Annotated in this window: 49 protein-coding genes and 16 pseudogenes (2 of these 65 cut by a window edge); 35 read left to right on the plus strand and 30 right to left on the minus strand. The window is 61.1% G+C overall.

Going from position 1 to position 55,607, the window contains the following annotated elements; translation table 11 throughout:
• The 5 genes in view from ACFLEY_RS47785 to ACFLEY_RS47805 are tightly spaced (at most 41 nt apart) and all read right to left on the minus strand, a layout consistent with a single transcriptional unit that may run on beyond the window.
• Positions 1-126 carry the start of a FliH/SctL family protein gene (locus tag ACFLEY_RS47785; RefSeq protein ID WP_028154239.1) on the minus strand. 501 nt of this gene lie to the left of the window's left edge, so only the first 126 of its 627 coding nucleotides appear in the window; its start codon is at positions 124-126; its stop codon lies beyond the left edge, outside the window.
• Positions 105-830 carry a hypothetical protein gene (locus ACFLEY_RS47790; RefSeq protein WP_028154240.1) on the minus strand — a complete coding sequence of 242 codons (726 nt, stop codon included), beginning with the start codon at positions 828-830 and terminating at the stop codon, positions 105-107. Before ACFLEY_RS47790 ends, ACFLEY_RS47785 begins: the two co-directional genes overlap by 22 nt.
• Positions 827-1,549, minus strand: coding sequence for a type III secretion system inner membrane ring lipoprotein SctJ (gene sctJ, locus ACFLEY_RS47795; RefSeq protein ID WP_157790553.1), 723 nt, complete (start codon positions 1,547-1,549; stop codon positions 827-829). Before sctJ ends, ACFLEY_RS47790 begins: the two co-directional genes overlap by 4 nt.
• Positions 1,550-1,590: 41 nt before the next feature.
• Positions 1,591-2,025 (minus strand): EscI/YscI/HrpB family type III secretion system inner rod protein, encoded by a 435-nt coding sequence (locus ACFLEY_RS47800; RefSeq protein WP_080586868.1) that lies wholly within the window; start codon positions 2,023-2,025, stop codon positions 1,591-1,593.
• A complete protein-coding gene (locus ACFLEY_RS47805) occupies positions 2,025-2,273 on the minus strand; it encodes a hypothetical protein (protein WP_129557672.1) in 249 nt (82 codons plus the stop codon). Before ACFLEY_RS47805 ends, ACFLEY_RS47800 begins: the two co-directional genes overlap by 1 nt.
• Positions 2,274-2,972: 699 nt before the next feature.
• On the opposite strand from ACFLEY_RS47805, the gene ACFLEY_RS47810 reads away from it, so the two are divergent.
• Both ACFLEY_RS47810 and tnpB (ACFLEY_RS47815) read left to right on the plus strand, forming a co-directional pair.
• Positions 2,973-3,281, plus strand: a complete 309-nt coding sequence (locus ACFLEY_RS47810) for a transposase (RefSeq protein ID WP_373565448.1) — start codon at positions 2,973-2,975, stop codon at positions 3,279-3,281.
• Entirely contained in the window at positions 3,278-3,664 is a 387-nt protein-coding gene (gene tnpB / locus ACFLEY_RS47815) for an IS66 family insertion sequence element accessory protein TnpB (RefSeq protein ID WP_028154242.1), read from the plus strand. The genes ACFLEY_RS47810 and tnpB (ACFLEY_RS47815) overlap by 4 nt, the downstream gene beginning before the upstream one ends.
• Before the next feature lie 103 nt (positions 3,665-3,767).
• On the opposite strand, the gene ACFLEY_RS47820 is transcribed toward tnpB (ACFLEY_RS47815), so the two are convergent.
• Positions 3,768-4,897 (minus strand): IS3-like element ISRj2 family transposase gene (locus ACFLEY_RS47820; RefSeq protein WP_085967151.1). Its coding sequence is split into 2 segments (ribosomal slippage): positions 3,768-4,645 and positions 4,645-4,897, totalling 1,131 coding nucleotides; the frame shifts between segments, so codons are not numbered across the junction.
• Between the two features lie 155 nt (positions 4,898-5,052).
• Here ACFLEY_RS47820 and tnpC point away from each other — a divergent pair.
• The 8 genes and pseudogenes from tnpC to ACFLEY_RS47860 all read left to right on the plus strand — a co-directional run bounded on the left by tnpC (position 5,053) and on the right by ACFLEY_RS47860 (position 13,586).
• Positions 5,053-6,598 (plus strand): annotated as a pseudogene (gene tnpC, locus ACFLEY_RS47825) (IS66 family transposase).
• A 47-nt stretch (positions 6,599-6,645) separates the two neighbouring features.
• A complete protein-coding gene (locus ACFLEY_RS47830; RefSeq protein WP_396605016.1) occupies positions 6,646-7,245 on the plus strand; it encodes a UPF0149 family protein in 600 nt (199 codons plus the stop codon).
• Positions 7,246-7,809: 564 nt separating this feature from the next.
• Complete coding sequence (locus tag ACFLEY_RS47835) at positions 7,810-8,082, plus strand: hypothetical protein (protein ID WP_028154029.1); 273 nt, start codon at positions 7,810-7,812, stop codon at positions 8,080-8,082.
• Between the two features lies 1 nt (position 8,083).
• Entirely contained in the window at positions 8,084-8,605 is a 522-nt protein-coding gene (locus tag ACFLEY_RS47840; protein ID WP_028154028.1) for a SycD/LcrH family type III secretion system chaperone, read from the plus strand.
• Positions 8,598-9,593, plus strand: a complete 996-nt coding sequence (locus tag ACFLEY_RS47845; RefSeq protein ID WP_060913151.1) for a hypothetical protein — start codon at positions 8,598-8,600, stop codon at positions 9,591-9,593. The genes ACFLEY_RS47840 and ACFLEY_RS47845 overlap by 8 nt, the downstream gene beginning before the upstream one ends.
• Before the next feature lie 42 nt (positions 9,594-9,635).
• Positions 9,636-10,736, plus strand: coding sequence for a hypothetical protein (locus tag ACFLEY_RS47850; RefSeq protein ID WP_038953949.1), 1,101 nt, complete (start codon positions 9,636-9,638; stop codon positions 10,734-10,736).
• Positions 10,737-10,785: 49 nt separating this feature from the next.
• Positions 10,786-11,406 (plus strand): hypothetical protein, encoded by a 621-nt coding sequence (locus ACFLEY_RS47855; protein ID WP_060913150.1) that lies wholly within the window; start codon positions 10,786-10,788, stop codon positions 11,404-11,406.
• 125 nt (positions 11,407-11,531) lie between these two features.
• The gene (locus ACFLEY_RS47860) at positions 11,532-13,586 is read left to right on the plus strand and encodes a secretin N-terminal domain-containing protein (RefSeq protein ID WP_028154024.1); all 2,055 of its coding nucleotides are present in this window, start codon (positions 11,532-11,534) and stop codon (positions 13,584-13,586) included.
• 180 nt (positions 13,587-13,766) lie between these two features.
• Here ACFLEY_RS47860 and ACFLEY_RS47865 read toward each other — a convergent pair.
• Positions 13,767-14,896 (minus strand): IS3-like element ISRj2 family transposase gene (locus ACFLEY_RS47865; RefSeq protein WP_129557670.1). Its coding sequence is split into 2 segments (ribosomal slippage): positions 13,767-14,644 and positions 14,644-14,896, totalling 1,131 coding nucleotides; the frame shifts between segments, so codons are not numbered across the junction.
• Here ACFLEY_RS47865 and ACFLEY_RS47870 point away from each other — a divergent pair.
• The 3 genes from ACFLEY_RS47870 (at position 14,856) to ACFLEY_RS47880 (ending at position 19,112) form a co-directional block, all read left to right on the plus strand.
• The gene (locus ACFLEY_RS47870) at positions 14,856-16,259 is read left to right on the plus strand and encodes an IS4 family transposase (RefSeq protein WP_304495016.1); all 1,404 of its coding nucleotides are present in this window, start codon (positions 14,856-14,858) and stop codon (positions 16,257-16,259) included. The genes ACFLEY_RS47865 and ACFLEY_RS47870 overlap by 41 nt on opposite strands.
• Before the next feature lie 9 nt (positions 16,260-16,268).
• Positions 16,269-16,661 (plus strand): hypothetical protein, encoded by a 393-nt coding sequence (locus tag ACFLEY_RS47875; RefSeq protein ID WP_060913149.1) that lies wholly within the window; start codon positions 16,269-16,271, stop codon positions 16,659-16,661.
• A gap of 363 nt (positions 16,662-17,024) precedes the next feature.
• On the plus strand, positions 17,025-19,112 hold the full coding sequence (locus ACFLEY_RS47880; protein WP_049810452.1) for a recombinase family protein: 2,088 nt from the start codon (positions 17,025-17,027) through the stop codon (positions 19,110-19,112).
• Here ACFLEY_RS47880 and tnpB (ACFLEY_RS47885) read toward each other — a convergent pair.
• Together tnpB (ACFLEY_RS47885) and ACFLEY_RS47890 are read right to left on the minus strand one after the other, a co-directional pair.
• Positions 19,100-19,408: an IS66 family insertion sequence element accessory protein TnpB gene (gene tnpB, locus ACFLEY_RS47885; protein WP_060907863.1), complete on the minus strand. Its 309-nt coding sequence runs from the start codon at positions 19,406-19,408 to the stop codon at positions 19,100-19,102. The two genes, ACFLEY_RS47880 and tnpB (ACFLEY_RS47885), sit on opposite strands and share 13 nt — an antisense overlap.
• A complete protein-coding gene (locus ACFLEY_RS47890; protein ID WP_026192391.1) occupies positions 19,405-19,803 on the minus strand; it encodes a transposase in 399 nt (132 codons plus the stop codon). Before ACFLEY_RS47890 ends, tnpB (ACFLEY_RS47885) begins: the two co-directional genes overlap by 4 nt.
• A gap of 303 nt (positions 19,804-20,106) precedes the next feature.
• Between ACFLEY_RS47890 and ACFLEY_RS47895 the strand changes: the two genes are divergently transcribed.
• Positions 20,107-21,402, plus strand: a complete 1,296-nt coding sequence (locus ACFLEY_RS47895; protein ID WP_129557669.1) for a hypothetical protein — start codon at positions 20,107-20,109, stop codon at positions 21,400-21,402.
• A 350-nt stretch (positions 21,403-21,752) separates the two neighbouring features.
• Positions 21,753-23,672, plus strand: a complete 1,920-nt coding sequence (locus ACFLEY_RS47900) for a recombinase family protein (protein WP_232674882.1) — start codon at positions 21,753-21,755, stop codon at positions 23,670-23,672.
• A gap of 6 nt (positions 23,673-23,678) precedes the next feature.
• Here ACFLEY_RS47900 and ACFLEY_RS47905 read toward each other — a convergent pair.
• From ACFLEY_RS47905 to ACFLEY_RS47935, 7 genes and pseudogenes are all read right to left on the minus strand, one after another.
• Positions 23,679-23,819: pseudogene (locus ACFLEY_RS47905) on the minus strand (ATP-binding protein); the annotation flags it as partial.
• Between the two features lie 255 nt (positions 23,820-24,074).
• A pseudogene (locus tag ACFLEY_RS47910) lies at positions 24,075-25,096 on the minus strand (IS110 family transposase).
• Positions 25,097-25,295: 199 nt separating this feature from the next.
• The gene (gene istB / locus ACFLEY_RS47915) at positions 25,296-26,159 is read right to left on the minus strand and encodes an IS21-like element helper ATPase IstB (RefSeq protein ID WP_038952122.1); all 864 of its coding nucleotides are present in this window, start codon (positions 26,157-26,159) and stop codon (positions 25,296-25,298) included.
• Positions 26,068-27,529 (minus strand): annotated as a pseudogene (gene istA, locus ACFLEY_RS47920) (IS21 family transposase); the annotation flags it as partial. The pseudogene istA and the gene istB, both read right to left, overlap by 92 nt.
• A 131-nt stretch (positions 27,530-27,660) precedes the next feature.
• Positions 27,661-28,790, minus strand: a protein-coding gene (locus ACFLEY_RS47925; RefSeq protein WP_086023025.1) for an IS3-like element ISRj2 family transposase whose coding sequence is annotated in 2 segments (ribosomal slippage) — positions 27,661-28,538 and positions 28,538-28,790 — 1,131 coding nt in all. Because the reading frame shifts where the segments join, the coding sequence is not laid out codon by codon here.
• An 85-nt stretch (positions 28,791-28,875) separates the two neighbouring features.
• Positions 28,876-29,025: pseudogene (locus tag ACFLEY_RS47930) on the minus strand (IS21 family transposase); the annotation flags it as partial.
• Between the two features lie 170 nt (positions 29,026-29,195).
• A pseudogene (locus ACFLEY_RS47935) lies at positions 29,196-29,807 on the minus strand (sigma factor-like helix-turn-helix DNA-binding protein); the annotation flags it as partial.
• A gap of 369 nt (positions 29,808-30,176) precedes the next feature.
• On the opposite strand from ACFLEY_RS47935, the gene ACFLEY_RS47940 reads away from it, so the two are divergent.
• Complete coding sequence (locus tag ACFLEY_RS47940) at positions 30,177-31,523, plus strand: hypothetical protein (RefSeq protein WP_060913148.1); 1,347 nt, start codon at positions 30,177-30,179, stop codon at positions 31,521-31,523.
• 168 nt (positions 31,524-31,691) lie between these two features.
• Here ACFLEY_RS47940 and ACFLEY_RS47945 read toward each other — a convergent pair.
• From ACFLEY_RS47945 to ACFLEY_RS47955, 3 genes and pseudogenes are all read right to left on the minus strand, one after another.
• Positions 31,692-31,994 (minus strand): annotated as a pseudogene (locus ACFLEY_RS47945) (hypothetical protein); the annotation flags it as partial.
• 75 nt (positions 31,995-32,069) lie between these two features.
• On the minus strand, positions 32,070-32,435 hold the full coding sequence (locus ACFLEY_RS47950) for a transposase (protein WP_038945974.1): 366 nt from the start codon (positions 32,433-32,435) through the stop codon (positions 32,070-32,072).
• Between the two features lie 7 nt (positions 32,436-32,442).
• Positions 32,443-32,731, minus strand: a pseudogene (locus tag ACFLEY_RS47955) (reverse transcriptase domain-containing protein); the annotation flags it as partial.
• Here ACFLEY_RS47955 and ACFLEY_RS47960 point away from each other — a divergent pair.
• From ACFLEY_RS47960 to ACFLEY_RS47970, 3 genes and pseudogenes are all read left to right on the plus strand, one after another.
• Positions 32,703-33,490: pseudogene (locus tag ACFLEY_RS47960) on the plus strand (IS66 family transposase). The pseudogenes ACFLEY_RS47955 and ACFLEY_RS47960 overlap by 29 nt on opposite strands.
• Before the next feature lie 114 nt (positions 33,491-33,604).
• Positions 33,605-34,663: pseudogene (locus tag ACFLEY_RS47965) on the plus strand (IS256 family transposase); the annotation flags it as partial.
• Between the two features lie 89 nt (positions 34,664-34,752).
• A protein-coding gene (locus ACFLEY_RS47970) for an IS3-like element ISRj2 family transposase (RefSeq protein WP_129557681.1) occupies positions 34,753-35,882 on the plus strand; the annotation gives its coding sequence in 2 pieces (ribosomal slippage) (positions 34,753-35,005 and positions 35,005-35,882; 1,131 coding nt in all).
• A 78-nt stretch (positions 35,883-35,960) separates the two neighbouring features.
• Here ACFLEY_RS47970 and ACFLEY_RS47975 read toward each other — a convergent pair.
• The 3 genes and pseudogenes from ACFLEY_RS47975 to ACFLEY_RS47985 form a co-directional block, all read right to left on the minus strand.
• The gene (locus ACFLEY_RS47975; RefSeq protein WP_049832001.1) at positions 35,961-36,194 is read right to left on the minus strand and encodes a hypothetical protein; all 234 of its coding nucleotides are present in this window, start codon (positions 36,192-36,194) and stop codon (positions 35,961-35,963) included.
• On the minus strand, positions 36,191-36,457 hold the full coding sequence (locus ACFLEY_RS47980) for a type II toxin-antitoxin system prevent-host-death family antitoxin (protein ID WP_028153811.1): 267 nt from the start codon (positions 36,455-36,457) through the stop codon (positions 36,191-36,193). Before ACFLEY_RS47980 ends, ACFLEY_RS47975 begins: the two co-directional genes overlap by 4 nt.
• 403 nt (positions 36,458-36,860) lie before the next feature.
• Positions 36,861-36,917, minus strand: a pseudogene (locus tag ACFLEY_RS47985) (transcription factor); the annotation flags it as partial.
• Positions 36,918-37,149: 232 nt separating this feature from the next.
• Between ACFLEY_RS47985 and ACFLEY_RS47990 the strand changes: the two are divergent.
• The 8 genes and pseudogenes from ACFLEY_RS47990 (at position 37,150) to ACFLEY_RS48025 (ending at position 45,323) form a co-directional block, all read left to right on the plus strand.
• Entirely contained in the window at positions 37,150-38,241 is a 1,092-nt protein-coding gene (locus ACFLEY_RS47990) for a hypothetical protein (protein ID WP_028153809.1), read from the plus strand.
• A gap of 13 nt (positions 38,242-38,254) precedes the next feature.
• Positions 38,255-39,427: pseudogene (locus tag ACFLEY_RS47995) on the plus strand (tyrosine-type recombinase/integrase).
• Between the two features lie 501 nt (positions 39,428-39,928).
• Complete coding sequence (gene repA, locus ACFLEY_RS48000) at positions 39,929-41,134, plus strand: plasmid partitioning protein RepA (RefSeq protein WP_038945473.1); 1,206 nt, start codon at positions 39,929-39,931, stop codon at positions 41,132-41,134.
• Between the two features lie 2 nt (positions 41,135-41,136).
• Positions 41,137-42,156, plus strand: a complete 1,020-nt coding sequence (gene repB / locus ACFLEY_RS48005; RefSeq protein WP_028153807.1) for a plasmid partitioning protein RepB — start codon at positions 41,137-41,139, stop codon at positions 42,154-42,156.
• A gap of 215 nt (positions 42,157-42,371) precedes the next feature.
• Positions 42,372-43,604 (plus strand): plasmid replication protein RepC, encoded by a 1,233-nt coding sequence (gene repC / locus ACFLEY_RS48010; protein WP_038953883.1) that lies wholly within the window; start codon positions 42,372-42,374, stop codon positions 43,602-43,604.
• A 107-nt stretch (positions 43,605-43,711) separates the two neighbouring features.
• A complete protein-coding gene (locus ACFLEY_RS48015; protein WP_049810422.1) occupies positions 43,712-44,173 on the plus strand; it encodes a hypothetical protein in 462 nt (153 codons plus the stop codon).
• Between the two features lie 633 nt (positions 44,174-44,806).
• Positions 44,807-45,118, plus strand: coding sequence for a DUF736 domain-containing protein (locus ACFLEY_RS48020; protein WP_018273795.1), 312 nt, complete (start codon positions 44,807-44,809; stop codon positions 45,116-45,118).
• Positions 45,119-45,179: 61 nt separating this feature from the next.
• Complete coding sequence (locus tag ACFLEY_RS48025) at positions 45,180-45,323, plus strand: hypothetical protein (protein WP_171901345.1); 144 nt, start codon at positions 45,180-45,182, stop codon at positions 45,321-45,323.
• Between the two features lie 18 nt (positions 45,324-45,341).
• Here the strand turns inward: ACFLEY_RS48025 and ACFLEY_RS48030 are convergent, their stop codons facing one another.
• Positions 45,342-45,647 carry an HU family DNA-binding protein gene (locus tag ACFLEY_RS48030; protein ID WP_028153804.1) on the minus strand — a complete coding sequence of 102 codons (306 nt, stop codon included), beginning with the start codon at positions 45,645-45,647 and terminating at the stop codon, positions 45,342-45,344.
• 106 nt (positions 45,648-45,753) lie between these two features.
• Positions 45,754-45,956, minus strand: a pseudogene (locus ACFLEY_RS48035) (WGR domain-containing protein).
• A 658-nt stretch (positions 45,957-46,614) separates the two neighbouring features.
• Between ACFLEY_RS48035 and ACFLEY_RS48040 the strand changes: the two are divergent.
• Positions 46,615-46,755 (plus strand): annotated as a pseudogene (locus tag ACFLEY_RS48040) (ParA family protein); the annotation flags it as partial.
• A 29-nt stretch (positions 46,756-46,784) separates the two neighbouring features.
• Here the strand turns inward: ACFLEY_RS48040 and ACFLEY_RS48045 are convergent.
• Complete coding sequence (locus ACFLEY_RS48045) at positions 46,785-48,053, minus strand: IS256 family transposase (protein ID WP_038952271.1); 1,269 nt, start codon at positions 48,051-48,053, stop codon at positions 46,785-46,787.
• 249 nt (positions 48,054-48,302) lie between these two features.
• On the opposite strand from ACFLEY_RS48045, the gene ACFLEY_RS48050 reads away from it, so the two are divergent.
• From ACFLEY_RS48050 to ACFLEY_RS48065, 4 genes and pseudogenes are all read left to right on the plus strand, one after another.
• A complete protein-coding gene (locus ACFLEY_RS48050) occupies positions 48,303-48,632 on the plus strand; it encodes a ParA family protein (RefSeq protein ID WP_232674948.1) in 330 nt (109 codons plus the stop codon).
• Positions 48,633-48,669: 37 nt separating this feature from the next.
• Positions 48,670-49,104 (plus strand): annotated as a pseudogene (locus ACFLEY_RS48055) (transposase); the annotation flags it as partial.
• Between the two features lie 89 nt (positions 49,105-49,193).
• A protein-coding gene (locus tag ACFLEY_RS48060; RefSeq protein WP_129557681.1) for an IS3-like element ISRj2 family transposase occupies positions 49,194-50,323 on the plus strand; the annotation gives its coding sequence in 2 pieces (ribosomal slippage) (positions 49,194-49,446 and positions 49,446-50,323; 1,131 coding nt in all).
• A 166-nt stretch (positions 50,324-50,489) separates the two neighbouring features.
• A pseudogene (locus ACFLEY_RS48065) lies at positions 50,490-51,415 on the plus strand (ArdC family protein).
• A gap of 88 nt (positions 51,416-51,503) precedes the next feature.
• On the opposite strand, the gene ACFLEY_RS48070 reads toward ACFLEY_RS48065, so the two are convergent.
• Together ACFLEY_RS48070 and ACFLEY_RS48075 are read right to left on the minus strand one after the other, a co-directional pair.
• Complete coding sequence (locus ACFLEY_RS48070) at positions 51,504-51,929, minus strand: type II toxin-antitoxin system VapC family toxin (protein ID WP_028152610.1); 426 nt, start codon at positions 51,927-51,929, stop codon at positions 51,504-51,506.
• The gene (locus ACFLEY_RS48075; RefSeq protein ID WP_028152609.1) at positions 51,929-52,183 is read right to left on the minus strand and encodes a type II toxin-antitoxin system Phd/YefM family antitoxin; all 255 of its coding nucleotides are present in this window, start codon (positions 52,181-52,183) and stop codon (positions 51,929-51,931) included. Before ACFLEY_RS48075 ends, ACFLEY_RS48070 begins: the two co-directional genes overlap by 1 nt.
• Before the next feature lie 700 nt (positions 52,184-52,883).
• Here ACFLEY_RS48075 and ACFLEY_RS48080 point away from each other — a divergent pair.
• The 3 genes from ACFLEY_RS48080 to ACFLEY_RS48090 all read left to right on the plus strand — a co-directional run bounded on the left by ACFLEY_RS48080 (position 52,884) and on the right by ACFLEY_RS48090 (position 54,363).
• The gene (locus ACFLEY_RS48080) at positions 52,884-53,201 is read left to right on the plus strand and encodes a DUF736 domain-containing protein (protein ID WP_027584750.1); all 318 of its coding nucleotides are present in this window, start codon (positions 52,884-52,886) and stop codon (positions 53,199-53,201) included.
• 301 nt (positions 53,202-53,502) lie between these two features.
• On the plus strand, positions 53,503-53,661 hold the full coding sequence (locus tag ACFLEY_RS48085; protein ID WP_155252164.1) for a hypothetical protein: 159 nt from the start codon (positions 53,503-53,505) through the stop codon (positions 53,659-53,661).
• 519 nt (positions 53,662-54,180) lie between these two features.
• A complete protein-coding gene (locus tag ACFLEY_RS48090; RefSeq protein WP_028152608.1) occupies positions 54,181-54,363 on the plus strand; it encodes a hypothetical protein in 183 nt (60 codons plus the stop codon).
• An 89-nt stretch (positions 54,364-54,452) separates the two neighbouring features.
• On the opposite strand, the gene ACFLEY_RS48095 is transcribed toward ACFLEY_RS48090, so the two are convergent.
• From ACFLEY_RS48095 to traG, 3 genes are all read right to left on the minus strand, one after another.
• Positions 54,453-54,731, minus strand: a complete 279-nt coding sequence (locus tag ACFLEY_RS48095) for a WGR domain-containing protein (RefSeq protein WP_211434712.1) — start codon at positions 54,729-54,731, stop codon at positions 54,453-54,455.
• A 31-nt stretch (positions 54,732-54,762) separates the two neighbouring features.
• Positions 54,763-55,350 (minus strand): thermonuclease family protein, encoded by a 588-nt coding sequence (locus ACFLEY_RS48100; RefSeq protein ID WP_171901347.1) that lies wholly within the window; start codon positions 55,348-55,350, stop codon positions 54,763-54,765.
• 117 nt (positions 55,351-55,467) lie between these two features.
• A protein-coding gene (gene traG, locus ACFLEY_RS48105; protein ID WP_028152606.1) for a Ti-type conjugative transfer system protein TraG crosses the window boundary here: on the minus strand, positions 55,468-55,607 show its end. 1,783 nt of this gene lie beyond the right edge of the window; 140 of the gene's 1,923 nt are visible here — the last part of the coding sequence; its start codon lies beyond the right edge, outside the window; its stop codon occupies positions 55,468-55,470.

A 55,607-nucleotide genomic window follows, 5' to 3' on the forward strand; every position in this document is an offset into this window, starting at 1 on the left:
ATCGCGTCGCGCCTGAGTGAGCAGTTGCTCTGCGGCCACGATCGTCTGTGCGCTTGCCGCCGGCAGGACCCGCCCTGGGCCGAGGATGCTGACCCTGCCAGACGTCAGTTGAACCAGTGCGACCATGTTGGCATCTTTTTGCGGACTAGGCGCCGCATCGCACGAAAGGCATCTTCGCCGGCACTGTCGTCACGGCAGGCGTCCGCCACCACCATCCAGATCGCTACAGGTCGGCGCAATCGTAGTCGGGCGCGCAGCCCATGCGGGATGGCGCCTATCGCAAGGCCGAACATCACCGCACCGCGGTAGAGGAATGCACGAGGCCCAGCCGGCATCTCGGAAGCGTTGACCGCGGACATTAGTTCGGCGGTCGGTCGCGGTAGCAGTGCGGCATGCGAAACGAATGCCAAGGCCTCTTCTCCGAGAACGGCGCGCGCCGCCACAACATCGACCGTCCGAAGAAGGCCGATGAGGCTGGACACGCCGGTCCAAGCTCCAGCGAGGCAGATAAGGCGTGCAGCGTCGGGCGTCGGCAGAAATGCGAGCCGGGCCCGTCGTGCGTTGCCGGCCAAAATAATCGCGGACGCTTCACCACCTTGGCCGCGAAGCAGCCAACGTCCAAGCTTGACGCGGATAAGCGGGTCGGACTGAGCGATTTCCAGAGGCATCCATTCGGGCCAATCGGTCGCTATTGTATTATCGAAATCGGCCGCAGGATCGGCGATGCAGCGCACCATCGCTCCCGCCCACGGCGTATCAAGCCATTCATCCGGGATTGTTGCTGAGCTCGTTGCGAGCATGGTCGGATTGTTCGCTTCGCCAAAGTTCATGACGCTGCCATACCGTTCCTACGGTTAAAGCGCCGCCACCATATGAGACAGACGAGCACTGCATTGCCGATCAACGATGCCGCCATGCCGCCGACGAGGCCGATCAAAAGATGCGATGGGTCGCTACGTTCTGACGCCCGACGCTGCGTGGTATTGTCCTGATTTGCCTCTACAAGGGCAACTGAGACCCGATCATAGGACAGGCCCCTCAAGCTATTTGCGACCAGCTCCTTGATCTTCGGCACGACCTGATCGATCGGAGCACCGGGCTTGTAACGGACGAGCACCGCTGCAGTTGGCGAGGCGGGTGGACTACGATCGTCACTCGCGCTTTCCGGCAAGACCGCGTGGACTCGGGCATTGAGCACGCCGTCGATAATGGACAGAGTCTGCGAAAGCTCCTGCGTGACACCATAAATGTAGCGCACACGCTCTTCTGTGTCCGACGAGATCATCCGGTCCTTCTTGAAGAGAGTGCCCATTTCGGCGAAATGATCGCGAGGCCACCCCGCGCTGTCCAACACAGTCATGGCACGCGGCACGTCTTCTGCTGGCACCACGAGCGAGGTCGTGCCGCCGGTGTCTGTCGTCCGCTCCGCGTGGATCCCTTGTCGCATAAGCAACGCAAGCATTTCGTTAGCCTCGCGCGCTGAAAGGTTGCGATAGAGCTCGATCTTCGATCCGCAGCCCGCCAGGGTGAATAGCACCAGAACCGCCACCGCCCGCTTCAATACAGACACCACGCCCGCATCATCGTGGCTTATTGGCCGCTCAGGAAAGTTTCGAGCGTACGGGTCGCCTTCCCAACCACCTTGGTCACAAGGTCGTACTGCAGGCTCATCGCTGATAGCTCGACCTGCGCGTCGAGCCACTCAGCCGAGCGAATGTTCCCCGTGTTCAGGCCTTCGGCAGCGCTGCGAACGCCTTGCATGGATTGTGCAAAGCCTGCGCTCAGTTTTTCCATACCACTGAGGATATCATCGGATAGGCGAGGAGCGAGCGGCCCCCCTCTCTCCTCCGTCAGCCCACCTCCAGCCATGATCAGCGGTTCGTTAGCTCGCTGCGATGGCACGGATGGCTCCAGCACGGCTCGAAACGCTTCAACGGATTCAGCCGACACTTTCGATGCGTCTCGCATCTCCATCGAAAACAAGGCTGGCCGTGCTTGCGAGAGGATACTACCTACGCTGCTCATCAGATGTCCTTTCCTGCGGTATGTGCCGGCGCGGTCTGGCGCAAGGCCGTGTGGAACCTATCGAGGCAGGGCTCGCCACTTGGCAGGTGCCTGAGCACAGTATCGCGTTCGCTTAGGCGTCCAGTAAGCCCAAGAGCCAGGGCCTGAAACGCCATCCCATATGCATCATTCGCTTTGGCAAGAGGATCGAGTCGTTCCAGCGCTGCTGGAATATCGCCTGCCGTCAGATCTGCGACCGCATAAGCCATGACACACTCCCGACTGCCCGGCGCAATGACGTCAAGCCCCTTCGCGATCCGCCTCGCCCTCACCACGTCGTTCGTGACACAAGCCAAGAATGCCGCCTCGGTGAGACGTCGCAGGAGGCCGACGCGACTGTCGGGTGTCGCACAAGTCGACAACCAAGACATACCTGCCGAATCCCTGTCCCTCACCGAGTCACGTGTCGTTTGCTGATCATCCATGTCATGTCCCGCCACCGACCTTGGCCGGTAAAACATCGCGGCAGCCCCCGAAAGGACGCGCGCTCGCACCCCCGCGGCCAAGCACCCATCCCGCCACCACATCCAATACCGCTGACCACGGCCAGTAGCACTCGACAAGACCGTCTGCCGAGCGGCGTTGCCCGCTGCAAGCGATGGCTTCTAACAATCGTCTAGTGCGGCCTTCCGCTTGGCGCCAATACAATACGGGCATGGAGTCATAACGGTTGCCTATGGATAGTGGGTATGCCCTCCGTCGACCGATAGCGGTACGACGACCCCACCTCGTTTAGGTGGACGGGATGAGCGAGACTCGCGCGTGGATTTGACAACGCGAGGGACGCTCGTTCCATGCATCAAGACAGACATCAAGACGGGCATAATGCCGCCTCCTATCAGCGGATCGAGGTGATCACAGGGGAGAGGCGACGGCGCAGTTGGAGCGATGCGGAGAAGGCGCGGATCGTGGCCGAGAGTGCCGATCCGGAGACGAGCATTTCCGAGGTGGCTCGACGCAACGGGGTGAACCGGGGACTGCTCAGTGTGTGGCGGCGCCAGGCGCGGCTCGCGTCGAGCGAAGCGCCGCAGTTCGTGCAAGTCAGGCTCGAGGCCGCCGTCGAGGCGCAGCCGAACGCGATCGATAAGGCGCATGTTCTGACGGATCCGGCCGAGCGGATCGAGGTGATGATCGCGGGCGCGACGGTGCGCGTGCCCGTCGGCGTCGACGCCGCGACGCTGGAGCGCGTGCTGGCGGCGGTGAGATCGACGCGATGATCTCTTTCGGTCCAATGGTCCGTGTGTTCGTCGCGACGCAGCCGATTGACTTTCGTAAAGGCGTTCATGGCCTTGTCGCGCTGGTAGCGGAGGGATTAGGCGGCAAGCCCTACAGCGGTGACGTTTATGTCTTCCGATCGAAGCGATCGGATCGTTTGAAGCTACTGGTTTTTGACGGCTCGGGAATGGTTCTAGCGACGAAGTGGCTGGAGAATGGGGGCTTTGCCTGGCCACCTGTTCGCGAGGGTACGATGCCGGTGACGGGGGCGCAACTGGCGATGCTGATTGAAGGTCTTGCGGAGTGGTCGCGTGTGGTCCCGAAGGTGACGAAGCGGCCGACAGAGCTGGCCCCGGTTGTTTGGACAGCGCCCCGCTGGATTTAAGTGGATTCCTGCCGGGTTATGCTGAACGCGGGGCTTTACGGTTTTGTCGTTGCGTCGGGAGGGCGTAGCCCGACCAGAGCGACGACAAAACCGTCGGCGACGGTCATGCGGCCATCACCATAGCTTGCGTGCCGAAGTAAGCCTCGTCGGGCGTGCGCCCGTCAAGGCTCGAGTGAGGGCGTCCCTGATTGTAGAAGGCCAGATACTTGGCAATTGACGCTCGCGCCTCGGACACGCTGTCGTAGGCGCGGAGATAAACTTCTTCGTATTTGACCGTGCGCCAGAGCCGCTCGACAAACACGTTGTCGCGCCAGGCGCCCTTGCCGTCCATGCTGATGGCGATCTTCGCGTCCAGCAGCACATCGGTGAACTCGAGGCTGGTGAACTGGCTGCCCTGATCCGTGTTGAAAATCTCGGGCCTGCCGTGCTTCGCCAACGCCTCCTGGACCGCTTCGACGCAGAAGGCCGCCTCCATTGTGATCGAGACGCGATGGGCCAGGACCCGTCGGCTGAACACATCGACGACCGCCGCGAGATAGACGAAGCCACGCCGCATCGGAATGTAGGTGATGTCCATTGCCCACGCATGGTCGGGCCGCTCGATCTTCAATCCGCGCAACAGGTACGGGTAGATCTTGTGACCCGGAGCCGGCTTGCTCGTGTTCGGGCGACGATAGACCGCCTCGATCCGCATGCGCTTCATCAGCGTCGCGATGTGGCGGCGACCGGCGTATACGCCCTCCCGCCGCAGCAACGATCGCAGCATACGCGCTCCCGCGAAGGGATAATCGAGATGCAGCTCATCGAGCCGACGCATCAAGGCAAGGTCCTCGGCCGAAACTGGCCGAGGTTCATAGTAGACCGTGCTGCGAGCCAGCTTCAGGACCTTCGCCTGGCGCACGATAGAAAGATCATGATCGCGGTCGATCATCGCTTTGCGCTCAGCAGGCCCGCCTTGGTGAGCGCGCCGGACAAAAAATCGTTTTCCAACGCCAGCTCGCCGATCTTGGCATGTAACGCCTTCAAATCGACCGGCGTCTCGGCCGATGTCTTGTCATGCCCAAACACGCCGGCGGCGCCTTCCAGGAGCTGGTTTTTCCAGATCGTGATCTGGTTCGGATGAACATCAAACAGCTGCGCCAGCTCCGCCAGTGTCTTGTCGCCTTTGACCGCAGCCAAAGCAACCTTCGCCTTGAATGCCGGAGAATGCGTCCGGCGGCTCTTCTTCGTCATCTTCGCTCCTGATTCGCAGCAAGAATCCTCGCCGCTGTCAGGCAGAAAATCCACTCAAGCTACTGTCCGAATTTGCGGGGCCAGCTCTCGACGAAGGTTGCCTGAAGCGTCTTGTTTTGCTGGCGATTGCGAGTGCGTTCGTGTAGCTCTGCGATATGGCGCTTCGCCCCGAAGATCTCCCCCCTGACCCTGCGGCTCTTGCCGAGATGGTGCTGGCTTTCGAAGGCGAGAACGATGATCTGCGCGCAGAGATCGCCACGTTGAAGAGCCTGATCTTCGGCGCACGATCGGAGCGCGCGGCGATCGTCTGCGCCGAACAGATCGCGTTTGATACGGACCGCCGGCTCACAGCTCCCGGCCAATGACGACAAACCGGACGCGCCGCGGCCGGAGCGGCGCAAAGCGAAGCGCAACATCGGCGCGCTGCCGGCGCATCTGCCTCGGGTCGAGCGGGTGATCGAGCCGGCGTCCACGCTGTGCCCGTGCTGCACGGGTCAGATGCATCGGATCGGCGAGGAGAGCAGCGAAGCGCTCGATCGGGTTCCCGCGTGGCTGCGTGTGCTCCGCACGATCCGTCCAAAATACGCCTGCCGCTCCTGTGAGGGCCCGATTGTCCAGGCCCCGGCACCGGCGCGGCTCGTCGAGGGCGGCATGGCAACGACGGCGCTGATCGCGCATATCGCCGCGGCCAAATATGCCTGGCAATCGACGCTCTATCGCCAGACGCAGATCCTGGCGGGTCAGGGTGTCGTCGTCGACCGTCAGACGCTGGCGCGCTGGATGGGGAGCGCGGCGTGGCTGGTCAGGGGCCTCTACGATCTGCAACTGAAGACTATGCACGGCTTCGAGCGGCTGTTCTGCGACGAGACGCCGATGCCAGTGCTCGATCCGGGACGCGGCCGCACGAGGATCTGCCAGTTCTGGGCGCACGCGACGGACGATCGGGCGTGGAAGGGGCCGGCGCCGCCGGCGGTCGCCTACGTGTTCGCAGGTGGTCGCGGCAAAAAGGAGATCGTGGCGCAGTTAGCCGGCTTCGAAGGCGTGCTGCAGGTCGACGGCTATGCCGCCTACGCCTCGCTGGCGGGCGATGCGATGATGTCGGGCCAGATCCAGCTGGCGTATTGTCTCGTTCACGCGCGCCGCAACTTCGTGAGGGTGCACAAGACGACGAACTCACCCTTCGCCGCGGAGGTCATCGAGCGCATTGCGGCCGTCTACGCGATCGAGGAGAGGATCCGCGGTCTCGATGCTGGGGAACGCCGCGCGACGCGACAGGCCGAGACGAAGCCGCTGATGGAGGCGTTGAGGGCCCGTCTGATCGCGGTGAAGGACGGGATCTCCCGCCGCTCGACGCTCATCAAGGCGATCGACTACATGCTCGAACGCTGGCAGGGCCTGACGACGTTCCTGGATGACGGGCGGCTCGAGCCGGACACCAACACGGTCGAACGATCGATCAGGCCAATTGCGATCGGAAAAAAGAACTCGTTGTTCAGTGGTGACGAAGGCGGGGGCGAGACCTGGGCGATACTCGCTTCGCTTCTTAACACAGCGAAATTGAATGGCCTCGACCCCGAGGCGTATCTCGTCGACGTTCTCGATCGCATGGTGAGCGGCGCCACGAAGACCAACCAGCTTCACGAACTTCTGGCCTGGAACTGGAAGGCCGCACGCGAAGCCGAAAAGCGGGCCGTGGCATGACGAAGCCGAAGCAAGGGCGGGGAACGCGAAAAGCACGCAAGACGACGATGGCGGACTATGCCATGTCGTTCGAACGGCTCGGGCAATGGATCAGCAAGCGCGCCAGGTCGCCGACGCTTCGGCATCCGCGGGCGACGTCGCTCTCCATGCTCGATGGCGCGGTGGCCGCGGTCGTCGCCGGGCCGGTCTCGATGGCGTCCGAGGAATGGGTGTGCCCGCTCCTCGGCGTAGATCCCGACGCCTTCAATCACGACACCGAGGAGTTCTCGGCAATCGCCGCCACGCTGATGCGCGACAACGCTATCAGCGAGACGCTGTCGACGAGACCGGAGAGCTTCGAGCCGCTGTTCGTGCGATCACCGGACGGCGAAGTCGACCCGCAGCCCTGGTGCATGGGCTTCTACGCCGTCATGAAGCTTCGGCTTCTCGTCTGGTCGCGGCTTCTCCCCCCGAATGGAACCGAACACCTTATGCTGCGGCCGATCTTGGTCCATTGCATCGACGACGCCGGTCGACCCTTGCTACCCCCGGCCCGGCGCACGCTGGGAACGCAGCCCATCATCCAAAACGCCTGGCGCAACATTCCAGCAACCGTCGAGGCCCTCCGGCAGTTCTGGATGCCTATACGCTTCAAGCGCGGTGCGTAGGCCGTCCGCACCAAGTCCGTGGCTCCGTGGGCCTCTCGTACCGTTTACCGTCGACCGCTCGGTCCGGCACAAAAGTGTGAGCTGCTTGCTGGCGTTTCGTCCAAGGCGACTGCGGAACCCAATCGGCCGCTAATGCGATCTGTATCGTTACCTGCTTAAGGCCGAAAATGCGCGCGGCTCGGCGACAATCTCATACCGAACGCTTCGTTTGGCGCAACGACACGTGCTTCTGGGTTAGAGCTGCCGTCTGGTGCGCTCGCACAAGGACGCACCGATCCATCACGGGCGCCTATGCCTTCATAGCGATCGAGTATTTTGCGCCGTGCGCCGCCTCTAGTAGTAACACGCGTTGTTGATCCAACCGGGACACGGAGGAATGCCATTTGGCCAATTGCGGGAACCCCTCATCGTGAGGAGGAAGGGGATTCTGGCACACCTTATCATCGGGAGACGATGCCTGTCGGTGGCCTTGAGCCGCCGTTTCCGAGAGCAGGTCGTGGCCCCTTGAGCGGGGCTGGCGGCGATAGCGGCTTCGAATCCCGCTGTGCTCGTCTGGGAGGGTCAATGAACCTCGATGATACGATGGAGGCTGCGCGACAGACCATCGCACAGATGGATAGTCTCTTGACGCGGGCTCGCGAACAGCTTGGCCGTTGCGCCTGCCCTTTGGGCGACAGCACTATGAGTGCCGCTTCAATTTCTGCATTTGTCGGCGATCAGGATGAAGCGTTTCAAAGGGCGTATGCGGACGAACTGGCGGCCCTCAGTCACATCCTGCCGGCCCCCGAGTCAATGTCGCATGTCCCAAGCACCAAGCCCTCTCTACGAAGAGTGTGACATGATGAGGATGACGGATGGTGACCTGTTGAATGGTGGGGATGCGACAGACACTGAGCGGCTGGCACAGCTCGCCATCGACTTCACGACGGGGCGCGCTGACCTAGCTAGCGTCATTGGGATCACGGATGATGAGCTTGAGGCTCTATATGTGTTTGGCCATCGCTACTATTCTTGCGGCAAGTACGAAGAGGCGCGGAATTTTTTTCGCTTCTTGTGCTTACACCGGCACATTGACGCACGATTTTGGTTTGGTCTGGCTGCTAGTAGTCAGATGCTTGGGGACCCAGAAAACGCCATGCACGCCTATCGGTTGGCCGGGCTCCTGAATGGCGAGGACCCGCAGATACCGCTTCGTGCTGCGGAATGCTTCATCAAACTCGATCATCCCGCAGCGGCCATCACCGCACTCGAGAATGCCTTGGCGCTGAGTGTCGGAAGGCCCGAACACAAGGCTTTGGCCGGGCGTGGGCTGATGATGCTAAACTGCCTCAAATCCCAAGTGGGGTCCAACCATGGATAGAGTGAACATGAGGGCGTTTACGAGCAAAACACTCCCGGAAGTCGGGACGCTGCCTTTCAGTGCCTCCGCCATCGGTCTTTCGAGCAATGGCCGCAAGACCGACGCCAACCTGCTGCCGCAATCGGTTTCCGGAGAGCCTGTTGCGTCAGGTGCGATTCCAAGCTTAGCGGCACCACGTGCGTTCGATGCGATTGACCTCCTTACCAAGTTTCTGGCTCTAAAGACCAAGATGACGGATGGACAGCTCGCAGCCGGAATAGAGGACGCGCGACACTGGGGAGAGCAGCAAAGGCAGTTGCACGAGAAAATCTCTAAAAGCATCATTGAAGCGGCAAAAAGATCGGCAGAAGCAAAGAAGAGCTCCGGCATCATGAAGTTCTTCGGGTGGCTGGCGGTTGGATTGTCGGTCCTGGCTGCCGTTGCCACTGGTGGAACTCTTGCTGTCATGGCGGCGGCAGTGAACGTTGGAGTAGCGACTCTCGCCGAGACGGGGGTCATCGATAAGATGACCGCGGCAATTGTGAAGAGTCTCGAGAAAGACGGAATCGAGGGCGGCAAGGCCAGAACCTTGGGCATGGTCATTACGATTGGCATCATATTCGCCATCTCGGTGCTAACGGTCGGCGCTGGTTTTGCTAATGGAACTGCTGGATTGCGCATCACCGCCTTGGTACCGTCTATCTCTGTCAAGGCTGTTCAGATCGGACAGAGGGTTTCGACGGCGGCTCTGGTCGGCGAAGCAGTGGCCTCGGTGGGCGCGGCTGCCGCCAGCATCGCCAATGGCGTCCAGCAGAAGGAGGCAACGGACGCCCAGGCGGAAACGCTTGAAATTAGCAGCCGCATTGCAAGATTGAGACAGCTGCAAGGCGATGAGATGGACTTCATCAGGCAATTGCTTCTCGACAGGACGATGACCACACAGAAGGTTGCCGAGGCGATTGAGAGTCAGAGTGACGCCAACGCCAATCTCATAAGGCATTTTGGTTGACACACTGCTCAAGGTCAGTTGTCGAATTTAAGGAACGTAGCGATGGTAGTTAAAATCGAACGTGAAAGGACCGTTGGCGGGTACGACCTCTTGGATGCTGCCGCGCATCAACAACTTCCGTGGCTGCCGATCTCTGCTACGGTCGCCGGCAGGAACGTGCCAGAAGGCGAGATCACACGCCCTCTTGCGGATCGCGTTGAGAGGGCGCCGGGTTGGGGATCAGTTGGTGCACCGGATCTCGCGGACGTAGAGATCCAGAAGCTTTCGAACGTCCAGGCCAAGCTGAAGGACTTTGCTACAGGGAACGACATATCAGCGGTCGCCGCGCTCATCGTTCGGCTCAATGCGGAGTTCCGCAAGGCGGCGAGGTCAGACCGGTCGGCTGCGCTTAACGTCGAGATCGCTGCGCAGGAAGCTGCGGCCAAGGCGCTTCGCAATTCAGGGCTATGCCAGTTGTTTGGCGCAATAGCCACCTCTGGCGGCGCCATGTTAGGCGCCGGCGTGAACCTCAAGGGCGCTCGCCAGTTTCAGGCGCGCTTCGATGAGCTGTACAAGGCCAAGATCCAGACGCCGCTTCCGAAGTCTGGTTTGGAGACGCCAGCCCCGAACAGCCCTACAGGTCGAGCGCAGCGCTTTGACAAACCGGAAGGCGAGCCGAAGCTCGACGACAAGCCTCACGGCAAAGCGCAACTTACCCAAGCACCGGAGCGCGAGGCACGGTCCTCGGAGGACAACATCGAGACAACAGGTCTGGACTGGAGCACATCATCGAGCAGAGACAATACACTTGGCGCCCCGCTTAGGCTGGACGCGCCCGATAGCACGACGGACCCCCTTGAGTTTACTCGCGTTGTCCAGGCACAGACAGCAGCCCAGCAGGCGTCGATGAAATGGAATGGCCTGGGCACAATCGCAACAGAAGCCTTTAAGCTTTTGGGAGCCGGCCTGAACATGGCGGCGACGCACTACCAGGAGGAGAAGGCGAAGCTGGAGGCGGACGGCACCAAGGCGCGGGCGCAGATGGAGGACGAGAGTGAATTCATGGCGAGCTATGAGACCGTGATTCAGGACTTTCTGGGCAAGCTTGATGAAATTCGTCGTGCCGATACCGAGGCGAGAAGCAAGATCGTCAATATGGCTTGAGTGCAATGCACGTTCGACGAAAACGTCTGAACTTTGAGAATGGCGTAAGATGATCAATGCAATGTCTGGATACCAGCCCTATACGTCGGCCAACAGCGTAGGAAATGTTCTCCCGGGTGGCCTGTCTTTGTGCTCGATCATGGTGCTGGTTCTGATGGAACGGTATGGCATCTACCAGGATCTAATCCGGTCCGCATACGACGATATGCAAGCGCGAAACAATTTGCTAAAAGATATGAATAAGGCATTGTCCGTCCTGAGGACCAATCGGCCGACCGATGAAAAGGCAGCTAAGGATTACGGCACTTTCGTCGATTCGCAAGGCACGACCCAGCATGTGTTTGAATGGATGCGCGAAAAAGGCATCCCCATCGAGGCAACTAAAACAACGCTCGAAAAGCTTAACGAGCATTTTGCAAAGCGCGGCGCGCGGTCGCCGTTCCCAAGCCCCGACACGCAAACTGGCGGCAAGAGGGGTGTGCAGTCTCAGTTCGATGCTGCCATCAATAATCTTAAGGCGTCGATTGATGGCGCCAACAGCGAAGGAGAGATGGCGATGATTCACCTGCAGGGGTTGCTGGGTAAGCACAATGACGTTGCTGCACTGATGTCCAACCTTCTTTCGAGGGATCAAAAGATCAAGGAGATGATTATCGGCAACTTTCGTTAAGAGATGGCAATAATAAGCGAGGCATGGCCCTGTTCTGCCCGACTATCTTAAAGTTAAGAGCGCAGGTGCGGCAGTGGATGGAAACTGAATGGATGCGCATTCTTCGCGGGAACGCCGCTTCCTAAATGTCTAGCAAGATTTTCCGAACCCTCGTTTGTCTACTGCTCACCCGATGTGCCGGCTCCGACCCGATTGCTGAACGTGGTATTCTGCTGGCTTCGCCAAGCGTCAGCTGGCGAGCGCCGGAGCTCTCCCTCTCGGCGGGGAAACCGCATGCAAGTAGCTTTGAACTGCTGGCACAGCCGCCAACCCAGCGGGTCACCGCCTCGGTGGAGCGGCGGCTGCCGGTCACCTCCAATAGCACCCGCGTGAGCCTCGACTACGCCAATGCCGATATTCGGCAAGTTGTGAATGACGTCATGGGCGACATTGTGAGCATGCCTGTCATCATCGATCCGGGCGTTGGGGGAAAAATGACACTTCGGACCTCCGGCCAAGTCCCCGCGAGTGATGTGCCGCGATTGCTCGACCAAGCGCTGGCACCGTACGGCTATGGATTGGCCGTGATTGACCGCGGAGTTCGGGTGGGGCGCTTGGTCGACCTCGCCGGCGGAGTACGAACAGATGTTCAAGTGATTCCCGTTCGTTATGTCAATCCAGTTGACGTGATCAAGGTCATCCGACCAAACGTCGAGGACAGCGTGCACCTGACACCCGCGCCGGGAGAACAAGGTATTGCCATCAGTGGGCCGCCCAGCTCGGTCAGTTCCGCGCGCGAACTCATCGACTTGCTTGACACCGATGCTATGGCTCACAAATCGTTTGCGCTGTATACCCTGGCTCAGGCGAGTCCGGCCGCGGTAGAGCGAGAACTCAATTTCTTGTTCAACCAGAATGGCCAGGGCAGAGCTCGCGTTCGGCTTGCGCCGCTCGAGCGGCTGAACGGCATTCTGGTGGTAGCGGATGATTCTGCGCTACTTCAGCAAGTTCGTCGGATCATCGCCAAGCTGGATAAGACCTCGGAGGCGGCGGCAAACATTCACGTGCGTCCGCTTCGGTATCGACGGGCTACGGAAGTGGCGCAGGTGCTCGCACGAGTCTTTGGTGCTCAGCCATCCAGTGCCGAACCTCGCGCGCAGCCCGCGAGGGAGTTTGGAAAGTTGTCAATCGGAAGCGCATCCGATCGTTCGAGTCTGCCACTGAACGCTCCCGGCCTGCTGGACGAAAGATCAGATGCCGCCGCGTCGACAACGCAAGCAAAGGACGATGCGGTGGCCTCCGCAGTCAGTCTCGGCCTGTCGGCACCGGTGCGGATCCAGCCAGATCCGAGCCAAAATGCACTTGTCATCTTGGCAACGCCGCAGGACGACAAAATCATCGAAGCCGCAGTTCATCAGCTCGACGTCAAGCCGCGGCAGGTCCTGATCCAGGCCATTGTCGCAGAGGTGCGGTTGAGTGATCATCTGCGATACGGCGTTGACTATCTTCTCTCCTCCCTGGATTTGGATGCCGTTCCACAAGGTGGTTTATCCTATTTGTTTCCAAATAAGGGCGTCAACGTTGTGCTGCACGCGCTACGTGGCGTCGGGGATGTCAAGGTTGTATCGGCGCCACGTATTCTGACAGTTGACAACCAAACCGCGACAATTGAAGTGGGCGATCAGGTTCCGATTCTCGCGCGATCCGCACAATCCACGCTAAGCCAGAGTTCATCAATCGTGAGTGACGTCGAACTACGCGACACGGGGGTCATTTTGGCTGTAACACCTCGCATCGGCGTCGGGGGTAGCGTGACGCTTGACACCTTTCAGGAGGTCAGTACCGCGAACAAGAACACACTGACCAACGTCCAATCCCCGATCATTTCGGTACGCCGCCTCAAGAGCACCGTGTCGACGCGAAGCGGTGATACGATCGCGATAGGCGGCTTAATGCAGGATAGTACCAACGGGATGGATTCCGGGGCTCCCGTGCTGAAGGACATTCCCTTGGTGGGGTCTCTATTCGGCAGCACGGAGCACGCCAAGGACCGAACCGAGCTCTTGGTGTTGCTGAATCCTCGGGTGGTTGAGAGTGGCGCCGATGCGCGGGCTTTGACTGAGGAGCTGCGAGAGAAGTTCGAATCGCTGGCCCCCGATCTCGGCCGCCACCTGACGCCCCAACGGAGACGTCGTTTGTGAGGCCAAGTTTTGGCAGGACATTGGAGAGATAGACAGAGCTGGCCCCGGTTGTTTGGACAGCGCCCCGCTGGATTTAAGTGGATTCCTGCCGGGTTATGCTGAACGCGGGGCTTTACGGTTTTGTCGTTGCGTCGGGAGGGCGTAGCCCGACCAGAGCGACGACAAAACCGTCGGCGACGGTCATGCGGCCATCACCATAGCTTGCGTGCCGAAGTAAGCCTCGTCGGGCGTGCGCCCGTCAAGGCTCGAGTGAGGGCGTCCCTGATTGTAGAAGGCCAGATACTTGGCAATTGACGCTCGCGCCTCGGACACGCTGTCGTAGGCGCGGAGATAAACTTCTTCGTATTTGACCGTGCGCCAGAGCCGCTCGACAAACACGTTGTCGCGCCAGGCGCCCTTGCCGTCCATGCTGATGGCGATCTTCGCGTCCAGCAGCACATCGGTGAACTCGAGGCTGGTGAACTGGCTGCCCTGATCCGTGTTGAAAATCTCGGGCCTGCCGTGCTTCGCCAACGCCTCCTGGACCGCTTCGACGCAGAAGGCCGCCTCCATTGTGATCGAGACGCGATGGGCCAGGACCCGTCGGCTGAACACATCGACGACCGCCGCGAGATAGACGAAGCCACGCCGCATCGGAATGTAGGTGATGTCCATTGCCCACGCATGGTCGGGCCGCTCGATCTTCAATCCGCGCAACAGGTACGGGTAGATCTTGTGACCCGGAGCCGGCTTGCTCGTGTTCGGGCGACGATAGACCGCCTCGATCCCCATGCGCTTCATCAGCGTCGCGATGTGGCGGCGACCGGCGTATACGCCCTCCCGCCGCAGCAACGATCGCAGCATACGCGCTCCCGCGAAGGGATAATCGAGATGCAGCTCATCGAGCCGACGCATCAAGGCAAGGTCCTCGGCCGAAACTGGCCGAGGTTCATAGTAGACCGTGCTGCGAGCCAGCTTCAGGACCTTCGCCTGGCGCACGATAGAAAGATCATGATCGCGGTCGATCATCGCTTTGCGCTCAGCAGGCCCGCCTTGGTGAGCGCGCCGGACAAAAAATCGTTTTCCAACGCCAGCTCGCCGATCTTGGCATGTAACGCCTTCAAATCGACCGGCGTCTCGGCCGATGTCTTGTCATGCCCAAACACGCCGGCGGCGCCTTCCAGGAGCTGGTTTTTCCAGATCGTGATCTGGTTCGGATGAACATCAAACAGTTGCGCCAGCTCCGCCAGTGTCTTGTCTCCTTTGACCGCAGCCAAAGCAACCTTCGCCTTGAATGCCGGAGAATGCGTCCGGCGGCTCTTCTTCGTCATCTTCGCTCCTGATTCGCAGCAAGAATCCTCGCCGCTGTCAGGCAGAAAATCCACTCAAGCTACTGTCCGAATTTGCGGGGCCAGCTCTGTTTGCCAAGACTGGGCGAATACTAAGGCGGCCTATCGTTTCTTCTCCAATGAACGAGTAAGCGAGGCCGATATCCTATCTGGTCATTTTAAATCGACGCGGGAACGTATCGCGGCTGCGAAAGGGCCTGTTCTTGTCCTGCATGATACGACCGAATTCACCTATCAAAGGGAGCGCCCGGATCTGATCGGGATGATTAAGCGCATCCCCAAGAACAACTCTCGAAGATTGGACGGAAAACCCCAAACGTACACGACATGCGGAATATTGATGCATTCGAGCCTTGCGGTGACCCTCGAGGGCCTTCCGCTCGGGCTCAGCGCCGTGAAATTTTGGACCAGAAAGAAATTCAGAGGGGTCGCGGCACTCAGGCGCGAGGTCAACCTGACACGGATCCCCATTGAAACCAAGGAGAGCATTCGGTGGCTGGAGAACCTCAAGCAATCCACGGAGCTTTTCGACAAGCCATCGCAGTGCATCCATATCGGTGATCGTGAGGCCGATATTTATGAATTGTTTTGCGCCGCCCAAGAGGTTGGAACGCATTTCTTGGTAAGGACCTGTGTCAATCGCCTGGCAGGCGATGGCGATCATACCGTTGCAACGATAATGGACGAGGTCGAGGTCAAAGGTCTCCACCGGATCGAAGTCCGGGATAGCAAGGGCAATCCAGACCAGGCTGTTCTAGAAATCCGGTATCGTAAAATCCGTATTCTGCCACCGATAGGCAAGCAGTCGCGGTATCCAGCTTTGACTTTGACAGTGATCCACGCTGATGAAAGAGGATCGCCAAAGAACAGAAAGAAGATTGAATGGAAACTCCTGACCGATCTTCCGGTGCAATCGCGCGGGGATGCGATCGAGAAACTCGAATGGTATTCTCTGCGATGGAAGATCGAGGTCTTCCACAAGATACTCAAATCCGGCTGTCGGGCAGAGGACTCGCAACTGCGGACTGCTCAGCGATTGACGAATCTGATCTCGGTATTTTGCATTGTGAGCTGGCGCATTTTTTGGATGACGATGCTTAATCGTTCAGCGCCAAATGCCTCACCGGAATTTGTGCTGACCAAAGCTGAAATCCAATTGCTTGATCGGCTCGTCAAAGACAAGAATCCAGCCAGCACACAACGAAAGACATTGTCGCATTATCTCATCAAGATCGCCAGGCTCGGCGGCTATCTCGCCCGCGCCAACGATCCGCCACCAGGGAATCTGATCATGTGGCGCGGATTATCGCGATTCATCGATATCGCAACGGGAGCGACACTCTGACTCAGAAATGTGGGTAATCGTAAGCTTCTCCGAGCGTTTACCGAAACGTGCGCGCTCGTACTCCTTCACGAGCAGTTCGAGGCGTTCGACGCTCTCTTTGGACGCAGCCAGTTCACTCTCGACATGAAGGCGCGCCGAGCATTCATCGTCTGCGCGACGACGCTCGGCTTCAATCATCGCTTCCTGCGCGCGGAAGAGCGCGCGCAAATCGGCGGGCAGCGCTGCAAGACGGGCGGGATCAAAGGGGGACGGCGGCACATCCGCAAGCTATCATCCCAAAGCCCCGCGCGAAACAGGTTGTCGGGTCTGAGTCAGTTCGCCGCAGCTGGCGTCGCGACAATCCGTTCGCCCACTCGCTTCCAGTTCAGCCCTTCAAACGAGGGGATTGAGGAATGTCCCTGATAGTGAGTCTGACGAATCATTTCCGGAGGTGGTCGAGGTTCGGGACCCCCACCATCCTTTGTGGGGGCGCTCATATCGAGTGATTAGGAAGATCGGTCAGCGAGGCCGAGGCATTCCCGCTTCGTATGAAGTTGAGTATCGCGCAGGAAGCAGTCTTCTGATTCAAGCAACCGCAATCGAATATTATGAGCAAGAGGCAAATCAGATTAAGCTGAGTATGGAGGCTCTACTCGAGCTTTTATCGACAGCGGATTGTCCCGACGCACATGAGCATGGATCCAGCCGATCTTTGGTCGACGCTGACGCCCGCGCTCCGACGCCAGATCGTCGAAGACGTCGCCGCAATTTTGGCGGAGATCCCTCATGAAGTCCGAGCTGGTCACACCAAGCCACTTGGCGCGCAAAGCCGTAGTCTACATCCGGCAGTCGACGCCCCATCAGGTCGTAAGCAATCAGGAGAGCCTGCGCCTTCAATACGCGCTTCGCCAGCGCGCCCGCGAACTCGGATGGCGTGAGGCGGCCATCGACGTGATTGATGCCGATCTCGGGTTGAGCGGCGCGTCTATAGCACAGCGTAACGGCTTCAAGGAACTCGTTGGCCGTGTTGGCCTGAGTGAAGTGGGACTCATCCTGTCGATCGACGTGACCCGCTTGGCGCGTAATTGTACCGACTGGTATCCGCTCCTGGATATCTGTGGTCTACGTGGCTGCCTGATCGCCGACCGCGATGGTGTCTATGATCCGGGCACTCCCAACGGACGGTTGCTTCTCGGGCTGAAGGGTTCGATCTCCGAGCTTGAGCTACATACGATCCGCAGCCGGCTGACCGCCGGCCTGCTGGCCAAAGCCGAACGCGGCGAACTTGCGGTTATGCTGCCAATCGGGCTGATGCGGGACCCGAGCGGTGTGGTCGTTAAGGATCCCGACATGGCCGTGCAAGGGCGGCTCGGTCTCGTCTTCCAGTTATTCCTGCAGCTGCGCAGCGTTGCCAAGGTCATGCGAGCGTTGAACGAGCGTGACCTGGAACTGCCGCGTCGTGATCGATATGGCGATTTGTGCTGGACGCGCGCGACGCTGGCTGCCGTCGCGGCGATCTTGAAGAACCCCGCATACGCGGGCGCCTTTGTCTATGGACGAACCCGCTTCCGGCCGCCGAAGCGGGAGGGGGCCCTGCCACAAAAGGCTCCGCGGCCGATGGAGGAGTGGCGGATCGTCGTTAAAGATCGATATCCAGCCTATATCGACTGGCCAATTTATGAAAAAATCCGATCCGTCATCAGAGATAACCGAGCCGAATACATGCGCATCAAAACCCGCGGCGCGCCTCGCAATGGCGAGCTCCTGCTCCACGGCATTGCCTGGTGCGCACGATGTGGCCATAAGATGTACGTCCGCTACAAGGGCGGCGGCGAATATGTATGCAATCACCTGCGTACCCAGGAAGGTCAGCCAACCTGCCAACACATCCGCGCCGCCCATATCGATGCAGCCGTTGGCGACGCATTCCTAACCGCACTAGCGCCGGCCGAACTCGATGCCTTGTCGCGCTCCCGCCGGGTGCAGCAGCAGACGAACAATGCGCTACGCTCCAGTGCAGAACGAGAGCTCGAGCGCAAGCGATACACGGCGGCGCTCGCCGAACGGCAGTTCAACCGAGCTGATCCAGATAATCGGTTGGTCGCCTCGGAACTCGAGCGTCGATGGGAAGCGGCGCTAAACGACGTGCGCGCCGCCGAAGAGGCGCTTGCCCGACAGACGCCGCCCAAAGCCATCACACAAGTGGCCATAAGCAAGGAGCTCAACGACAAGGTCATCAGCCTCACCGGCCGCCTCCCGCAGATATGGGGTGACGAGACTATCTCGGATGCGCATCGCAAGGCGTTGTTGCGATGTCTCATCGAAAAGGTCGTTCTCGACCGCGGTGAGCGCGACTTGGCCCTGGCTAGGATCGTCTGGCGGGGAGGCGCCGTGACGGAGCTCGAAGTGAAGATGAGCGTCAACTCCGTCACCAGATTGACGCGAGGCACAGAGATGCGGGAACGCCTTCTGACGCTCGCTCGCGACGGCGTCCCAGACGACAAGATCGCCACAATCCTTACTCGGGAAGGTCACCGCTCTCCCCGTTGCGCCGATAAGGTGCTGCCTATCACCGTTGGGCGGCTCCGTCGTGCCGCCGCCATCAAGGTAACTGCCCAGCGCAGCCGATGGGAGCATGACGACTCATACCTCAGCCCGCCCGAACTGGCCCGAAGGCTCGAGATTCCAGTAAACTGGCTCTATGTTCAGATCCGAACCAAGCGTTTGCTAATTGATCGCCAGCCCAGCGGCGCCTATCTCTTCCCGAATACACCATCCGTTCTTCACGCCATCGGAGACCTTCGAAACCACGTCATCGCGCAACTTGATCTAAGAATCTGTCAGCCTAACAAGGAGGGGCATCAACATGGGTGATCGAACAGCGCTTCGAACTGCACGCGCGTCAGATGCATGACGCCGTCGCTGATCTGCGGCCACTCGAAACGACCATCGCGGCCAAGGCGCTTGTAGACCAAAACGAGGCCCGTGCCGTCCCATAGCAAAATCTTCAGCCGGTCGGCGCGCTTCGAACGAAAAACCACGATCAGGCCCGAATGCGGATCGAGCCCAAGCGTGTTTTGCACAAGACCGGCCAGCGCGTCGTGCCCGCACCGGAAGTCAACAGGACGCACAGCAAGCACAATCCGCAGTCCCTGCGCCGGAATGATCATGCGCCGCGCTCGATCGCAGTCACGATCTCCGCGATCCGCACCGCCGACACGTCCGCATCCAGGCGGACCGAAACCTTGCCAATCGTAATCTCGACGGGCCCCTCGCTCTTGCCTGACGCCACTGGATCGCTCAGCTCGATCGACACGAAATCCGCCGCGTCGTCCGTGACCAATGCGAGCCGGCCAGCACGCGCCAATCTGCGCCACGTCGTCAACTGCTGGGCCTTCACACCATAACGCCGTGCGACATCACATACCCGGGCGTCGGGCTTCATGCTCTCGAAAACAGCGCGCCCCTTGATCTCCGCAGACCATAACCGGCCTCCAGAACGCGTCCGGCGCGTAAGCTTCCCCACAAAGCCATCAGCTTCGGCTTCCTCCCCCGATTGTTCCATCGCCTTCAGTCTCCTCTCGGCTCTCTGACAAGCCAAGGATCGCAGAGCGAAAGCCGAAGCGAAACCAGTCAATCAAATGGGAGAAAAGCTCCGCTTACGCAATATCCCTTCATAACGACAAACTATTTGTCCCGGACGTCGCGGCAGAGCACCCTCATTGGCCATCTGCCATTGCTGAGTGAGGGCTTGCGACAAGCGCCAGCTAGACAGTCGATAGAACCCCCATCAGCAGCGTCGATATCGTTGCCGTAACGTGACATCGCCGCCGGTGCAACGCACAAGTCGCGACACTAGGTCTTACCCATGCACCACATCCGCCCAACTCGACCTCTCTCTCACTACACTGCGCCAGTTAAAAACGAGCCAGACGAAACTTCTTGTGATGCTACAACCTCGTCATCGGTTGATCGGTCTCAGGCACCACCGTTCCCAGCTCTGAATACAGGCGGCGGACAATCTGAACTCGAGCGTCTTGAGAGAGTAGAGTTCATCTATCCCGCGGATATTGCAAATAAAGGCGATGCTCACAGATTGGCCTTGAAACAGGCATTCGCAGCAAGACAACTTCTGTATCATCCGGGAGACGTGCTTCGACAGGAAATCGCTAAAGCAGCAGGCAAGCTCGTCCGCATTGTGATGAAATTGACAGATGTTGAATTAAGCGCATTGTCGACGCGTTTAGTATCATCGGGTTGTCTGCTTGCAGACAAATCGCCGAACGTATTAATTGAGATCCTCGATCGATTGGTTGATGATGCGCGATACGAAGTAAGCCGTGCAAGCGCAACAGACCGAACGGCCTTTATTTCCTTCTTAGGCGATCTCGGAGCTTTCTATGTTGATTCTAAGAAGAGCAGTGGACCATTTCCATTGTCTGCAGAGCAGAAGCAAGCACTTCTTGGTAGGTTGTCAGACTTAATTGCTGAAGAAAAACTCACCGCGATCTCCGATGCAGTACTAAAGCGAGTAGCAAAGGTCTCCGCGGGTACGGGAGTCGTGGGGCCGAAGAAGAAGGAGGAAAGGAAGAAAATAGACGCCTCTTCGATACGAAGTGGGCTCTACGACCTCGGCGGGGAAATTGACGAAAAGCTTTGCGTGCCTGAACATATGCGAATTCCTCCGATCACTTGGAGACCGATGCATATCAAAGCAACACGGCTCTTGAACGTCCAGGAGCCCCTCGTTGGCCATATGTCGGGCTCCCCTGCTGAAGTATTGATGATGTGGGATATGCTGTGTGGTCGTGCCGAGGGCTTATACACTGCGGCCCTTGATGCGCATCGGAATGCGATCAATGCAGGCCTTGGCTCTGCGGAACCAAAGGATCATTTTAGTGCAGAAGAATGGGTAGCACGGCTCGCCCGTCTTGCCGGCGCTTGCGCGATGCAGATCGGTGTAGGTTATCACAGCGCGGTAGAAGTTGTTGAAAGCGCGCTCAAATATACTGGGCAAGACGTGCGAAGCGTGCTTGCCGATCCGGCCACAGAGGATGCTACTCGTTTGCTCGGAGCAGGTGCCGCAACGGATCTCCTTACGGAGCTTTTCGAAACTCAAACAAAGTCAACTTTGCGCCGCTCAAATGTGAGGGAGGCGACATGACTGACCAGCGCCGCCGAATTTTCCTCCGGCGGTCGGCGCAAAAAGACCCGTCAACTATTAACGCTGATTGTTGGAGACGTCTAGCCCGTCTTATTCGCGAGAGGGCGCCTGAGAGGCTGGCGAGCGTGGTGTAAAGCGCTGATGCGGCGTAGGATTCGGTTGTGAAGCCAACCCCATCACCTCAACCGCGAACGCCACGCCCGCCATGACCGACGATACGATTCCGCCCTTCTCGTTTCCAGGGTACTGTCCAGAATCTTTCGCACTTTTGATCAGGCGACGGCTCCGGTTTCAGAGAGTTGTGGCTGATAGAGCGGTCGCATGTTCATGTAGCATTTGGTCGCGTCCAGGTGATTGACGAGGACCTGGGCAAATCCGGTGCTGGCGGTGTGGATCGTCATGGTTTCCAGAAGCTCATTGCCGAGATCGGCCTTGGCAACGCCGGCCTTGTGGTGAGTCTCGACGCTTCTCGCTTGGCCCGCAATAACCGGGACTGGCATCAGCTTCTCGAACTGTGCTCGGTGTTCGGCGTGGTCATTGCGGATGGCGAACGGCTTTACGACCCGCGCGCCTACCACGACCGCCTGCTGTTGGGCTTGTCCGGCATCATGAGCGAGGCGGAGTTACATCAGCTTCGAATGCGGCTTCACCAAGGGGAACGCCAGAAGGCGGCGCGGGGCGAACTGCGACTGCCCCTGCCAGCCGGGCTCGCCTATGATCGAACGGGCACAATTATTCTCAATCCCGATGAGGAGGTGCAGGCCCGTTTTCATCTCGTGTTTGCCAAATTCCGGGAACTGCAAAGCGCTCGCCGTGTGATGCGTTACCTGGACAGGAATGGATTGTCCTTGCCGGTTCGGCCGCTGCTTGGACCATCTCCACACGAGGTCGTCTGGCGTGCGCCAGATAGTGCACGCGTCCTTAATATCCTTCAGAATCCGGCCTATGCTGGGGCCTATGTTTATGGCCGCCGGCAAAAGGATCCGAGCCGATGCCGGCCGGGATCGCTGACGGGAACGGTCAAGGTGGCGATCGCGGATTGGGCGGTTTGCCTCCACGCCGCTCACCCAGGCTATATCAGCTGGGAGGAGTTCATGGCCAACCAGGGGCGACTGGCAGATAACGTCTGCCGCTATGAGGCAGGACACTCTGGCGTACCGCGCAAGGGGGCAGCCTTGTTACAAGGAATTGCGGTCTGCGGTCGTTGTGGACGGCGCATGAGCATGCGCTACACGGGCCCGCATGCCGACTATCCGGTCTATTGCTGCCGCTCGGATCGGGACCAGCAAGGCAGTGCATTATGTCAGGAAGTCCGGGCCTTGGCGGTTGACGCGCTGGTTGAGCGGATAGTCCTCGATGCCCTGGTGCCGGATCAGATTGAGATCGCACTCGCAACCGCGGGCCAACTGGAGCAGGAGAACCGTCAGCTCGAGCGCCAGTGGGCGCTTCGCGTGGAGCGCGCCCGCTACGAGGCCGAGCGCGCTCGGCGTCAGTATGACGCCGTAGAGCCCGAGAACCGTCTTGTGGCGCGCTCACTTGAGCGGGCTTGGGAAGACAAGCTGCGTGTCGTCGAGGCGGTCGAGCAGCAGCATGCGCGTTGGCGCGCGCAAGAGCCGCTTCTGATTGGCCCGACGGAACGCGCAGGGCTACAAGCGCTCGGCGAGAACCTGCCGCGGATTTGGAACGCGGCCACCACGTCGGCAGCCGATCGCAAGCGTATTCTGCGATTTGTGATCCGCGAAGTCGTTCTTGATCAGAAGCGGACCCGAGGTCAGGTGTGGTTCAAGATCGTCTGGCAGACCGGCGCAACCAGTGAGCATCACGTGCAACGGCGCGTTCAGGCCTACCGCAACTACATCGACATTGATCGGTTGCGGCAACGGATCGTCGAGTTGAACGCTGAACACAAGATGGATGGCGAGATCGCGGCAATACTCAATCAGGAAGGCTTCGTCGCGGCCCGAGGCTGCGCCTTCAAGGGCGAGAATGTCTGGCTGTTGCGGACCCGCTGGAGCATTCCTACCGTCAAAATCAACGGCGTGGACAAGAATCCGATGCGCTGGCCCGATGGGAGCTTCTCAATTCAGGGGGCAGCTGCCGAGCTCTGTGTAACTCCGCAAACGGTGTTCGATTATCTCGCGCGCGGAATGCTGACAGGTCGCCAATTAACCAAAGGCCAGCCTTGGCAGATCGAGCTCTCAGACGAACAAATGAGTCAGCTTCGCAACCGGGTACGACGCACCAAGCGTTCGAAGAAGGAGGCATCATGAAGTCATCGGCTCGCCGATCAGCGCGTGCCATTGATCGACGGGGAGCTGGCTGGTGACGATGGTGGAGCGGTGGCCGTAGCGGTCCTCGAGGATCTCCAGGAGGTCGTGGCGGGCCGCGGCGTCGAGCGGCTCGAGGCCCCAGTCGTCTGATGGCAAGCACAATTTGGCACTTCGAACGACTTGGACGGCTGCGATCGTATGTCCGGCCTTTAGCGCGGATCATATCTCCGCTGGCCCTGATGAAGTCCGACAACCAGGGGGTCACATCAAGGATGCGAGCTTTAAAGCTCACACGACTGGTCGGGTTTTCCTGGTTTTCGGTGGCGACCGTTGTCTTTCATCATGCCTTTCTTGCACTTACCAAGCTTATAACTCTTCGATTCGGATGCGGCTGGCCGACACTCAAGGTTTGGCGAACATCTCGGTGCGGAAGCATTCTCCGGTTTTCATCATTGCCCAGATGATCCGAGCAAGCTTGTTGGCGAGGGCGACGGTCACAAGCCGCGCCGGCTTTTTAGCCAAAAGCCCGACAATCCAGTCGCGCAAGCCGCCGCGGCGTTTTTCCACAACGTTTAGAAGCGATGTTGCTCCGAGAACGAGTAGCTTCCTTATATATCGATTACCCGCCTTGGTGATGGTTCCGAGAGTTGGTTTACCCCCGCTCGAAATTTGCCTGGGCGTCAGACCCAGCCAGGCAGCAAAATCCCGTCCCGAATGGAATACGCTTGGGTCTGGTACACTGGCTGTAATTACCGAGGCAACAAGCTTGCCAACGCCGGGAATTTCTTCGAGCGAACGGCTCGTCTCGCTGAGCGCGTGAGCCTTGGCGACTCGCTCTCCAAATCATCGAGCGCGCTTCCGAGCGCATCAATTTGCTGACCGAGAACCTTCGCGGCCAAGACAGCAGCGTCGGGAAGAGTCGCGTCGCCTTCTGCGAGGCCTAAAAGCTCGTCGACGCGGCCGCTGCCCTTGGCGACGACAAGACCGAATTCGGCCAAGTGGCCGCGTAGAGCGTTCACGCTCATCGTTCGCTGTTTGACCAGCAGCTCGCGTGTCTTGTGCAACATCAGGGTCGCTTGCTGATCAGCGCTCTTGATCGGCACAAAACGCATGGCAGGACGCGAGACCGCTTCACAGATGGCTTCCGCATCGACGGCATCGTTCTTACCTCGTTTGACATAGGGCTTTGTGTAGGCCGGCGGCATCAGAGAAACATCGTGTCCCATGGCCTTCAGTTCGCGCGCCCAATAGTGCGCTGAACCGCAAGCCTCCATGCCAATGCGGCACGGCTCGATCTTCAAGAAGAACTCGCGCATCGTCCGGCGCGTCAGCTTGCGCTTTACGGCTGGTGCATCCTCACTAGACAGCGCATGAATCTGAAAATAGTTCTTGGCGAGATCAACGCCTATTCTGATAAACTTCATCTCGGACGGTCTCCCTTCTTTGTGGCGCTCTGGCGACCACGCCTTGGCACTATGATGCCGTTGAGTGAGGCCGTCCACACCATCAAGGATGAGGAGATCGACGCGGCCGAGCGCGCGCAGCAGACGCGGGTGGCGGCCGTCGCCGCGCGCCAAAGCGAGATCACTGAACAGTCGCGGGACACGCTGATAGAGCACGGTGTCAATCGGCGTTTGACTGGGACCCCCTATCGGCCTCCAAAAGGGACCCCTTTGATCGGCGTGCTCTGCTGGTAGCGCTCGGGTCGTCGGAGCTGGTCGGGGTTGCGGAGACGGCGCGAGCGCGGGTTGTTTGAACATCGTCGCGGCTTTTGAATCGCCAGCTGTCGTTGCCGGTCTCGACGATGTCGCAGTGATGGGTCAATCGGTCGAGTAGCGCGGTGGTCATTTTGGCATCGCCGAACACGCTCGGCCATTCGCCGAACGCAAGATTTGTGGTGACAATGACTGAGGTGCGCTCGTAGAGCCGACTGATGAGATGGAACAAGAGCTGACCGCCGGATTGCGCGAACGGCAGATAGCCCAGCTCGTCGAGGACGATGAAGTCCATGCGGGTCAGATGCTCGGCGAGCCGTCCCTGCCGACCGTTGCGGGTTTCGGTCTCGAGCCGGTTGACGAGGTCGACGACGTTGTAGAAGCGTCCTCTAGCGCCATTGCGGATGCAACTTCTGGCGACGGCAATGGCCAGGTGTGTTTTGCCTGTACCGGTGCCGCCAACCAGCACGACGTTGCGTTGTTGGGCGATGAAGCCGCCGTCAGCGAGATCATTGACGAGAGTCTGATTGATCGGCGTGCCGTCGAACTGGAAGTCGGCGATGTCCTTGGCGAGCGGCAGCTTGGCAATGGTTAGCTGGTATTTGATCGACCTGGCTTGCTTCTCGTTGATCTCGGCGTTGAGCAGGTCGCCGACAATGCGCTGAGGTTCGTGCTGGCGCTTAACGGCAGTTGCCATGATCTCGTCGAAGGCAGCCTTCATGCCGTAGAGCTTGAGTTCGCCCATGAGGTCGAAGATTTGGGTTCGTTCCATCAGATGGTCCTCCGGAGGTTGTCGTAGCGGGCACAATCGGCGATCGGTGCATGACGGAGCGTCAGTGCGGCCGGCGTCATGATGTTGGCCGGTGAGGCGGGTTCACGTTGACGGGCCAGGATATTGAGAACGACATCGGCGGAATGAACGCCATGAGCGACCGCCTCGGCGCAGGCGGCTTCCACCGCGGGCAATCCGTCTGTCAGCACCGCATTGAGGATGTCGACCATCTGTCGATTGCCATCGTCGGCACCGGCGAGTTTGCGCCGTACACGCTCAATCGCTGCGGGCAGCACCCAGTCCTTGAAGGGAGCGCCATTACGCAAGGCACCGGGCTTGCGCACCAGCACGGGCACATAGTGCCAAGGGTCGTAGACCGTCTCGCCGCGACCGAATGATCGCGGGTGCTCGGCAACGATACGTCCATCCTGACGGATCACGATGCGATCGGCATAGGCTTGAACCTCGACCGGTCGTCCGACTGCGCTGGCTGCGACCGAGTACTTGTTGTTGTCGAAGCGCACCAGGCAGGTCTTCGAGACCGATGCCGTCACCGCATGGAAGCCGTCGAAGCGGCCGGCATAGGGAACGAGTTTGGGGCGTTCGGCTTCGAACACGTCCCAGATCGTCTGATCGGTCAGCTCCGGATGGCGATGAGCCTTGGCGTAGGCGATGCATTTGTCGAGCAGCCAGGCGTTTAACTCGTCGAGGGTTTTGAACCGCAGCCGCGGCGTGAAGAAGCGTTCCCGGACCAGCCCGACCTGGTTCTCGACTTGCCCCTTCTCCCAGCCCGACGCTGGCGTACAGGCGACCGGATCGACCAGATAGTGGCTGCACATCTGCAGGAAGCGGCGATTGTAGAGACGGCCTTTACCGACAAAGATCGTCTCCACCGCGGTCTTCATGTTGTCGTAGATGCCGCGGGTGCAGGTGCCTTTGAACAAGGCGAATGCCCGGTCGTGGGCGTCGAACACCATCTCCTGCGTCTCCCGCGGATAGGCCCGCACGAACAGCATGCGGCTGTGACAGAGCCGGACATGAGCAGCCTTCACCATCACCGTGGTGCCGCTCAGCAGGACGACCTCGTGGCTCCAGTCGAACTGGTAGGCTTCGCCGGGTGCAAAGCTCAGCGGCACATAAGCCGACGCTGTCGAGGTGCCGCGTTCCTTGCTCCACCGTCGTGCGTATCGACGAACCGCATCATAGCCGCCGGCATAACCCAGGCCGCGAAGCTCCTCGAATAGCCGGATCAGCGTCAGCCGTTCCCGCGCCGCCTTGCTCTCATTCCCTGCCAGCAACCGATCAAGCTCGGCACTCCAGGCACCCATCTTCGGGAGCGGCTGCGTCTCGCGCTCAGAGCTGGCCCCGGTTGTTTGGACAGCGCCCCGCTGGATTTAAGTGGATTCCTGCCGGGTTATGCTGAACGCGGGGCTTTACGGTTTTGTCGTTGCGTCGGGAGGGCGTAGCCCGACCAGAGCGACGACAAAACCGTCGGCGACGGTCATGCGGCCATCACCATAGCTTGCGTGCCGAAGTAAGCCTCGTCGGGCGTGCGCCCGTCAAGGCTCGAGTGAGGGCGTCCCTGATTGTAGAAGGCCAGATACTTGGCAATTGACGCTCGCGCCTCGGACACGCTGTCGTAGGCGCGGAGATAAACTTCTTCGTATTTGACCGTGCGCCAGAGCCGCTCGACAAACACGTTGTCGCGCCAGGCGCCCTTGCCGTCCATGCTGATGGCGATCTTCGCGTCCAGCAGCACATCGGTGAACTCGAGGCTGGTGAACTGGCTGCCCTGATCCGTGTTGAAAATCTCGGGCCTGCCGTGCTTCGCCAACGCCTCCTGGACCGCTTCGACGCAGAAGGCCGCCTCCATTGTGATCGAGACGCGATGGGCCAGGACCCGTCGGCTGAACACATCGACGACCGCCGCGAGATAGACGAAGCCACGCCGCATCGGAATGTAGGTGATGTCCATTGCCCACGCATGGTCGGGCCGCTCGATCTTCAATCCGCGCAACAGGTACGGGTAGATCTTGTGACCCGGAGCCGGCTTGCTCGTGTTCGGGCGACGATAGACCGCCTCGATCCCCATGCGCTTCATCAGCGTCGCGATGTGGCGGCGACCGGCGTATACGCCCTCCCGCCGCAGCAACGATCGCAGCATACGCGCTCCCGCGAAGGGATAATCGAGATGCAGCTCATCGAGCCGACGCATCAAGGCAAGGTCCTCGGCCGAAACTGGCCGAGGTTCATAGTAGACCGTGCTGCGAGCCAGCTTCAGGACCTTCGCCTGGCGCACGATAGAAAGATCATGACCGCGGTCGATCATCGCTTTGCGCTCAGCAGGCCCGCCTTGGTGAGCGCGCCGGACAAAAAATCGTTTTCCAACGCCAGCTCGCCGATCTTGGCATGTAACGCCTTCAAATCGACCGGCGTCTCGGCCGATGTCTTGTCATGCCCAAACACGCCGGCGGCGCCTTCCAGGAGCTGGTTTTTCCAGATCGTGATCTGGTTCGGATGAACATCAAACAGTTGCGCCAGCTCCGCCAGTGTCTTGTCGCCTTTGACCGCAGCCAAAGCAACCTTCGCCTTGAATGCCGGAGAATGCGTCCGGCGGCTCTTCTTCGTCATCTTCGCTCCTGATTCGCAGCAAGAATCCTCGCCGCTGTCAGGCAGAAAATCCACTCAAGCTACTGTCCGAATTTGCGGGGCCAGCTCTCTCGTACCGGAACTCCGTCGCTTGAGAACGAATGACCTTGCGAACCACCTTCCGCGATACGCCAAGTTCTCGGCAGATCGCCTTGATCGGACGACCATCAACAAAGTAGGCGCGACGGATCTTACCAATCGTCTCCACCACCAGCATCCCAACCTCGGCTTCCATGACTCGATGGAAGCCACTGTGGACCCTTATCCCGGGGTCCCGATTGGATGCCGATCACCCCGAAAACGGGGTCCTTATTCCATGCCGAAACACAGGAGAGCTCGAGAGCGGCAATACACAGGAAATTACGGTGATCGCGATTGGCAGCTCCCCATTACCGTGAACAAGTTGACGTGGGCCCGGATCCAGTCGGCCAAGCTCTCGCTGGGGCAGGCCTCGGCGTAGGTGTAGTTCGAAGCGCCCATCGCCGCGACGAACAGCTTCATCGGCTGCACTTCCCCGGTCAGGGGATCGACGATGTCGATGGTGTCGCCGGCGAAATCCACGAACACCTTCTCGCCGCCCAGATGAATCTGCCGCATCGAAGGTCGGACCCGCCCCTTCCAGGCCTCGTAGGTAGTGCAGAACCACGTGTACCCGAAACCGTCGGGATTAACGGCGCGATACTCCTCCCAGAGCAGGCGACGGGTTACGTTGCGCCGGCGGAGCTCCTTATCGATGTAGCTCCAGTCGGGCACCGGCCGCTGCGGGCTCTGAGACGCTGGTCGTGGGGCCGGGAAAAGCAAAAGCTCCAGGTCTTCATCGGTCATTCCCTCCGGAAGCGGCCAGCTCAACCCAGCAGAGCGGGCGCGGCTCAGGTAGCTGTGCACAACGCCGTTGCTGACGCCCACGCTCCGCGCGATGGCCCGCTCTGGCAGGCCTTGAAAATGTTTTAACCGAAGGACTTCCTTGATCCGGCGCATCGACAATCTCTGGGTAGGCATTGGACTTCCTCGTTAACCACGAGGTCATCCCTAAGCCGGTTGAGTTGTCGGCCGAAGCGCTGCAAGGCTCCGAAAGCCTTGCTCACGATCCCGCGAAATCGTTGCTCACGATCGTCTGAAATCTCTGCTCACGATCCCCTGAAATCCGCGCTCACGATCCCGCGAAACGCGCACCCATCGGAAACATCCCCCCGGGCCGAAGCCGAGCAACGCTACTATGACATGCTGAAACAATCGGCCATGGCGGCATAACTTAAACCAAATGGCCTCCGGCAAACCCGGGGGGGGCAGAATCCGAGATAGCTCATTCCGACTGTCAATCGGACTCTACGGATCGTCTCACCTCCTCGGCAACAGTGCTGCGAAGGCTTGGGCCCGATCCGCGGGCGTGGCAAGGCCGTCGGCGATGACGACGAGGCGCTGCTGGAGTTCGGGCGCAAGCCCTGCCAGGCCCACGCCGAGAGCGTGCAGAGCCGCGGCGCGGTGCGCGGGCTCGTCAAGCTGCTCGGCGATGACGACGAGGCGCTGCTGGAGCGCGGGCGCAAGCCCTGCCAGGCCCGCGCCGAGGCCTGCCAGAGCCCCGGCGCGGTCCCAGGGCTCGTCAAGCTGCTCGGCGATGACGACGAGGCGCTGCTGGAGCGCGGGCGCAAGCCCTGCCAGGCCCGCGCCGAGGCCTGCCAGAGCCCCGGCGCGGTCCCAGGGCTCGTCAAGCTGCTCGGCGATGACGACGAGGCGCTGCTGGAGCGCGGGCGCAAGCCCTGCCAGGCCCGCGCCGAGGCCCTGCAGAGCCCAGACGCGGTGCGCGGGCATGTCAAGCTGCTCGGCGATGACGACGAGGCGCTCCTGGAGCTCGGGCGGAAGCCCTGCCACGCCCACGCCGAGGCCCGCCACAGCCCGGGCGCGGTCCAAGGGCTCGTCAAGCTGCTCGGCGATGACGACGAGGCGCTGCTGGAGCGCGGGCGCAAGCCCTGCCACGCCCACGCCGAGAGCGTGCAGAGCCGCGGCGCGGTACGCGGGCTCGTCAAGCTGCTCGGCGATGACGACGAGGCGCTCCTGGAGCTCGGGCGCAAGCCCTACCAGGCCCGCGCCGAGCCCCTCCAGCGCCGAGACGCGGTACGCGGGCTCGTCAAGCTGCTCGGCGATGACGACGAGGCGCTCCTGGAGCGCGGGCGCAAGCCCTGCCACGCCCGCGCCGAGGCCCTCCAGAGCCCAGCCGCGGTGCGCGGACATGTCAAGCTGCTCGGCGATGACGACGAGGCGCCCCTGGAGCTCGGGCGCAAGCCCTGCCAGACCCACGCCGAGACCCTCCAGGCGATCTGCGGGCTCGTCAAGCTGCTCGGCGATGACGACGAGGCGCTCCTGGAGCGCGGGCGCAAGCCCTGCCATGCCCGGGCCGAGGCTCTGCAGAGCCGAGGCGCGGTGCGCGGGCTCGTCAAGCTGCTCGGCGATGACGACGAGGCGCTGCTGGAGCGCGGGCGCAAGCCCTGCCATGCCCGGGCCGAGGCTCTGCAGAGCCGAGGCGCGGTGCGCGGGCTCGTCAAGCTGCTCGGCGATGACGACGAGGCGCTCCTGGAGCTCGGGCGCAAGCTCTGCCATGCCCACGGCGAGACCCTCCAGGGCCAAGACGCGGTCCGTGGGCGCGGCAAGCTGCTCGGCGAGGACGACGAGACCCTCCTGCTGCGCCCCGATCAGGCAATCGAAGTTCAGCGCAAGTGATCGGATCACGTGGGGATTTAGCAGCGCATCCACGCCGCCGAAGGGAGGCATCGTCAACCTGCGCCAGACGAACTGAACCTGGATAGCTCTCTGGCGCCGTCCGTGAACCTCCGCAGATAGCTGGGCGGCATCACGCAATCGGCTACTTGTTTGCGACACACTCACCAGATCGATCGGCCTGAGCTTCTTGGCCACCATGTCGAACACGTCCAGCGGTAGATGGACTAAGTCCGGCGGTAGTCTGGTTAAGTCAGGCCTACCAAGGTCACCGATGATGCGCGGGTTGTTGCTAGAGGAGGGAGCGCCGTCCTCTTGAGGCTCAGCGCGCGTCTGCTCCACGACAAAACAGGATGATTGGTCGGCTCGTTCAAGGCCAACAGCCGGCCCCGGATCGTCCGCGCCACCAGCTTCGTGGGTGTGAAAACCGGAGATAGTTCCTTTGCCAAGCCCATCAATGCCTCTCATCACCATCTCTTACAGACATCGAAGCGGTCACGACCGCCGAATTGGACGTATTCCTCTCCTCCGTGCGTGCCAGATAGAAGTTCATGACCTCCAAAACAAATAGCCGTTCATTATGGAGCAATATTTCATGACTATGCCAACAGAAGTCGCAGATTCGTCGGATCGAGACATGTCCCTCGGCACTTGAAACTGCGCCACCCGACTATGCTTGGATCTGGCTGACGGAGCCGACCTGAGCTTTTGCTGTAGCACGTCATAGACCGGATGCAGATGCAACTCGCTCGCCCGGATCACCCAGTTGCCCAGCGTCCCGCGGCTGATGCTGACGTCGGCGCGGCCTAGCGCGTCCGCCACACGGTACAGCGGCGTGCCGTCGACGTATTTGTTGGCGAGCACCAGCGCCAGCGTCGATGGCGTGGCGACGCTAAGCGCCGGAGCGATTGGCATCTTTGCAATACACGATCTTGGTCTTTTCCGGATGCAGCGGTAGTCCGCATTCCGCAAACCTAGCTTCCAGCGCCCTACACAAGCCACGCGCCTCCGCTTCGGCAATGGCCGATGGCATCATCAGCATATCGTTCAAATGGGACACCCCGATATTCTCGGCTCATCCACAAACCGAACGCATAATGAAGAAAGAGATTCGCCAACAGCGGGCTGATGACGGCCCCCTGCGCAGTTCCTCTTGTGCGCTTGACTAAGCTTTCATCCGGCATGCTCGCGGGCGCTTCCAGCCACCTTTGCATTTACCGTCAGGCCGAGATCTATGTGCGTCAGGGAATCCGGCTTGATCGGGCGACACTGGGCAACTGGTCCGGCCGCGCCTGCTTCCATCTTCAACCGATCGCGGACCACATGCGCCGCCGCCTGGCCATGGCGGATCGCCTGTTCATGGACGAAACCACGGCGCCGGTGCTCGATCCCGGGCGCGGCCAAACCAAGAAAGGCTACTTCTGGGCGGTTGTCTCCGATGACCGCGGCCACAGCGGCCCAAGTCCGCCGATCGTGCTGTTCCGATATGCCCCCGTCGCAGCGGTGCCTTCGGTGAGAAGTTCCTGGATGGCTTCAGCGGACGCTTCCTGCAATGCGATGCCTATGAGGGTTATGGACCTGACCGAAGTCGCTCGACGGCAAGGGCCATGGAGGCTCGTGCATTGCTGGAGTCACTGCGCCGACGCTTTTTCAAGTTGGCCCGCAATAGCAAATCGCCGATCGCCGAGGCCGCCGTTCGGCACATCGAACAGCTTTCCGCCATCGAAGCCATGGTGCGCGGCTCGTCGCCGGACATCCGGTTGGTCGCGCGCAAGGAGCACTCGCTGCTCATGGTAGCCGCGTTGGTTCGAGAAACAGCTGTCAATGATCTCCAGCGGTTCGACGTTCTCCTTCTTCAACTCCCGCAGCAGCCTGGATATGCGGTGCGGCTCCAGGCCGTGTTCAATCTCGTCAATGAGAGCCACCGACGCCTTTGCTCTGGCGTAATCCTGCAGCGCGGCGGTGAATAGGCGCGACGAACCGACGCGAGCTATGGCGGAATCTGGGTGATGACGGTGTGAGGAAGGCGGCGTATCGAGGCGGGTGACGAGCCTGCCAGAACCTCTCGAGGAGAGCGATACGCCATGACCGAGACTACCAATGTTCTTGCTTTCCGTCAGCCGTCCGCGGTTGATGATCCACTGACCGATATCGTTCGTGCCGGCGCGCGGGACCTGCTTGCCAGGGCGATCGAGATCGAGGTTGGCGCGTTTCTGGCCAGCACGGCCAATCTGACGCTGCCCGACGGTCGAGCGCGCCTGGTCCGACATGGGCACGGTCCGGTGCGCGAGATTGCGACCGGCATCGGTCCGGTGGAGGTCGCTCGTCCCAAGGTCCGCGACCGCGGAGCGAGCGGGCCAGGCGACCGCCTCCGCTTCAGTTCGGCAATCCTGCCGCTATGGGCGCGGCGGACGAAGAGCCTGGATGCCTTGATCCCGGTCCTCTATTTGCGCGGCATCTCGACCGGCGACTTCCAGGAGGCGCTCTCGGCGCTGCTCGGCAAGGATGCGCCGAACCTGTCGCCTTCGGTGATCGCCGGCCTGAAGGCCGATTGGCAGGTCGAGTACGAACGCTGGCAGAGACGCGATCTGTCGGCGCGTCGCTATGTCTACATCTGGGCCGATGGCGTGTACCTGCAGGCCCGCATGGAAGATCACAGCGAATGCATGCTGGTGCTGATTGGCACCACGCCGGAAGGCAAGAAGGAGCTGATCGGCTTCCAGGTCGGCGTGCGCGAGAGCGCGCAGAGCTGGCGCGAACTCCTGATCGACCTGCGGCAACGCGGGTTACGGATTGCCCCGCAACTCGCCATCGGCGACGGCGCCCTCGGCTTCTGGAAGGCACTGGACGAGGCCTTTCCCGGCACGCGGCACCAACGATGCTGGTGCCATAAAGTGAGCAACGTACTCGACAAGGTCGCCAAATCCGTGCAGGGCCCCATGAAGAACGACCTGCGGAACATCTATCTGGCCCCACACCGGGCCGAAGCTGAAACCGCGATCGACGTCTTCGTCGAGAAATACCACGTCAAATACGGACGTGCGGTGGAGTGCCTGATCAAGGATCGCCATGCGCTGCTCGCCTTCTTCGACTTCCCTGCTGAGCACTGGATCCACCTACGCAGCTCGAACCCGATCGAGAGCGAGAGCTGGCCCCGCAAATTCGGACAGTAGCTTGAGTGGATTTTCTGCCTGACAGCGGCGAGGATTCTTGCTGCGAATCAGGAGCGAAGATGACGAAGAAGAGCCGCCGGACGCATTCTCCGGCATTCAAGGCGAAGGTTGCTTTGGCTGCGGTCAAAGGCGACAAGACACTGGCGGAGCTGGCGCAGCTGTTTGATGTTCATCCGAACCAGATCACGATCTGGAAAAACCAGCTCCTGGAAGGCGCCGCCGGCGTGTTTGGGCATGACAAGACATCGGCCGAGACGCCGGTCGATTTGAAGGCGTTACATGCCAAGCTCGGCGAGCTGGCGTTGGAAAACGATTTTTTGTCCGGCGCGCTCACCAAGGCGGGCCTGCTGAGCGCAAAGCGATGATCGACCGCGATCATGATCTTTCTATCGTGCGCCAGGCGAAGGTCCTGAAGCTGGCTCGCAGCACGGTCTACTATGAACCTCGGCCAGTTTCGGCCGAGGACCTTGCCTTGATGCGTCGGCTCGATGAGCTGCATCTCGATTATCCCTTCGCGGGAGCGCGTATGCTGCGATCGTTGCTGCGGCGGGAGGGCGTATACGCCGGTCGCCGCCACATCGCGACGCTGATGAAGCGCATGGGGATCGAGGCGGTCTATCGTCGCCCGAACACGAGCAAGCCGGCTCCGGGTCACAAGATCTACCCGTACCTGTTGCGCGGATTGAAGATCGAGCGGCCCGACCATGCGTGGGCAATGGACATCACCTACATTCCGATGCGGCGTGGCTTCGTCTATCTCGCGGCGGTCGTCGATGTGTTCAGCCGACGGGTCCTGGCCCATCGCGTCTCGATCACAATGGAGGCGGCCTTCTGCGTCGAAGCGGTCCAGGAGGCGTTGGCGAAGCACGGCAGGCCCGAGATTTTCAACACGGATCAGGGCAGCCAGTTCACCAGCCTCGAGTTCACCGATGTGCTGCTGGACGCGAAGATCGCCATCAGCATGGACGGCAAGGGCGCCTGGCGCGACAACGTGTTTGTCGAGCGGCTCTGGCGCACGGTCAAATACGAAGAAGTTTATCTCCGCGCCTACGACAGCGTGTCCGAGGCGCGAGCGTCAATTGCCAAGTATCTGGCCTTCTACAATCAGGGACGCCCTCACTCGAGCCTTGACGGGCGCACGCCCGACGAGGCTTACTTCGGCACGCAAGCTATGGTGATGGCCGCATGACCGTCGCCGACGGTTTTGTCGTCGCTCTGGTCGGGCTACGCCCTCCCGACGCAACGACAAAACCGTAAAGCCCCGCGTTCAGCATAACCCGGCAGGAATCCACTTAAATCCAGCGGGGCGCTGTCCAAACAACCGGGGCCAGCTCTGGGTGACGGGAACGACGATCGCAAAAACGCGGTCACCGTCGCGACGAGACGCCGCGACCAGGGCGCAGGGCCGGGTCTTGCTGCCCTCCTCGTCGCCGCGCCGCTGATCGTCGGCCCACAGATAGCTATAGCTGAGCAGCCAGCCGACCCGCGGCTCAAGGGTCATTTCTCCTCGAGCTCAGCGTTGAGGTGCTCGAAACCAGCCTCCATCTCGCTCGCCTCGATCGCGGCAATGTCCTCCTCGGTGAAGTCCTCGGTGCGCACAGCCCGGCGATCGCGGGCGCTGAGCCGTTGGTACTCCTCGTATGAGAGCACGACGTTGCGGGGCCGGCCGTGCTTGGTGATCAGCACCGGTTGGCTCAAGGAGCGGTCGAGCGCTTCGCCGACCCGGTCCTGGAATTCGCTCGCACTGAGCGTGACAGGGGGCATGAGAAATCTCCGTTTCCGCCAAAATAGCGGAAACCGGGATAAATTTCAAGCCGCAGCCCGACCCCTCACTCTCCGTGCCGGCTCCCTCCCCCGGTTTCCGGACGTTCGAATTTCTTCCTTTTCCGGTCGCCGACCCGATGGCCCTACGCGGGCTCAATATCAGTGTGCGGGATCGACGCCCAAGCGCCAAGGGGCTCACCGGAAGGTTCCAGTCGGGCCGGTCAGAAGCACAGTCAACGCCGAGGCGTCCATGAACATCAGGCGTCGTCAATACAGGCTGTCGCGAAATGCCTTGTCGGCCGGTTGGCCCTTCGCCGGATTGCTCCTCGCGCGCAGATCCCGGCAGAACTGGAGGCCGGGCGAGCGCCACGTGCACGGCTTCAGTGAGGCCGATCTTCTTCAGCGCCGCCACTTTGCGGGCCAGCGCATCGGTTTGCGGATTCTTGATGTGGAAGGCCATGGCACGTTCCTCGAGATCGTGGATCCGTATACATCATCGCGGATATACGAAGCGAAGGGCGCTGGGTAGGCTATTGGCAGGGCTGCCAAGTTCTTGGGCCGTGCTGATACCAGGTCGACGGGGGCGCAGCCCGCCGATCGGGCGCTTTCGACAGACGGGAAATCCGGGCGCAACCCCGCAAAGACGCGCGGTCCTTCGTGGCGCGTGAGGTGGATTTTATGGTTAATCGTCTATGAACGCCTCCCTTCTCCGTCTCCCGGACGCTTCTTCCATCGAGGCCATACTGGCTGACCTCGAACCGGCCTCGGCCGACGACGACCTCGTCCCTGCCCTCGCCCGCGCCTTCCCGGGATTTGAATTCAGCATGGCGCGCATCGACGACGATTACTGGCGGGACACGCGGTCGGTGTTTCGGCCGGATGGCACGCGCCTCGGCGAGCTGCGGCCGTGGATGACGGCCGAGCTGGCCAAAGAGCACGGCGATATCGATACGCTCTGGCGTCGTCTGAAAGAGACCGACCTGCAGATCACCGAATGGCGCGGCGCCAGCGCCTTCGTCTTCGCGCCAACCGGGCCGGCTGCCGCCGACTACATCCAGATCGCGCTCGGCCGTGAAAGCGAGTGGCAGGCCGGTCCGATCGTCAATCCGGACTATCGCCCGTTCGGCGAAGACGAACTGTTCGATCCAGGCTGGATTCGCCGTGACGGGTCGGCCGAGGCCAAGCGCCTGGTCGGACCGGTCTATCGGCTGCTTAATCGCGCCGGCGGCGCTTTCGTCTACGTCCGCAGCTTTCTCGATCGTTGTACCCGCGTCGAGCGCGAGCGCCGTGAGGCCAAACGACCCGAGATGGAACGGCGGGTCATCCGCGAGATCGGGCCGAGCGGCACGCGCGAGACCCCGTTCCTCGAAGCCGTGCCGGACTGGTTCGACCACGTGCCGCGGGAGATCCGCTTCTTTCAGGATTGGGAGGAATCGAGCGCGAGCGCGCACCGCGTCTTTGCGCATTGGGCGCTCGATATCCGTGACTACACCCATAGGGGCGAACGCGAGATTGGCTTCATTCCCCGGCCATTGTGGCCGCCGAAGGACCGGCTTCTGGCGACACCGGGGGTTTCCGTTCACCTCCTGATGGACCGGATCGAGGTGATCGACCGCGAGGTCGGCCTGCCTTTCGGCTGGTTCTTCCTGATGACCCACGGACGCTGGGTCGATCCCGACGTCGGCCTGGCGATTGCGGCCGGGCTGCGGGTGCAGCGGATACGGCTGCCGGACCAGGATGCGGCGGTGCTGCTGCGCTGGGCCGACCAGCCTTACGGCTTCTAGGAGCGCGCCGGTCATGGACGACATCAGCGCTCGCTCGTTGCTCGCCGATCCCGCAACCCGACGGGCGCTGCAGCTCGATACCCTGTCAGCGATTTTGCCGATGGAGCGGCGCGATCGGCTCGCCTAGCTCCTGACCGACGGCGATGTTGAGACGCTGAAGCACCTCGCGTGCGAGGGCATGGGCGAGAACAGTCTGCGGGCATTATCGTCAGATCTCGCCTACCTCGAGGCTTGGGCACAAGCTGCCACCGGCACGGCGTTGCCGTGGCCGGCGTCGGAAAGCTTAGCGCTGAAGTTTGTCGCACACCACCTCTGGGACCCCGCCAGGCGCGAAGCCGATCCCCAGCACGGCATGCCGCCCGACGTCGTGGCCGCCCTGCGCGAAAGCGAGATGCTGCGGAGCGACGGACCGCATGCGCCTTCGACGGTAAAACGGCGTCTCGCAAGCTGGGGGACCTTGCATCGGTGGAAAGGGCAGGAGGGTCCGTTCGCCTCGCCAAGCCTGCGCTCGGCGCTGCGGCTGGCCGTGCGCGCCAGCACGCGGCCGCGCCAGCGCAAGAGCAAGCGTGCCGTGACTCGGGATGTGCTGGATCGCCTCCTCGCGACCTGCGCGTCCGACCGTCTCGCCGACACGCGTGACCTCGCCATCCTGCTGCTCGCCTTTGCCTCCGGCGGGCGTCGCCGCAGCGAAGTGGCGCGGCTGCGGGTCGAGCAGCTCAGCAAGGAGCCGGAGGTGCTGCTCGATCCATGTGATCCGAAGTCGCTGACGTTGCCATGCTTGGCGATCCAGCTCGGTCGCACCAAGACGGGCGACGCCAGCGACGAGGGGAGGGTGTTTCTGGTCGGGCCGCCGGTCGAGGCGCTGCTCGAATGGCTGCACCGGGCGGACATAATGAAGGGTCCGGTGTTCCGGGCTATCGATCAGTGGGAAGCTATCGAGGAACGGGCACTAACGCCGCAGTCGATCAACCTGATCGTTAAACGCCGCTGTGCGATGGCGGGGTTCGAAGCCAGGGAGTTTTCTGCTCACGGACTGCGTGCGGGGTATTTAACCGAAGCAGCGCGACGGGGCGTTGCCTTGCCCGAGGCGATGCAGCAATCCCAGCATCGCTCGGTGCAACAGGCAGCCAGCTACTACAATGAGGCTGAGCGCAGTCAGGGGCGCGCCGCCCGCTTGGGAGTTTAGTCAGCGTACAACTCGCAGCGTGCCGCTGCTCGCTTCTAGTCCGAAGTTTGCACTTACAATCGGCAGAAAGCCGAATCGAATTCGTCGTCGCTTGGATAGAAATTTTACTTGCCGCGCTGTTCCCAAGTCGGCCTCGCTTATGATTCGATTCCGACGTCCCAGCGTTCGTCGGTCGCAGCAGTGCGTGTCCACTAGCGAAGCCGATTGCAAAATCCGCGAGTCGGATCAGTCGGTTGCTTGCTCGCTGGTGCAAACTTCGGTCCAGTATGTGACGAAACTTATTCGGGAAACGACCCCGCGGTCGTTAAGTTGTCAGCGTACAACTTCATACTTCCTAGGCTGATTGATATGCGACGACGCCGAGTGGTTTCGCAACACTCGTAGCGGTTAGCTTCTCGTTAACTCGATAATCCTTGCGGCGTCGAAAGAATCGGGCAATGACTCGCCGTCAGCGCTTTTTGAGACCAACTGCTAAAAAATTCGCAGATGCAGAGATCAGGAATGCCGACGTCGACTCAGACCCTGGAACAGAATGTCCGCGATCTGCGGTCGCTGATCAATGCGGACGCGGCGGAGCTATCGACGCGGTTGCGTGCGCAACAGCTTCGCGACTTTCCGCCCGCGGCCCAGAAGACCATACGCCGCTTTTCGCCGGCGGAAGCCGCGCGCTTTATCGGCATCGCCGAGGGCTATCTTCGGCAACTCGTATCGGAAGGGAAGGGGCCCCCCGCGCCACCCAACAGCCGTCGGAGCTATTCGATCGAAGACATCGACGCGCTGCGCGGGGACCTCGATAGCACCGGTAAAGGTGCCCGCCGATACGTCCCACACCGGCGCGACGCTGAGGCGCTCCAGGTCATTTCGGTAATGAATTTTAAGGGCGGTAGCGGCAAAACCACCACGGCCGCACATCTCGCCCAGTATCTTGCGTTCCGCGGCTATCGGGTCCTTGCAATTGACCTCGATCCGCAAGCGAGCCTCTCGACACTCTTCGGGCATCAACCCGAACTTGATGTCGGCGAGAATGAAACGATCTACGGCGCCATTCGCTACGACGCCGACCGCCGGGAAATGCCGGAGATCGTCCGCGGCACCTACATTCCGAACCTACACATCGTTCCTGGGCAGCTCGAACTCATGGAGTTCGAGCATGAGACGCCCAAGGCGTTGATAGCACGAGAGAGCAACGATTCACTGTTTTTCGCTAGGATCGGCGAAGCTCTGGCCCAAGTTAGTGATGCCTACGATGTCGTGGTGATCGATTGCCCCCCGCAACTCGGTTTCCTCACGCTCTCCGCGCTATGCGCAGCGACTGCAGTCCTGATCACAGTGCATCCCCAGATGCTCGATGTGATGTCGATGTCTCAGTTCCTCAACATGACGGGGAGCCTTCTCGACGTCGTCGCGAACGCCGGTGGCGCCACCCAATATGATTGGATGCGCTATCTGGTCACTCGCTATGAGCCTAGCGATGGGCCCCAGACGACGATGGTCGGTCTGATGCGCTCTATCTTCGGCTCGCGCGTGCTGACCCACCCAATGGTAAAGAGCACCGCGGTTGCCGATGCCGGCCTCACCAAGCAGACCCTCTACGAGGTTGAGCGGCAACAGTTCACCCGAGGCACCTATGATCGCGCCATCGAAGCGCTCGATCTCGTGAACGGGGAGATCGAAGGCCTGATCAAACAGGTCTGGGCTAGGAGCTGACCATGGCGCGCAAGATCAACTTCGATCCACCCACCGCGGATGCCTCGGCGCAGCGAGCAGAAGTGCACGAAGCAGCCCCGCAGCGCTCGCGACCTCTTCTCGGACTTGAACGCCCGATCAAACAATCGAGCGCCCTCGGGGCAATATCGCACTCGCTGGGCGGTATCTCCGAGAAGGTCAAGCGCGCGGAAGAAATCGAGCAAAAGCTCATCGAAGGCCAGGTCATTGTCGAACTCGACCCCGGGCTGATTGACAACTCGTTCGTGCCCGACCGCATGGAGGCTACCGAGGAGCAAAACGCCGCCTTCCGCGAGCTTATCCGCGAGCACGGGCAAAACCTCCCAATTCTGGTTCGTCCGAAACCCAATGGCGCTGAGCGCTACGAGGTCGCATTCGGCCATCGCCGCCTGCGGGCGGCCCGCGAACTCGGCATAAAGGTGAGGGCGGTAGTTCGCTCCCTCACTGATGAGCAACTCGTCATTGCGCAGGGCCAAGAAAACAGCGGCCGCACCGATCTGACCTTCATCGAGCGCGCACGCTTCGCAGCGCGGCTCGAGGATCGGAAATTCTCCCGCGAGATCGTCATGGCGTCGCTCAACGTCGACAAGGCTGCGCTCTCGCGCCTCATAGCCATTGCGACCAGAGTCCCGGCTCCGGTCATCGACGCCATCGGGCCCGCGCCAGCCTTCGGCCGCGTGCGCTGGCAAGAGCTGACCGACCTCTTGGAGCGAGATCACAATCGTGCCCGCGCACTTGAGATAGTCAAAGCTCCGACATTCAGAGCGTTGGACACCGACAAGCGCTTCGAGACGCTCGCAGATGGCCTACGCGAAAAGACGTCCCGCGCCCGCGCCGAAACGTGGGCCGCCAAGGATGGAACGCACGCCGCGAAGGTCTCTCGCGCCGGAAAGAAACTTGCTCTGATATTCGACGATCGCGTCGCTCCGAGGTTTGGCGACTTCGTCCGAGAGCGGCTGCAAGCCCTTTACGACGAATTCAAAGCCGCCGACCCACCGGCATAACCGAACTTGCCTGGTCGGAATGAGCCGGCCGGATCAAGACCACCGCAACTACGTCGGAGAACCATAGGCAAAAGAAAAAGGCCCCCGTCACGTCGCCGTTCCGGAAGCCCCTTCTTTGTATTAGCATTCAAAGAATCGCACTTCCGCGAATCACTGTCAAGCGTTCTGGCGCCGTTTCGGCGAGCGGATTTTCTTTGCCCAGCTGAGGCAAAGACATGCAGTCACATCCACCAACGACGCCCTTTGGGCGGCGGTCGCTGACGCTTGCCCATGTGGCAAGCCAGATGGTCGCAACGGCACGCCCCCCCGAAAAGATCGTGCACAAATGGAAGATCTTCCACGCCATCTGCACGGCACGGCCGCGCCTTGGGGTGTCGGAGCGTTCGCTCTCCGTATTGAACGCGCTCTTGACCTTCCATCCCGAGACCGCGCTGACAGGGGAGGATGATCTGATTGTCTTCCCCTCGAACCATCAGCTGACCCGGCGGGCGCACGGCATGCCGGCATCGACGCTGCGGCGCCATCTCGCTGTGCTGGTCGACGCGGGGCTCATCGTTCGGCGCGACAGTCCAAATGGCAAGCGGTATGCGCGGAAGGACGATGCCGGCGAGATTGAACTCGCCTTCGGCTTTGATCTGTCGCCGCTGGTCGTGCGCTCTGAAGAGTTCGAGAGCCTGGCGGCGGATATCGAAGCCGAGGCCCGCGCACTCAAGCTCGTACGAGAGCGGATCACGCTGTGTCGGCGCGACATCGCGAAGATGATTGCAACGGGCATCGAGGAAGCCGTCCCAATGAAAAGGGGAGGGCAGGGGCCTGCCGATTGGCAGGTCGTGCACGCTGCCTTTCGCGCGATCGTTGATCAGATTCCGCGCACGGCTACGCGCCAGGAGCTCGAGCCGATCGCCGACGAGTTGTCCCAGCTAGCCGACGACGTGCTCAATCTTCTGGAAGAACATATCAAATCCAAGAATCCGAGCGCCAATGAGTCCCATTCTGAGCGCCACATACAGAATTCAAAACCAGACGTCCCTATTGATCTTGAACCTAGCCTTCGAGAAGGCAGGGCGGCAGGAGCTGAGCCCAAACCTCAACCCTCGCGAGTCGGGGAGGGAACGTATCCGTTAGGAATGGTCCTGAGTGCGTGCCCCGACATCGTCGATTATGCGAAGGGTGGGGTTTCGAACTGGCGCGATTTCCTGGCCACAGCGGCCGTTGTACGATCGATGCTGGGGATCAGTCCGAGCGCCTGGGAGGAGGCTCAAAAGGTTATGGGCGAGGTCCCCGCAGCCATCGTCGTCGCGTGCATCCTGCAGCGCGGGACGGCGATCAATTCCGCCGGCGGTTATCTGCGCGGTCTGACGCGAAAAGCCGAGGTCGGCGAATTTTCGCTTGGCCCGATCCTGATGGCGCAGATCAATTCTCGCCGGCGAGACAAGCAGCGGGCGTGAAGCGATGAGGCGCCTTTCCCAGACCTTGCCTTTTTCGTGCGATCGAAATACCCCCACTAAACCAGCTGCTGCGCTGTGTCGACGCAAAGCCGTTCGGAGAGATCGTCATGGCAAAGCACCCTCCAATCATCCTCACGCCGTTCTTCCAGCCTCGTGATGAAGGCGCCGCGGAGCAGCGGATGTACGTGGCGGGGTTCGCGGACGAGGCGGGTGAGGCCTGGGGGACGCTGGTTCCGTTGGATGCGGAGATGGTCGAGCACGCCGTTCTGAGACAACAGACATTCACCGTCTGGTGCAACTCCGACGGTCGCATCCAACCGCAGCCGAGCAGCGACAGTCTTTTTGAAGGGCTTCTTGAGAAAGGCCAATTGAGGGAGACGCCCCTTGATGAACTCGTCGCCGATGCCATCGAGCAGGGCAAGAATGAACCCAATGATGACATCCTCGATATGTTCGAGACTCTGCATGAGCGGCTGTTGCGGGCAGAGGGCATGGTCGCTGACGAGATCGTCGCGGCGCACGCGATGACTCTTCGCGGCGGGCGTGCGCGGTTTCATGCTCCGGGGTGAGCCTGTACTAACGCGAGGCTCCGCAGCATCACCATGGTTGCCCATGCTCTGGCGACCGAGTCGGCCGCCAGCTTGCGCGTGGACGCTAGGATCTCTTGGCGCCTCGCAGGGGGCGAGTGGACGCGGCGGACGAGATTGCATCCACATGGCGGGTACGTCGCCATGCCGCGTCGTCGATCTTGCGATGGCGACTTCGACAGGTGCGTCGAGATTGCTGACAGCGATGATGTCCATTTGCGGGCGATGACGCGCTCGTCTAGGTGGCCATACTTAAGGTAAGCCGCATTTTGCTGCCACGCCCCTTGCCGGAGATCCGAATGGTCGAACGGATTAGGGCCGCCTGTCTTCATTCCATATATTTTCGCGACGGGCGCACCCATCTGCGTCCTCGATAGAGGCTGGTCTGACCGAAGGCCGATCCCGCTTCGCGGGCTCTCGATCTTGTCCCCGCAACGTCCGTCCCCGACTTTCTTCCCCTGGCGCTGCGCGCCATTCCTCGCGGTCCAAGAAAGTCGCGGCCGGCCGCCCTCCATTTCATTTCGGCCCTGTGGGTGCAGGTCGATCGCCTCCGGTCTCACGACCGCCATCGAGGTCGCGATAGGCGCGGCACGAGAAAACCAAGGGAATGCGACAATGGCTACCATCGGCACCTTCACCTCCACGGGCAATGGCTTCTCCGGCGCGATCAAGACGCTCAACCTCAACGTCAAGGCCAAGCTGATCCGCGTCGAGAACCCGTCCGATAAGGGACCGCACTTCCGCATCTACTCGGGCAACGTCGAGTTAGGTGCGGCCTGGCAGAAGACCGCCAAGGACACCGAGCGCGACTACCTCTCCGTCAAGCTGGACGATCCGAGCTTCCCCGCTCCGATCTACGCCACCCTGACCGAGGTCGAGGGTGCGGAAGGCCTCCAACTGATCTGGTCCCGGCCGAACCGGGACTGAGGCCCAACCAGTGGGCTCCGCCGCAAGGCGGGGCCTGCTCCCTTCGACAGGAGATGCGATCATGACCATTGACACCCTTGAAGAATTGCGCGCCGAGCTGCGCGAGTGCGTATTCACGCCAGCGGAGCGCAAGGCGCTCGAAGGCGAGCTGGCCGAACTCATCCGCCGACGCGACGAAGCGCTCGCAGCCGAGGAGGGGGCATAAGCCCCCTTGTCTTGCGATTTACGACGCACCGTCGCTCGGGGCCGCTCCTCCGTTCAGGACATCCTTGATGGCTTTGGCAGGAGTAAACGTCAGCTTCCTGGAAGCTGCGATCGCAATCGTTGCGCCGGTGGACGGATTGCGGCCCTCACGAGCGGGGCTATCCTTGACCTTGAACTTGCCGAAGCCTGGAAGGCTCGTCTCGGTCCCGCTTACGGCCGCATCAGCGATAGCCTTGAACACGCTATCGACGATGGTTTTCGCCTGAGCCTTTGTTAGGTCGTTCTCGGCTGCAATCTTTTCGGCAATCTCATTGGCAGTCGTCATGAGACGAGCTCCGTCTTGTTTCGATTTGCTCGTCTGACATCAACGCCCTGGAACAGATAGAGCCCGCATCACAGCGCAGAGCCGTAATCCCCGAAAAATTGTCAGACTATGACAGGTTTCCGTCCGCTGCAGCGTAACCGCGTCTCCGCTTGGTACGCTCCAGCCGTCCGAACGCTTCGACCGCCTCTGCACTGCCATCGAAGGTCTGCATCATGGTCTGGCCATTCGCGCCGATCCGGCTCCAATTGCGGATCAGCGACATTCCCCCGAACAAGGTCGGCTGCGTGGACAACGCATAAACCGCCACATATTGTGCGCGGCATCGATGCGGCGCAGATGAAGCGGTTCTGGTTCGGATTTCGGCACGGACGGATTCTCGCTTCCTAGGGAAGTGGCGTCCAATGAGTTTTATGAATCGACGGGGCAGTTCGATTCATTTTATCGATGGGTCCATTGCGCCAGAAATTGACGCGACCCGTCCTATTGCCGGATTGAATCTCTCCTCGATGGAGACGTCCCCACCGGGGCCGCGCGTCGCAATACCTAGCTTGCAAGCGCCAGTCCTGATCACAAGAGCGGCCCGCAAGAGATCGGCTCTTAATTCAAAGCTTCCTGCGGCTCTTACTGCCTTGCCTGCTTGGGCGAGTCCTTCGGGGACTGCTCTACTCGCGCCGCCGCGGCGACGCTCCCGGAGCCCGCAAGTGGTCTCCACGCCTTCGCGTGACGATCCTCTCGCGACCCCGTCGCAGAGCGCCCAGCAACGAGCACAATCCCAGTCTCGCGTCCCAGAGTTTCCTTCGATGGTTATGGACTGACCTGACTCTTCTGGCAGGGGATTCTCCGGGTGAATTTCAGGATCGTTCCGGTGATCGGATTCGCGATCGCTGTTGGTTCAAACCAACATCCGCCATGACATGATGGACCAAGATATGACCCCCGCGCCGTTAGACCTTTTTCGGACCTTAAGATGAAGACCATTGTCATCAATAATCAAAAGGGCGGGGTCGGCAAGACGACGCTTGCAGTGCATTTGGCCTGGTTCATGGCGGAAGCGGATCTCCGCGTTCTCGTAATCGACGTTGATGCGCAGAGCAATGCGTCGGAGAGCTATGGCTGATTTTGGGTGACGCGGCCTGATCAGGCGGCGTGGCTTTCAGTGTTCGGAATGACTTCGATTCCGTCGATGAACTTTACACCGGCGATGACTTTCGGCAACTGGTTCGTGCTCTTCAATCGCCGCCAGGTCTTCGATGCGGCGTCGATGAGCTTGAACACCATCAGCTTCGCAGTTTGTTGCGACAGCGATCCCTTGGTCCGCACCGTTCGGTGGCGCACCGTGGCGAAGACGCTCTCGATCGGGTTCGAGCTGCGTAGGTGGATCCAGTGCTCAGCAGGGAAGTCGAAGAAGGCGAGCAGCGCATGGCGATCCTTGATCAGGCACTCCACCGCACGTCCGTATTTGACGTGGTATTTCTCGACGAAGACGTCGATCGCGGTTTCAGCTTCGGCCCGGTGTGGGGCCAGATAGATGTTCCGCAGGTCGTTCTTCATGGGGCCCTGCACGGATTTGGCGACCTTGTCGAGTACGTTGCTCACTTTATGGCACCAGCATCGTTGGTGCCGCGTGCCGGGAAAGGCCTCGTCCAGTGCCTTCCAGAAGCCGAGGGCGCCGTCGCCGATGGCGAGTTGCGGGGCAATCCGTAACCCGCGTTGCCGCAGGTCGATCAGGAGTTCGCGCCAGCTCTGCGCGCTCTCGCGCACGCCGACCTGGAAGCCGATCAGCTCCTTCTTGCCTTCCGGCGTGGTGCCAATCAGCACCAGCATGCATTCGCTGTGATCTTCCATGCGGGCCTGCAGGTACACGCCATCGGCCCAGATGTAGACATAGCGACGCGCCGACAGATCGCGTCTCTGCCAGCGTTCGTACTCGACCTGCCAATCGGCCTTCAGGCCGGCGATCACCGAAGGCGACAGGTTCGGCGCATCCTTGCCGAGCAGCGCCGAGAGCGCCTCCTGGAAGTCGCCGGTCGAGATGCCGCGCAAATAGAGGACCGGGATCAAGGCATCCAGGCTCTTCGTCCGCCGCGCCCATAGCGGCAGGATTGCCGAACTGAAGCGGAGGCGGTCGCCTGGCCCGCTCGCTCCGCGGTCGCGGACCTTGGGACGAGCGACCTCCACCGGACCGATGCCGGTCGCAATCTCGCGCACCGGACCGTGCCCATGTCGGACCAGGCGCGCTCGACCGTCGGGCAGCGTCAGATTGGCCGTGCTGGCCAGAAACGCGCCAACCTCGATCTCGATCGCCCTGGCAAGCAGGTCCCGCGCGCCGGCACGAACGATATCGGTCAGTGGATCATCAACCGCGGACGGCTGACGGAAAGCAAGAACATTGGTAGTCTCGGTCATGGCGTATCGCTCTCCTCGAGAGGTTCTGGCAGGCTCGTCACCCGCCTCGATACGCCGCCTTCCTCACACCGTCATCACCCAGATTCCGCCATAGCTCGCGTCGGATACGTTGAGGCACTACGCTGGTTCAACGTTAGCCGCGGATCTGTTCAAGCCGGGGATACGGGTCGTGCCTCGGGAAGACGAGGCCTAACGCTCGCGCCAGCCGATAGCTCGCTGACCGATCTCGATCGCAGCAGCGCGACCGCCATAACGACTCTGCAGGAGAACCTCGCTATCGCGTCGGATCAGTTCGATGCCTGCGTCATCGATGCGCCACCATCACTTGGACTTCGCAGTGTCGGTTGTTTGGTTGCAGCGTCGCATGTGCTCGCCCCCGTCTATCTAGAGGACTATTCGATTAAGGGCGTCAAAGGTCTGATGCAGACCGTGATCGGCGTGCAGAGGCGCTATGGCCGCCAGGATACGAAGTTCCTCGGGTTGTTGCCTTCTAACTTCAACACGAAGTCGCCCCGTCAAGAGCTATGGCGGAATCTGGGTGATGACGGTGTGAGGAAGGCGGCGTATCGAGGCGGGTGACGAGCCTGCCAGAACCTCTCGAGGAGAGCGATACGCCATGACCGAGACTACCAATGTTCTTGCTTTCCGTCAGCCGTCCGCGGTTGATGATCCACTGACCGATATCGTTCGTGCCGGCGCGCGGGACCTGCTTGCCAGGGCGATCGAGATCGAGGTTGGCGCGTTTCTGGCCAGCACGGCCAATCTGACGCTGCCCGACGGTCGAGCGCGCCTGGTCCGACATGGGCACGGTCCGGTGCGCGAGATTGCGACCGGCATCGGTCCGGTGGAGGTCGCTCGTCCCAAGGTCCGCGACCGCGGAGCGAGCGGGCCAGGCGACCGCCTCCGCTTCAGTTCGGCAATCCTGCCGCTATGGGCGCGGCGGACGAAGAGCCTGGATGCCTTGATCCCGGTCCTCTATTTGCGCGGCATCTCGACCGGCGACTTCCAGGAGGCGCTCTCGGCGCTGCTCGGCAAGGATGCGCCGAACCTGTAGAGCTGGCCCCGCAAATTCGGACAGTAGCTTGAGTGGATTTTCTGCCTGACAGCGGCGAGGATTCTTGCTGCGAATCAGGAGCGAAGATGACGAAGAAGAGCCGCCGGACGCATTCTCCGGCATTCAAGGCGAAGGTTGCTTTGGCTGCGGTCAAAGGCGACAAGACACTGGCGGAGCTGGCGCAGCTGTTTGATGTTCATCCGAACCAGATCACGATCTGGAAAAACCAGCTCCTGGAAGGCGCCGCCGGCGTGTTTGGGCATGACAAGACATCGGCCGAGACGCCGGTCGATTTGAAGGCGTTACATGCCAAGCTCGGCGAGCTGGCGTTGGAAAACGATTTTTTGTCCGGCGCGCTCACCAAGGCGGGCCTGCTGAGCGCAAAGCGATGATCGACCGCGATCATGATCTTTCTATCGTGCGCCAGGCGAAGGTCCTGAAGCTGGCTCGCAGCACGGTCTACTATGAACCTCGGCCAGTTTCGGCCGAGGACCTTGCCTTGATGCGTCGGCTCGATGAGCTGCATCTCGATTATCCCTTCGCGGGAGCGCGTATGCTGCGATCGTTGCTGCGGCGGGAGGGCGTATACGCCGGTCGCCGCCACATCGCGACGCTGATGAAGCGCATGGGGATCGAGGCGGTCTATCGTCGCCCGAACACGAGCAAGCCGGCTCCGGGTCACAAGATCTACCCGTACCTGTTGCGCGGATTGAAGATCGAGCGGCCCGACCATGCGTGGGCAATGGACATCACCTACATTCCGATGCGGCGTGGCTTCGTCTATCTCGCGGCGGTCGTCGATGTGTTCAGCCGACGGGTCCTGGCCCATCGCGTCTCGATCACAATGGAGGCGGCCTTCTGCGTCGAAGCGGTCCAGGAGGCGTTGGCGAAGCACGGCAGGCCCGAGATTTTCAACACGGATCAGGGCAGCCAGTTCACCAGCCTCGAGTTCACCGATGTGCTGCTGGACGCGAAGATCGCCATCAGCATGGACGGCAAGGGCGCCTGGCGCGACAACGTGTTTGTCGAGCGGCTCTGGCGCACGGTCAAATACGAAGAAGTTTATCTCCGCGCCTACGACAGCGTGTCCGAGGCGCGAGCGTCAATTGCCAAGTATCTGGCCTTCTACAATCAGGGACGCCCTCACTCGAGCCTTGACGGGCGCACGCCCGACGAGGCTTACTTCGGCACGCAAGCTATGGTGATGGCCGCATGACCGTCGCCGACGGTTTTGTCGTCGCTCTGGTCGGGCTACGCCCTCCCGACGCAACGACAAAACCGTAAAGCCCCGCGTTCAGCATAACCCGGCAGGAATCCACTTAAATCCAGCGGGGCGCTGTCCAAACAACCGGGGCCAGCTCTATAGCTCGAGGTTCGACATCATGAAGAGAAAGAATGAAGGCGAGCGGGCGGATATCTACACCCGGATCACCGAGAAGATCGTCGCCGATCTGGAGAAGGGCGTGCGGCCATGGGTGCAGCCATGGCGTTCGGGCAACGCCACCGGCCGGGTGACGCGGCCGCTGCGGCATAATGGTTTGCCATACTCAGGATTGAACGTCCTGCTTTTATGGTCGGAAGCCGTGGCCCGCGGTTATACGTTGCCGATCTGGATGACGTTCAAGCAGTCCATCCAGCTTGGAGGCGCTGTCCGCAAAGGCGAAACCGGAACCATGGTGGTCTTCGCCAGCCGGTTTACGAAGACGGAGATCGGCGCGCCGGCGAGGAATTCGATCGGGAAATCGCGTTCCTGAAAGCCTACACCACCTTCAACGTCGCGCAGATCGATGGCCTACCGGATCACTATTACCAGAGGCCGGAGCCATTAGCCGATCAGCTCGAGCGCATCGAGCACGCAGAACGCTTCTTCGCCAATACCGGCGCGACGATCCGGCACGGCGGATCGAAGGCATTCTATTCTCCCGGTAGCGACACCATCGAGATGCCAGAATTGCAGAGTTTCCGAGACGCCGCGAGCTATTATGCGGTTCTCGGACATGAATGCGTCCACTATGCAGGTGCTCCGCACCGTCTGAACAGAGACCTCAGTCGTTACCACAAAGACCAGACCGAGCGAGCGCGGGAAGAGCTGATCGCCGAGCTCGGAAGCTGCTTCCTTTGTGCCGATCTCGGCATCGCGCCCGAACTCGAGCCGCGGCCGGACCATGCTTCTTACCTTGAGTCCTGGTTGCGCGTACTCAGCTCCGACCGGCGGGCGATTTTTCAGGCGGCCGCGCATGCGCAGCGCGCCGTTGCATATCTGCACAATCTCCAGCCGCGGGCGCAGACCGAGCGGGAGGCCGCGTAATGTTTCACGCTCCGATTGTGACGGAGGAAGGCAATGAGCCTTCCCCTATTCGCCTGCGCGCGTTGTCACTCGGCGCTGGCGTGCAACCTTAATCGCCATGGGTCCAGGGATTGACGATCTTGACGCCCATGGGCTCGAAATCGGCCACGTTGCGGGTCACGATCATCATTCCATGCACAAGGGCGCTGGCCGCGATGAATGCATCTCGCTCGGGGCGCGGATCGGGCACATGCAGGCGCGCGCAACGCAGCGCCACGGTTTTGTCGATCGGCACGGTTCTTTCTGCGAATTCGGGAAGAACGTAGTCGTCCATCCAGGTTCGCAAGAGGCCCCCCTGCGCCGGGTCGCGACGTTCGACCAGCAGGATGCCAAGGTCCAATTCCATCAGCGTGACAGCCGAGACGAAGAAGGATGCGGCGTCTTGCGCCGACAGCCAGGACACGACGCGTGGGTCGGCTTTTCCGCTGCCGGCTTTGCGCAGTTCCGAAACGACATTCGTGTCGAGCAGATACATCAGGAAAGATCCGCTGGCCGGGGCAGATCTTTCGACCGCGGGATCTCGAACTCGATGCTTGCAAGGCCGGGCATGGACAGGGCGGCCACGATGTTCCGGCGTCTGCCTGTGATCCGCTGATAGTCCTCGTAGCTGAGCAGTACCTGGGTCGGGCGGCCCCGGTTCGTGATGAAGACGGGGCCGTTGCGCGCGGCCTTCTGCGCCTGGTTGGCGTTCTGCTGAAACTCACGGCTGGACAAAGTTGTGATCGTCATGGCGGCATCCGTTCCAAGAATTGTTGACACATTAGAACATAGGTGCTCCCGAGGCAATTCCAACCTCTGTTGGACATGAATCGGCCCGCCAAGTCGCGGAGCCGTTCAGGTGAGACTCGTCGCGGCTGCGCGGCGCTTTCGATCATGGCTGTGTCATCCTCGCCCTTCACCTCGATGGGGGATGTGGTGTCGTGCAGCGGTCGTTGGCCGCGGGCCGCGGGTTGTCCCGTGTCGGTTTCGCCAGCGGCGTGCTGTTGGGTTCGGCAGCTGCTCGAACAGGGCCATTGCGAATTGCCGGGACCGTCCCCTTGGCCGGTCGTTCTGAAGGCGGAGCGCATCCTGACGTTGGCGCCGGAGTTCGCGTTTCGCCTGTGAGCGCCACTGTCCCTTTGCATGGACGCCATGGACGCGGGGTCATGGTGATGCCTTTCCTGCGGGCGTGCCGGCCCATCTGCGGGCTCGATGAGGCATGTCTGACCGGAGACCGGCTTCGCCTCGATCGGCTTTCCGCAACGGCGCCTGCCGATTTTCTGACCCCTGCCGGCTGCGCCGACATTCCTCGCCAACTAACAAAATCGCCAGTTGCCGTCCTCCATTGCATTGCGGCCTCTGCGAGGTGCGGTCCGATCGTCCCCGGACTTTCCGACAGCCATCGAGACCGCGATGGGCGCGGTCCGAACACAAGGAAAGGCGAAATACCATGGCGACCATCGGCTCCTTCACCAGCAACGGCAACGGCGGATTCACCGGTTCAATCCGCACCCTCACCCTCAACGTCAAGGCCCAGTTCCGCCGTATCGAGAACCCCTCCGACAAGGGCCCGCACTTTCGCGTCTTCGCGGCCGCTAATGTCGAGCTCGGCGCGGCCTGGCAACGCGTCGCGCAGGAAACCGGCCGGGACTACCTCTCGGTCAAACTCGACGACCCGAGCTTCCCGGCTCCCATCTACGCCACCCTGGTCGAGGTGGAAGGCGAGGAAGGCCTCCAGTTGATCTGGTCTCGGCCGAACCGGGACTGAGGTCCCGCCCAACCGGCCCCGCCACCCCGGCGGGGCCGTTCCTATGTCTGGACCGGTGGGCGGCTGTCCGCGTTCGGTCCTATCGGAACCCGGCTGCAGGCATCGAGCCCGCATCCGGGTTTTCCAGAACAGGCGGGAGTGTGGTGATGTCTGCTCGGTCCGCTTGAGGGTGCCATGCCGGCCCGAAGGCCTCAAGGACGGGCGGTCCCCCCCGCCGCTCCGCGGCCGCTTTGCGGTCCCTGACCCCTCCGGTCCGTCATGACCGTGGTCGCCGTCTTTCACAAACAAGACGGAGACGACGATGACGATTTCCATCGAACAGCAAGTCGAAGAGCTTCGGGCCGAACTCAGGAACGCGGTGGTGCGCGCCGAGCGCCGGCAGATTGAGGCCGAACTGGCGGCGGCAATCGCCGAGCGCGATGCCATGCTGGCGGATGATGCCGACGAGCCTCCCCGCTGAGGGAGGCTTTCGCCCTGATCGAAGCACACCCGCCGGATCGACCGGCGGGATGCGCTCGCAACAGTTGCTGCCTCCGCGGTTGTGCCGTCATGAATCCCTCCGCGTTGGCGTGGCCGTTGGTCGCCATGGTCGCTCCTCCATCCCGTCTCCGTATCGGCAAATGGCGGCCGGTATTCCGAAGCGCCACGATGTCGATGTCGGTCCTGCCCGGCAGATAGGCGTAAGCACCACCGGATCGGGTGTGTGAGCAGGCCAGTTTCCGGGAGCGGCATGTGTCGGAGCGCCGTTCGAGGAAAAGGGATCGTACGGTCAGTGGCTTCGGCCGGGGCGGTGCAATCCCGCTCTTTCACGATGGCGTCCTGGTCCACCCCCGGATCTTCCACGATCAACCCGCGCGGGGTCGGCTACGCGAAGCGTGCCGCCGCTTGGCTCATGCCGGCGCGGTGATCGCGACCGGGGCCGGTCCTTCGAGGAGCCATCGAGCGGGAATTCCCCCGCTCCGGATGGAGCCTCAAGACAATGTCCGATCTCGGCCTCGCACAAAACCACGCCTTCAACCTTGCCTGCACCCTGATGGTCCCGGTCACGCTCTTCCAGGTCGACGGCGAATACGGCGTCATGCCCAGCGACGAAATCGACGAAGGTGACGGCCTCGACATCATCCACGAATATAATCCGCACGATGAACGGCCGGCTCACTGAGCCGGCTTCGCTTTCGCGGAGGCTCTGTTCCGTGGGTGCTGCCACCCAACCGGTGGGAGCCTACCGTGTCTGCGCAGACAGCGATCCGGTTACGTCGCCGCCTGCTTTCCTTTCGGATGATATCCGCGATTGCGCTTCTGGCGCAGCAGGTCGAGGAATAGCCTGACCGCTTCGTCCTCGCGCGCGAAGCTGTGCTTCATCATCTGACCTTGTGCGCCGATCCGTCCCCAGCGGCGTGTCAGGCAGATGTCGCCGAAGAGCGTCGGTTCGATGGCCATGGCGTAGAACCGGGCCATGTTCTTCGAGGCGTCGGTGCGTTCGATATAGAGCTGGTAGGGCTGCGCGATCATGACGACAGAATCCCGCATCGGAGAGTTCGCGTCCAATGAGTTTTTAGAATCAATCAGGGGCATATTGATTCATTTTTGCGAAGGGGGCTTTTGGGGGCGGGCCGCTCTGGCGAGCGGACGGCTCTATGCGCCAAGGCGCACCGAACCCGTAAAGCGGTTTCGTCCTCCGGTGACGATCCTCCCGCGGTAGGGGCACGGTCGAGAAAACCAATGATCGTAGCGTGTGCGGCGGGCTACCGCCGCGATCAATCGAGGGCGCACCATCGCGTCGCGGCTCGTTCCAGCGCCGGGCAAGACCTTCCTCGACGAGCGTCTCGCCAAGCGAACGATCGGCGCGCGTGACCGTGCGCAGCTTGCGCCCGTACCGGTCAGTGTCGCGCCAGCCCGAGACCAATGTGAAGCCGCCGGCGTTCAGCAGGACCAGCAACCGATCGCGGGCGATTTCGCCGATCTGCTTCTCGCTTCGGCATCGCGGCGAGAAGATTTCCGGGGCGTCGATATCGGCGATCCTGATCTTGTCACCCCTGAACCAGAACGTGTCCCCGTCGACGACGCAGTTCACGTGGATCGGCCCGTCGCAGAGGGTGAAACGGACGCTCAGCCTATCGCTCCGCAGAGGCGGCGGGATGACCAACATCGCGGTTCTCGTATTGCTCCAGTATATCCGTTGGACGAGGGGAGGGGACGCCGATGGCGACCGCCAAGCCCACATTGATTGCCGTGACGGCTCCTGCAACAAGAAAGCGCGGCGCCGTCATGTTTTTTCTTCAGGTTGGAATCGGTTCTTTCCGACGCAAGCCCTCATGTCGTCACGCCGGAACCAGATGGCGCGGCCGCACCGGAGCGGTGCGTTGCCGGCAGTGAAGACGATCTGTTCGTCGGCGCGCATGCGCA

It is taken from the genome of Bradyrhizobium sp. YCK136 (assembly GCF_044570075.1).
Taxonomy (GTDB): Bacteria; Pseudomonadota; Alphaproteobacteria; order Rhizobiales; family Xanthobacteraceae; genus Bradyrhizobium; species Bradyrhizobium diazoefficiens.

Excerpts from the sequence above, each read along its gene's own strand:
- ACFLEY_RS47790 (WP_028154240.1), bottom strand. The coding sequence starts at position 830 with ATGAACTTTGGCGAAGCGAACAATCCGACCATGCTCGCAACGAGCTCA.
- ACFLEY_RS47800 (WP_080586868.1), bottom strand. The coding sequence starts at position 2,025 with ATGAGCAGCGTAGGTAGTATCCTCTCGCAAGCACGGCCAGCCTTGTTT.
- ACFLEY_RS47805 (WP_129557672.1), bottom strand. The coding sequence starts at position 2,273 with ATGGCTTATGCGGTCGCAGATCTGACGGCAGGCGATATTCCAGCAGCG.
- tnpB (WP_028154242.1), top strand. The coding sequence starts at position 3,278 with ATGATCTCTTTCGGTCCAATGGTCCGTGTGTTCGTCGCGACGCAGCCG.
- ACFLEY_RS47830 (WP_396605016.1), top strand. The coding sequence starts at position 6,646 with ATGGCGGACTATGCCATGTCGTTCGAACGGCTCGGGCAATGGATCAGC.
- ACFLEY_RS47835 (WP_028154029.1), top strand. The coding sequence starts at position 7,810 with ATGAACCTCGATGATACGATGGAGGCTGCGCGACAGACCATCGCACAG.
- ACFLEY_RS47840 (WP_028154028.1), top strand. The coding sequence starts at position 8,084 with ATGATGAGGATGACGGATGGTGACCTGTTGAATGGTGGGGATGCGACA.
- ACFLEY_RS47845 (WP_060913151.1), top strand. The coding sequence starts at position 8,598 with ATGGATAGAGTGAACATGAGGGCGTTTACGAGCAAAACACTCCCGGAA.
- ACFLEY_RS47850 (WP_038953949.1), top strand. The coding sequence starts at position 9,636 with ATGGTAGTTAAAATCGAACGTGAAAGGACCGTTGGCGGGTACGACCTC.
- ACFLEY_RS47855 (WP_060913150.1), top strand. The coding sequence starts at position 10,786 with ATGATCAATGCAATGTCTGGATACCAGCCCTATACGTCGGCCAACAGC.
- ACFLEY_RS47860 (WP_028154024.1), top strand. The coding sequence starts at position 11,532 with ATGTCTAGCAAGATTTTCCGAACCCTCGTTTGTCTACTGCTCACCCGA.
- ACFLEY_RS47880 (WP_049810452.1), top strand. The coding sequence starts at position 17,025 with ATGAAGTCCGAGCTGGTCACACCAAGCCACTTGGCGCGCAAAGCCGTA.
- tnpB (WP_060907863.1), bottom strand. The coding sequence starts at position 19,408 with ATGATCATTCCGGCGCAGGGACTGCGGATTGTGCTTGCTGTGCGTCCT.
- ACFLEY_RS47890 (WP_026192391.1), bottom strand. The coding sequence starts at position 19,803 with ATGGAACAATCGGGGGAGGAAGCCGAAGCTGATGGCTTTGTGGGGAAG.
- ACFLEY_RS47895 (WP_129557669.1), top strand. The coding sequence starts at position 20,107 with ATGCACCACATCCGCCCAACTCGACCTCTCTCTCACTACACTGCGCCA.
- istB (WP_038952122.1), bottom strand. The coding sequence starts at position 26,159 with ATGGAACGAACCCAAATCTTCGACCTCATGGGCGAACTCAAGCTCTAC.
- ACFLEY_RS47950 (WP_038945974.1), bottom strand. The coding sequence starts at position 32,435 with ATGCCAATCGCTCCGGCGCTTAGCGTCGCCACGCCATCGACGCTGGCG.
- ACFLEY_RS47975 (WP_049832001.1), bottom strand. The coding sequence starts at position 36,194 with ATGACCCTTGAGCCGCGGGTCGGCTGGCTGCTCAGCTATAGCTATCTG.
- ACFLEY_RS47980 (WP_028153811.1), bottom strand. The coding sequence starts at position 36,457 with ATGCCCCCTGTCACGCTCAGTGCGAGCGAATTCCAGGACCGGGTCGGC.
- ACFLEY_RS47990 (WP_028153809.1), top strand. The coding sequence starts at position 37,150 with ATGAACGCCTCCCTTCTCCGTCTCCCGGACGCTTCTTCCATCGAGGCC.
- repA (WP_038945473.1), top strand. The coding sequence starts at position 39,929 with ATGCCGACGTCGACTCAGACCCTGGAACAGAATGTCCGCGATCTGCGG.
- repB (WP_028153807.1), top strand. The coding sequence starts at position 41,137 with ATGGCGCGCAAGATCAACTTCGATCCACCCACCGCGGATGCCTCGGCG.
- repC (WP_038953883.1), top strand. The coding sequence starts at position 42,372 with ATGCAGTCACATCCACCAACGACGCCCTTTGGGCGGCGGTCGCTGACG.
- ACFLEY_RS48015 (WP_049810422.1), top strand. The coding sequence starts at position 43,712 with ATGGCAAAGCACCCTCCAATCATCCTCACGCCGTTCTTCCAGCCTCGT.
- ACFLEY_RS48020 (WP_018273795.1), top strand. The coding sequence starts at position 44,807 with ATGGCTACCATCGGCACCTTCACCTCCACGGGCAATGGCTTCTCCGGC.
- ACFLEY_RS48025 (WP_171901345.1), top strand. The coding sequence starts at position 45,180 with ATGACCATTGACACCCTTGAAGAATTGCGCGCCGAGCTGCGCGAGTGC.
- ACFLEY_RS48030 (WP_028153804.1), bottom strand. The coding sequence starts at position 45,647 with ATGACGACTGCCAATGAGATTGCCGAAAAGATTGCAGCCGAGAACGAC.
- ACFLEY_RS48045 (WP_038952271.1), bottom strand. The coding sequence starts at position 48,053 with ATGACCGAGACTACCAATGTTCTTGCTTTCCGTCAGCCGTCCGCGGTT.
- ACFLEY_RS48070 (WP_028152610.1), bottom strand. The coding sequence starts at position 51,929 with ATGTATCTGCTCGACACGAATGTCGTTTCGGAACTGCGCAAAGCCGGC.
- ACFLEY_RS48075 (WP_028152609.1), bottom strand. The coding sequence starts at position 52,183 with ATGACGATCACAACTTTGTCCAGCCGTGAGTTTCAGCAGAACGCCAAC.
- ACFLEY_RS48080 (WP_027584750.1), top strand. The coding sequence starts at position 52,884 with ATGGCGACCATCGGCTCCTTCACCAGCAACGGCAACGGCGGATTCACC.
- ACFLEY_RS48085 (WP_155252164.1), top strand. The coding sequence starts at position 53,503 with ATGACGATTTCCATCGAACAGCAAGTCGAAGAGCTTCGGGCCGAACTC.
- ACFLEY_RS48090 (WP_028152608.1), top strand. The coding sequence starts at position 54,181 with ATGTCCGATCTCGGCCTCGCACAAAACCACGCCTTCAACCTTGCCTGC.
- ACFLEY_RS48095 (WP_211434712.1), bottom strand. The coding sequence starts at position 54,731 with ATGCGGGATTCTGTCGTCATGATCGCGCAGCCCTACCAGCTCTATATC.
- ACFLEY_RS48100 (WP_171901347.1), bottom strand. The coding sequence starts at position 55,350 with ATGTTGGTCATCCCGCCGCCTCTGCGGAGCGATAGGCTGAGCGTCCGT.